Origin of the sequence: Mesorhizobium montanum, from assembly GCF_033977145.1 — a bacterium.
Taxonomy (GTDB): Bacteria; Pseudomonadota; Alphaproteobacteria; order Rhizobiales; family Rhizobiaceae; genus Mesorhizobium; species Mesorhizobium montanum.
In genome coordinates this window covers 1-50,627 of sequence record NZ_JAVIJF010000034.1, presented here as the reverse complement: position 1 = coordinate 50,627, position 50,627 = coordinate 1, and the positions used below count along the sequence as shown (strand labels likewise).

Genomic DNA, 50,627 nt, shown 5'->3' with positions numbered 1-50,627 from the left:
TGAGGTCGCCGCCGACCGTCGGCGTGCCGGCATCGGCATTGCCGACCCCGCCCGCCTCCACAACGCCGCCGCTGCTGGTGCCGGTGATCACCGCCGCGTCGTTGGCGCCGTCGATGGTGATGGTCACGTCGTGCGTCGTCGTGCCGCCGTGACCGTCATCCGCTTTGACCGTGTATATGAGCGTAAGGTGCTCGCCCGCGGCGAGGTAGTCGAAGGCTTGCGGCGTGGAGTTGAACGACCAGTTGATCGCGCCCGAGGTGTGGCTGTTGTCGATGACGGGATTGCCGCCCAGCAACAGCATGTTCACGACGTCGGCAGCCTGAAGGGAACCGGTAGCCCCGCCCAGGGTCACTCCTGTCACCGAGGCATTGACCGTATCATGGATGTCGACATCGCTGACGGTCAGCGTGCCGTTTGTCGACAAAGGGGAGTTTGTTTCGTTAAGCATGGCGGCATCGTGATCGCCGGCGGCGACGGCGATCACCGGGGCATCGTTGGTGCCTGTGATCACAACCGTCAACGTGCCGACGCTGAGCGTGCCGTTCGACATCTTGATCGTGTATTGGATCGTGTCCGTGAACTGCTCTCCAGCGCCGAGCGCGTTGATCTGGGCAGTTAGAGCGGGAGCGGTCGCGTCGTAATGAATCTTGTTGTCGCTGCCGATCCAGAATTTCGCCCCGCTCGTGCTGCTGGTTTCGACGACGTTCGCGCCGTCCTGGATCAGCAGATCCTTGTTGTAGTCGGCGAACGCCTTGTTGGTAACCGTGATGCTGGCCCCTCCATCATCGTTCTTGACGCCGTCGTCCACCGAATAGATCGTCGTCTTGGTCCCGCCGCCGCTTGCCGCGAGGACGTCGAACGTGAACAGGAGGCTGCCGTCCTCTGTGCCGGATTGCGTCAGATCGGCTGCTGCACCCGAATTCGAAAACGTGACGGTCGAACCTGAAACTGTCGTAGTCGCCATTGCCGATTTCCCCCTGTGATCCCTTTGCGAACAACGGACGTGTTCGCACTAACGGTTACTGCTGATCCTGGCGCGCGCACTCCGCCGTCGCCGCAAGCGCATGCTCTTGCCTGCGGCGGTTGGTCAGGACCAAGCCATTCTGATTGACTAAGAAGACTTCTCTCGTTGAGAGACAAAAACCCACCCCGAGCGCTTGCGCGCTCGCTCCCCAACACTCCTAGCTGGCGTGCCCCCCTTGTCGCCGCGATCGCGGGACCAACCCTATCTATAGGCAGTTATATTAGCTTTTTACGATTTGGAAACCATAACCGCATATATAATAGTGGGTAATGTTAATGACTTGTTAGATATTTATTAGATATTTAACAAATCGGCGACCGGTCGGCTAATGGCGTAAAACTGACGTCGCGCCATAACTTGGTCGTTGGCATTGTCATATCCGGATATTGCGCACGTCCGCCAGAGCTTGGTCGGCGGCGTCTTCCGATGTCAGCCCACCGAGCTGTCCCGATCCCCGGCGTTCGGGTCGCCCGGCGCCGTCGCCCAGGCGAGTTCGACCAGCGTCACGGTGCGCCGGCCGGCGCCGTCGACCTGGCAGACGATGAGCCCCTGCTCCTCGATATAGTCGAGCAGCCGCCGCGCGCGGCGCAGCGAATGCGATCCATAAGCGCGTGCAATCGCCGCGTCGCTCGGGCAGGGCCAGCCCTCCTTGGCGGCGCGAGCAATCATCATGAACACGCCCTGCATGTCTTCCGGCAGCAGCGAGGCGCGCACCGAGACGTCGCGCCAGGCATCGTCCTCGGCTATGTCGGAGCCGACGCCGGCGCGGGCCCGCGTCAACATGCGGCGGAATTCCGAAAGATCAGGCACCACGGAGGCAAGCCCTTCGATGCGGCAGCGGACCACGAACTCCTGATAGAGCACGCCGATCACGCGGAACCCTGCGTCGGGCTCGGCCAGGATGGCGCGCAGGATGCGGTCCATGCGCTCGCGCCGCTCTGCGATATCCTCGGCGCTGGGCTGCGGCTCCGCCGGTTCGGGACGGATATCCAGCGGCGCCGCCTTGGCCGCCATCAGTTGATCGAGCAGATCAGGCGAAGGCCGGCGTTGCGGCCGCACCATCTCCGGCGGCGGCGCGGCAAGAATAATCGAGCGCGCATCCTCCAGCCTCGCCTCCGGCAGCGGCATCAGCCGCGGCGTGCCATTGCGCGGGCTGGTTTCCGTCTGGCCGATGCGCACGCCGAGCGGACGGCGCGACAAGGCAGGGCCGAGCGCCATGAAATGGCCGCGCTCCAGATCGCGAAACGCTTCGGCCTGCCGCCGTTCCATGCCGAGCAGATCGGCGGCGCGCGCCATGTCGATGTCGAGGAAGGTGCGGCCCATCAGGAAATTGGAAGCTTCCGCCGCGACGTTCTTGGCGAGCTTCGCCAGCCGCTGCGTGGCGATGATGCCGGCAAGCCCGCGCTTGCGGCCACGGCACATCAGGTTGGTCATGGCGCCGAGCGAGAGCTTGCGCGCCTCATCGGAGACCTCGCCGGCGGCGGCGGGCGCGAAGAGTTGCGCCTCGTCGACGACCACCAGCATCGGATACCAGTGATCGCGCGCGACCTCGAACAGTCCGCCAAGGAAAGCCGCGGCGCGCCGCATCTGGTTCTCGGCGTCGAGCCCTTCCAGGTTGAGCACCGTCGAGACGCGGTGGATGCGCGCCCGCTCGCCCGCCGCCTGCAGGCCGCGCTCGGTATGCTCCTCGGCATCGATCACCAGATGTCCAAAGCGTTCGCCGAGCGAGACGAAGTCGCCTTCGGGGTCGATGATGGTTTGCTGCACCCAGGGCGCGCTCTGTTCGAGCAGCCGGCGCAACAGGTGCGACTTGCCGGAGCCCGAATTGCCCTGCACCAAAAGGCGGGTCGCCAGCAGTTCCTCAAGGTCGAGGGCCGCCGGCGCGCCTGCCGTGGTCTGCCCCATCTCGATTGCAACGGTCATGTTTCGACTCGGATTGTCCCTGCGCGCGACGGGCTTACCAACCTCAGCGCGGCGCGTCGAGCGCATGTCGGGCCGCATGGCTGGTGTCCACATCTTGGCGGGAGCCTGTCGCCAGCAACTCTGGTCGGACCACCATTTCGCTGGCGCCGGTCGGCCATTGGCGTATCATCATGGTGGGACAGGGTTTCATGGCAGGAGGAGGCCGATGAACGTCGCTGCCGAAGTGCCCGTCGCCGGGTTGACGGTGCAAGACCTTGTAACGTCTGCCCTTTCGAAATTTCGCGCCGGCGACACCGTCTCGACGCGCGTGATGCTCGAAGCCATCCGCCGTTCCGATCCGGCCTGCGGCGACAGCGATGATCATCTCGTCGAACTGATCGTCATGACGGCAATTGGTAAGACCATGGGCGTCGTCTTCGACCACCGCTCGCCGGACGAGCGCTTGCCGTTTCTATCCTAGCCAGCCCGTCGGCCGAAGCCCGTCCCTAACGTCGTCATCCACGGGCGGAGCAAGGAGCGAAGCGATGCGCGCAGACCCGAGGATCCATTCCGTGACTTCGAGGCGTCGCAGCGGGTGCAGAACTTCACTCGGGGTTGTGCCGTCGCGATGATATTCTGGACCACCCCGCTCTTCGACAGTCGTCACGCTTCGGCTAAACTCCACAATGGCGATTTTGCCAACGCAGGCGCCGTCCGATAGGCTCCATCTAGCTGCCCAGCGGATGCGGCATGTAGCCGACGAAACCGGCGATCTTCCAGCGGCCACCGACATTGCGACAGAAGTAGAGCGTCTGCCATTTGAGGCGGTCGACGCTGCCGTCGGCCTTGGTAACCGAGCCGTCGAACTTCTTGTGCAGCACCGCACGGTCGCCATCGACGTCGATGTCGCGCATGTTGGTGACACGGAAGAGTGCTTCGCGCAGCGGCTCGGCGAATTTCGTCGCCGCGGTTTCCTTGGCCTGGCGCAGCCATTCGTCGCGATAGACGTCCAGCCTGGGAAACTGCAACCGCCAGGCATCGGCATTGGCCAGGAAATGCGCATGCATGCCGAAGAAGCTCTCGGCGATGAAATCGTCCTCGACCATAGACCAGTCCTGTCCGAGGAAAGCATCGATGTCGCGCCGCACCAGCATTTCCCAGAGCGCGTGGCGATCGGCATCGCCTTCCGGAAACGGATTCTTGTCGAAGGTCATCCGGAATCTCCCTCAGATGTGCACAGCCGGACGCATGCGGCGTCGAGCGCAAGATGCTCAGGCTTCTGTAATTAAGCAACATTGAATTCGAAAAAATGTTGCTTTCCGACATTGCCTGTGAGGATCATGCCGACGAGCGTAAACGGCTATGTGACCCGGTTCCCATCGGCCGACAAAAGGAGGCTCATTTGCCCAAGCAGTGCTTTGGAAAATCGCATGTTCCGCTCTCGCCCGCCGTGCGCGCCGGCGATTTCATCTATGTCTCCGGCCAGGTGCCGGTGGGCAGCGACGGACTTGTGGTCAGGGGCGGCATCGCCGAGCAGGCCGAACAGGTGCTGCAGAACGTCAAGGCGGCGCTGGCGCTGGCCGGATGCACCATGGACGATGTGGTGAAGACAACCGTCTGGCTGGAGGACGCGCGCGATTTCGGCACCTTCAACACCGTCTATGCAAAGCATTTCTCGCAGGACCCGCCGGCGCGCACGACGGTCGAATCCCGTCTGATGATCGACATCAAGATCGAGATCGAAGCCGTCGCCTACCGGCCGCTCTGATCGCCTGGAGCAATTCCAGGAAAAGTGCTCAGCGGTTTTCCGTCCGGAATTGCGTGAAACAAACAAACAGCAGGGAGGGCACCGATGCAGTTCGATCTCCTGATCAAGGGCGGGCGTGTCATCGATCCCGCATCGGGCCTGGACGCGCAACGCGACATTGCCATCGCCGATGGTCGTGTCGCCGCAATCGATGCCGCCATCGGCGCCGAGGCCGCTGGTCAGGTCATTGATGCCAGGGACTGCATCGTCACGCCGGGCCTCGTCGACCTGCACAGCCATGTCTATTGGGGCGGCACCTCGCTCGGCGTCGATGCCGACCGGCTTGCCGCCAAGAGCGGCACCACCACCTTCATCGATGCCGGCAGTGCCGGCGCCGGCAATTTCCTCGGCTTCCGCCGCCATGTCATCGAACGCTCGAAGGTCCGCATCCTCGCTTACGTCAACATCTCCTTTGCCGGCATATTCGGCTTCGCGAAGACCGTGTCCGTCGGCGAATGCAGCGACCTCAGGCTTTGCGAGCCGCGCGAGACGGTGGCGGCGGTTCGCGAGCACGCCGATGTCGTCGTCGGCGTAAAAGTTCGCTCCGGCAAGCATGCCGGCGGCAGCAGCGGCATCGCGCCGGTCGACCTCGCGCTCGAAGCCGCGGACAAGGCCGGCCTGCCGCTGATGGCGCATATCGACGAGCCACCGCCCGGCCGCTCCGAGGTGCTGCCCAGGCTGCGCCGCGGCGACATCCTCACCCATTGCTTTCGGCCGTTCCCGAATGCGCCGGTCTTCGCCTCCGGCGCGGTGCGCCCCGATATGCGCCTGGCGCGCGAGCGCGGCGTCATCTTCGACATCGGCCACGGCATGGGCTCCTTCGATTTCGAGGTGGCGAAGGCGATGCTGGCTGAAGGCCTGGCGCCCGACGTCATCTCGAGCGACGTGCACCTTTACTGCGTCGACGGCCCGGCGTTCGACATCCTGGTCTGCATGTCGAAGCTCATGGCGCTCGGCATGCCATTGGTCGAGGTGCTGCGCGCGGCGACACAGCGCCCGGCCAAGGCGATCGCGAGACCCGAACTAGGCATATTGAAGGTTGGCGGCATCGGCGATGTCGCGGTACTGAGGCAGCTGCCAGGCCGTTTCACCTTCGTCGATGCCGTCGGCGCCTCGCTGATCGCGGATCAGCGACTGGTTTCAAACGGCATCGTCATCGGCGGCAAATGGTGGCCGAACGAAGCGCCGGACCACAATGAGACCGAGCGCTTCGAGGCGCATGCGCATCACACCCATGTGGATGTGGCGGCCAGCCATTTCAGGCGGGGGCACTGACCGAGCCCGTGCGCGCGTTCGTCATTCCAGGGCGTAGTGACGCGAAGCGGAGCGCAGACCCTAGAATGACGAACGCTAGGTACGCGAATTGCTTGGCTCGCCATAGACCGGCGTGGCAATCCCTTCCATCCGCGCCTTGAGCTGCAGCGCCACATATTTCGAGTAGAAGCGCGACAGCGCCAGGTTGCCGCCGTGGAACCACAGCGCTTCCTGCGCCGTCGGCTTCCACATGTTGCGCAATTCGCCCTGCCACGGACCCGGATCGCCCTTCACGCCGGAGCCCAGGCCCCAGCACGGGCCGACCTTGTCGGCGACCTCGCGCGAGACGATACCCGCCACCGTCTCGTTCATCGACTGGTAGCCGGTGCAGCAGACGATCGCGTCGACGGCGAGCTCGCCGCCGTCCTCGAACAGGATACCGCTCGGCGTCAGCGATTTGATGCCGACGCCGCTCTTCACCTTGATCTCGCCATTCAGGATCAGCTCGCAGGCGCCGACATCGATGTAGTAGCCGGAGCCGGTGCGGTAAGCCTTCATCAACAGCCCCGTCTCGTCCTCGCCGAAGTCGATGGCAAAGCCGCTGTCGCTGAGGCGCTTGTAGAAATCCGCGTCACGCGCCCGGATCACATCGTAGAGCGCGCGCTGGCCCTTCGGCACCAGCGCGAACGGCGTCGAGGCGACGATCATGTCGGCCTTGTCGGTGGTGATGCCGCGCGCCAGCGCCTTTTCCGAGAAGATCTCGAAGCCGACATCCATCAGCGTGTCGGACTTCACCACAGTCGTCGGCGAGCGCTGGACCATGGTGACCTTCGCGCCCGCTTCCCACAGATCGACGCTGACATCATGGCCCGAGCTTGCCGCGCCAATCACCGCGACACGCGTGCCGCGGAACTTCTCGCCGGTGGAATACTGGCTGGAATGCAAAAGCTCGCCCTTGAAGCTGTCCGCGCCCGGCAATTCGATCTGTTTCGGCGCACCATAAGCGCCGGTGGCGAAGACGATGTGCTTCGGCTTCAGCGTGATCCGCTGGCCGACGCGATCGACCACCACCGTCCAGACCCTTTCGGCCTCGTCATAGGCGGCGCTGATGCATTTGGTGGCGACCCAATAGTTCAGCTCCATGACGCGGGTGTACATTTCCAGCCAGTCGCCCATCTTGTCCTTGGGCGTGAAGACCGGCCAGTTTTCCGGGAACGGAACATAGGGCAGATGGTCGTACCAGACCGGATCGTGCAGCACGAGCGAGCGATAGCGGTTGCGCCAGGAATCGCCGGCGCGAGCATTCTTTTCGATGACCAGTGTCGGAACACCGAACTGCCGCAGCCTGGCGCCCAGCATGATGCCGCCCTGCCCGCCGCCGATCACCAGGCAATAGGGCTGGTCATGCACGCCCAGATCGCGCGCCTCGCGTGCCCTGGCCTCCGCCCAGGTCTCGCGCCCGGGATCGGCCTTGTGGCGGATGCCGAGCGGCCGGGCCGGACCCTTCCGCTCCTCGAACCCCTTGAGCTCGCTCATCGCCGTGAACAGCGTGCGGCAGCGGCCGTCCTTGAGCCGCAGGATCCCCTCGCCACGCGCGACCGCCGTCTCGAAGGTGAACCAGGCTTCGATGACGCCGTCTTCGACGCTGGCCTCCCCGGACAGGCGCCACTGCGACGGCTTGGCCGATGACAGAGTCGCCTTCAGCATTTCGCGGATCGCGGCCTGTCCCTCCATGGTCTTGATGTTCCATGTGAAGGTTAAGAGATCGCGCCAGTAGCAATCCTCCGCGAAGAGGTTCGTCGCCGCCTCGATATCGCCGGCCTCGAGCGCCCGACCGAACGAGCCGAGCCAGGCAGCCGCCTGTTGCGATGGTGCGATGTCGAGCATGTTGTCCTTCCCTATACGCATCCAACTCGTTGCTGAATGTTTATTGTCGAACTCGGCGCTGCCTCACATCCGCCTGCCCGTACCTCAGCAGCTGCGGAGGATGGACCGGCACCTTCTCCTTGTATAGTGACGTATAGTGGCAGGTAGAAGAGAGACTGCTCCGGCATCGCGTCCTTTCCGGCAGCCCAAACCTCTATAAAATTCCTATATCTTTCCTCCCCGTCCCGTCTCGAACCTTTATGGCGATCGGGTCCATATTTCGTTCCGAAGAGAAGCTTTGCCGCCGTCGCCGCCAAGGTGACGCGCGTTCGCGCGCAGTTTTTGACCCCGCCCGCTGCGGGTGGAAACTACATACGAAAACAAGGAGCGCCTATCATGGACCTTATAGTTCTCGGGATCGGGATTTTGTTCTTCGCCATGTCCTTAGCCTATGTGAAAGCTTGCGACATAATCTGAGCGGAAGGGCCGGATCATGCTTTTCGACTACATCCTCGGCGGCGCGGTGACCTTGTTCCTGCTCGCCTATCTCACCTACGCCCTCATTCGCCCAGAACGCTTCTGATCGACGTACGGAAGGTCACATCATGACGCTCAACGGCTGGATACAGATCCTGGTCTATTGCGGAATCCTGCTTTTGCTGGTGAAGCCGCTCGGCAGCTATATCTACCGCGTCTTCAGCGGCGACCGCACCTTGCTGTCGCCCGTGCTCGCCCCGATCGAGCGTGGGCTCTACCGTCTCGCCGGAACGGGCGAGAAGGAAGAACAGCACTGGGCCGTCTACGCGACCGGCATGCTGCTCTTCAACCTCGCCGGCTTCCTGGTTCTGTACGTGCTGCAGCGGCTGCAGGGCGCTTTGCCCTATAATCCCGCGGGCATGACGCCGGTCGAGCCCGGTCTCGCCTTCAACACCGCCGTCAGCTTCGTCACCAACACCAACTGGCAGAACTACGGCGGCGAAAGCACGATGTCCTACCTCGTGCAGATGGCCGGCCTGACCGTTCAGAATTTCGTCTCGGCCGCCACCGGCATTGCCATCGCCATCGCTCTGATCCGCGGCTTTGCCCGCGCTTCCGGCAAGTCGATCGGCAATTTCTGGGTCGACCTCACCCGCTGCACCCTCCACGTGCTCTTGCCGCTCTGCATCGTGCTGACGCTCGTCTATGTCTGGCTGGGCATCCCGCAAACCCTCGGGCCCTATGTCGACGCGACAACGCTGGAAGGCGCCAAGCAGACGATCGCGCTCGGGCCGGTCGCCTCGCAGGTCGCCATCAAGATGCTCGGCACCAATGGCGGCGGTTTCTTCAACGCCAATGCCGCGCATCCGTTCGAGAACCCGAACGCGATCTCGAACCTGATCCAGATGCTGTCGATCTTCGCGATCGGCGCCGCTCTCACCAACGTCTTCGGCCGCATGGTCGGCAGTGAGCGCCAGGGCTGGGCGATCCTCGCCTCGATGGGCGTGCTGTTCCTCGTTGGCGTCGCCGTCTGCTACTGGGCGGAGGCCGCCGGCAATCCGCTGGTCCATGCGCTTGGCATCGACGGCGGCAACATGGAAGGCAAGGAGACGCGCTTCGGCATCGCCATGTCGGCGCTGTTCGCGGTCATCACCACGGCTGCCTCCTGCGGCGCCGTCAACGCCATGCATGATAGCTTCACCGCGCTTGGCGGCATGATCCCGCTGATCAACATGCAGCTCGGCGAGGTTATCGTCGGCGGTGTCGGCGCCGGCTTCTACGGCATTTTGATGTTCGTCGTCGTCGCTGTCTTCGTCGCCGGCCTGATGGTTGGCCGCACGCCGGAATATCTCGGCAAGAAGATCGAGGCCAAGGAGGTCAAGATGGCGATGCTTGCCATCCTGTGCCTGCCGCTGGCGATGCTGATCTTCACGGCCATCGCCGTGGTTCTGCCGAGCGCCGTGGCATCGATTGCCAATAGCGGCCCGCACGGCTTCACCGAGGTGCTCTATGCCTATACCTCGGCGGCCGCGAACAATGGTTCGGCCTTCGGCGGCCTCACCGGCAACACGCCCTGGTACAACATCACCATGGCCATCGGCATGCTGATGGGCCGCTTCCTGGTCATCATCCCGGCTTTGGCCATTGCCGGCTCGCTGGCCGCCAAGAAGACCGTGCCTGCCTCGGCCGGCACCTTCCCGACCGACGGCTCGCTGTTCGTCGGGCTGCTCGTCGGCGTCATCAGCATCGTCGGCGGCCTCACCTTCTTCCCGTCGCTCGCCGTCGGTCCGATTGTCGAGCACCTGGCGATGATCCATGGACAGACCTTCTGAGATGACCATGCCCCGCTTCAACGACATACGCCGCAACGACCGTCACCAGACCGGTGACGGAGCGCCCGACAACGGAAGGGACGAGAAGCCCCGTCCTTTCCCGACGCTTTCAACCTTCCTCGGCATGGCGGCAGCGCTGTTCGTGCTGTGGCTGCTGGCAGTCGGCCTTCCGCACCTGTTCCCGAAGGCCGAGCACCCGGCGCCGTCCACCAAAATCGATACTGGAGCCCAGAAATGAGCCAGTCCAAATCCGCCGTTATCATGGACGCCCGCATCCTGGTGCCCGCCATTGGCGGCGCCTTGCGCAAGCTCGATCCGCGCACGCTGGTCAAGAACCCGGTGATGTTCGTCGTCGCGGTCGTCTCTGCGCTCACCACCGTGCTGTTCGTCAGGGATCTCATCGCCGGCGGCGGCGATCTCGGCTTCACCCTGCAGATCATCATCTGGCTGTGGTTCACCGTGCTGTTCGCCAACTTCGCCGAGGCCGTGGCCGAAGGCCGCGGCAAGGCGCAGGCCGACTCGCTGCGCAAGGCGCGCACCGAGACCCAGGCCAAGCTGCTCACCAATGGCGGGGATCGCTCGAAGTTCAAGCTGGTGCCCGGCACCAGCCTGAAGGTCGGCGACATCGTGCTGGTCGAAGCCGGCGACATCATCCCGTCGGACGGCGAGGTGATCGAAGGCGTGGCCTCGGTCAACGAAGCGGCGATCACCGGTGAGTCCGCACCGGTCATCCGCGAATCCGGCGGCGACCGATCCGCCGTCACCGGCGGCACCCAGGTTCTGTCCGACTGGATCCGCGTCCGCATTTCCGCCGCCTCCGGCCACACCTTCCTCGACCGCATGATCTCGCTGGTCGAGGGTGCGGAGCGCCAGAAGACGCCGAACGAGATCGCGCTCAACATCCTGCTTGTCGGCATGACGCTGATCTTCGTGCTGGCGACCGCGACCATTCCGAGCTTCGCCTCCTACTCGGGCGGTTATATCCCGGTGACGATCCTCGTTGCGCTCTTCGTGACACTGATCCCGACCACGATCGGCGCGCTGCTGTCGGCCATCGGCATCGCCGGCATGGACCGCCTGGTGCGCTTCAACGTGCTTGCCATGTCCGGCCGCGCCGTCGAGGCCGCCGGCGATGTCGACACGCTTCTCCTCGACAAGACCGGCACCATCACGCTCGGCAACCGCCAGGCGACCGAGTTCCGGCCGACCAAGGGCATCCCCGAGCACGAGCTGGCCGATGCCGCCCAGCTTGCCTCGCTCGCCGACGAGACGCCGGAGGGCCGCTCGATCGTCGTGCTGGCCAAGGAGAAATACGGCATACGCGCCCGCGACATGGCAACGCTGCACGCCACCTTCGTGCCGTTCACCGCGCAGACGCGCATGAGCGGCGTCGACATCGACGGCTCATCGGTTCGCAAGGGCGCGGTCGATGCGGTGCTTGCCCATGTCAACCAGACGACGGCCGCCGCGCATGGCACGCGTCCGACGAGCGACACGATCCGCGACCTGCAGGCGGTCGCCGACGAAATCGCCAAGGCCGGCGGCACGCCGCTGGCGGTCGAGCGCGACGGCCGCCTGCTCGGCGTCGTCCACCTCAAGGACATCGTCAAGGGCGGCATCCGCGAGCGTTTCGCGGAGCTGCGCAAGATGGGCATCCGCACGGTGATGATCACCGGCGACAATCCGCTCACCGCCGCGGCAATTGCCGCTGAAGCCGGCGTCGACGACTTCCTCGCCCAGGCAACGCCGCAGAACAAGCTGTCGCTGATCCGCGAGGAGCAGGCCAAGGGCAAGCTGGTCGCCATGTGCGGCGACGGCACCAACGACGCGCCGGCGCTGGCCCAGGCCGATGTCGGCGTCGCCATGAACACCGGCACGGTCGCCGCGCGCGAGGCCGGCAACATGGTCGACCTCGACAGCGACCCGACCAAGCTGATCGAGATCGTCGAGATCGGCAAGGCGCTCTTGATGACGCGCGGCTCGCTGACCACCTTCTCGATCGCCAACGACGTGGCCAAGTATTTCGCCATAATCCCGGCGATGTTCGCGGTCTTCTACGTCGCGCCCGGGCAGAAAACCGGTCCGCTGCAGGCGGTCAACATCATGCATCTTGCAACGCCGCAGAGCGCCATCCTGTCGGCCATCATCTTCAATGCGCTGATCATTGTCGCGCTGATTCCGCTGTCGCTGAGGGGCGTGAAATACCGTGCCATCGGCGCCGGCTCGCTGCTCACCCGCAACCTGCTGGTCTACGGCCTCGGCGGCATCGTCGTGCCGTTCGTCGGCATCAAGGCGATCGACGTGATCGTCACGGCCCTCGGCCTCGCATAAGGATTGACCCCGATGTTCAAGCAACTCAGACCCGCTTTTGTCATGATCGTCTTCTTCACGGTGCTGACCGGCCTCGTCTATCCGATCGGCATGACCGGCATTGCCCAGGCGCTGTTCCCTAACCAGGCCAATGGCAGCCTCATCGCCAAGGACGGCAAGGTGGTCGGTTCCAGCCTGATCGGCCAGGCCTTCGCCAGCGACCGCTATTTCCACGGCAGGCCGTCGGCCGCCGGCAATGGCTACGACGCCAGCGCCTCCGGCGGCTCGAACCTCGGCCCGACCAATCCGAAGCTGATCGAGCGCGTCAAGGGCGACGCCGGGAAGCTGAAGGCGGAAAACCCGAATGCGCCGGTGCCGATGAACCTCATCACCGCCTCGGGCAGCGGCCTCGATCCCGACATCAGCCCCGAGGCCGCCTATTTCCAGTTGCCGCGCGTCGCCAAGGCCCGCGGCGTGGACGAGGCCAAGGTGAAGGCGCTCGTCGACAGCCATGTCGAGGATCGCGAGCTCGGCTTCATAGGTGAGCCGGTGGTCAACGTGCTCGCGCTCAACCTGGCGCTGGACGACCTGAAGTAATCAGCCCCGCACCGGGGATCGACACGATCCCCGGCGCAATTCATGATTGGACCTGATGCCGGACGACAGGACCGACTCCCAGAACAGACCTTCCCCCGACGCGCTCCTCGAGCATGCCGAGCGCGAGGGCCGCGGCCGCCTGCGCATATTTCTCGGCGCGGCGCCGGGCGTCGGTAAGACCTACGAAATGCTGATGGCGGGCCGCGCCCAGCGCGCCGACGATATCGATGTCGTGATCGGCATCGTCGAGACGCATGGCCGCAAGGAAACCCAGGCTTTGGTCGACGGCTATGAGGTGATCGCGCGCCGCCTGGTCGAGTATCGCGGCCAGACCCTTGACGAGATGGACATCGACGCCATCCTGAAGCGGCGCCCGGACCTGGTTCTGGTCGACGAGCTTGCCCATACCAATGCGCCCGGCAGCCGCCATCCCAAGCGCTATCTCGATGTGCAGGAGATCCTTGCGCAAGGCATCGACGTCTACACCACGCTCAACATCCAGCATGTCGAGAGCCTGAACGACGTCGTCGCCCAGATCACGCGCGTCAGGGTGCGCGAGACGGTTCCCGATTCCATCATCGACGAGGCCGACGACATCGAGATCATCGACCTCACTCCCGACGACCTGATCAAGAGGCTGCGGGACGGCAAGGTCTATTTCCCCAACACCGCGCAGCGCGCCATCGAGAATTATTTTTCGCCGGGCAACCTGACGGCGCTGCGCGAGCTGGCGCTGCGCCGCACGGCCCAGCGCGTCGACGAGCAGTTGCTCAACCACATGCAGTCGCATGCCATTCCAGGGCCATGGGCGGCCGGCGAGCGCGTTCTCGCCTGCGTCGACTCGCAGCCTGGCGGAGCGGCCCGCATCCGCTATGCGCGCCGGCTCGCCGACCGGCTGCGCGCGCCCTGGACGGCGCTCCATGTCGACACGCCACGGCTCGCCGGCCTGTCCGAGGAGGACAAGGACCGCCTGGCCAGGAATCTGCGCCTTGCCGAACAGCTCGGCGCCGAGATCGCCACCATTCCGGGTCAGGACGTCGCCCAGGACATCGTGCGCCACGCGACGGCGAACAACTTCACCCATATCGTCATCGGCAGGCCGACCCGCTCGCGCTGGCGTGAGCTGATCGAGGGCTCGCTAACCTATGATCTGATCCGCAATGCCGGCGATATCAGCGTCCATGTCATTTCGGGCGCCGAACGCGATGCCGACATGCCGTCGGCGCGGGTGAAAGCGGCGCCCGAGCCGAAGCCTTTCCAGATCTGGCCCTATCTGTTCTCAACGGCCTATGTCGCCAGCGCGCTGGCGGTCAGCTCGATCCTCGACCAGTTCCTCGACGTCCGCAATCTCGCCAGCGTACTGCTTCTGGCGGTGCTGACCTCGGCCGTGACGTTCGGGCTCTGGCCGGCGCTCTATGCCTGCTTCCTCAGCGCGCTTGCCTTCAATTTCTTCTTCCTCGAGCCGCGCTACACGCTGACGATAAGAGAACCGGAAAGCATCGTTGCCTTCACGGTCTTCCTCGTCGTCGCCGTGATCGCCAGCAATCTGACGGCGCGCGTGCAGCGCCAGGCGGTCGCCGCGCGGTCGCGGGCACGGGCGACCGAGGACATCTATTCCTTCTCCAAGAAGCTTGCCGGCGCCGGCACGCTGGACGACGTGCTATGGGCAACGGCCTTCCAGATCGCTTCGATGCTGAAAGTGCGCGTCGTGCTGCTTCTGCCGGAAAACGGCACCATCACCGTCAAGGCCGGCTATCCACCGGACGACACATTGGCCGAGGCTGATATCGCGGCCGCACGCTGGGCCTGGGAGCATAACCGCGCCGCCGGCCGCGGCGCCGACACTCTGCCGGGCGCAAAACGCCTCTATCTCCCCTTGCGGACAGGGCGAACCGCCATCGGCGTGGTCGGCCTCGACAATGACAAGCAAGGCCCGCTGCTGACGCCAGAGCAGCAACGTCTGCTCGACGCCTTGGCCGACCAGGCCGCCGTCGCCATCGAACGCGTCCAGCTCGTCGCCGATGTCGACCGCGCCCGGCTTGCGGCCGAAGCGGACCGCTTGCGCTCGGCGCTGCTCACCTCGATCTCGCATGATTTGAAGACGCCGCTTGCCGCGATCATGGGCGCGGCCGGCACGCTGAAGGAATTCGCGCCGCAACTGCCGGAGACCGATCGCGTGGAGCTTCTGTCGACGGTTGTCAGCGAGTCGGAGCGGCTGAACCGCTTCATCGCCAATCTGCTCGACATGACCAGGATCGAGTCGGGCGCGATGGAGCCGAACGACGCGTTCCATTATGTCGGCGATATTGTCGGCTCGGCGCTGAACCGGGCGCAGAAGATCACCATCGAGCATAAAATTGAGACCGATATTCCGGCTGACCTGCCGATGCTGCGGCTCGACCCGGTGCTATTCGAGCAGGCGCTGTTCAACCTCCTCGACAATGCCGCCAAATATGCCTCGCCCGGCTCGGCCATCCGGCTGCAGGCCTGGGTCGACAACGGCGCCGTCATCCTGCAGGTGATGGATGAGGGGCCGGGCATCCCGCCGGACGATCTGGAGCGGGTATTCGACACCTTTTACCGCGTACGCAAACGCGACCAGGTGCGCGCCGGCACCGGTCTCGGCCTGTCGATCAGCCGCGGCTTCATCGAGGCGATGGGCGGCATGATCGCGGCAGCCAACCGCACCGACCGGCAAGGCGCGATCTTCACCATCCGCATGCCGGTGCCGGCCGATTTGCCTGTGCTGGGCGCACCCCTTACGGACGATGCGGCATGACAAACCAGACCGTCTCCATTTTGGTCGTCGACGACGAACCGCCGATCCGCAAATTGCTGCGCGTCGGCCTCGGCAGCCAGGGCTACGCTGTCTCCGAGGCGCCGAATGCTAAGGCGGCGATCGAACTCATGCAGACCGAGCGGCCCGACCTGATCCTGCTCGATCTCGGCCTGCCCGGCATGACCGGTCTCGAGCTGCTCGGCAAATGGCGAAGCGACGGCCTCGATATTCCGGTCGTCATCCTATCCAGCCGCACCGACGAGGCTGGCATCGTCTCGGCACTCGAGCTCGGCGCCGACGATTATGTGACAAAGCCCTTCGGCATGAACGAGCTTGTCGCCCGCATCCGCGTGGCGCTGCGCCACAAATTTCAGCAGCAGGGCGAGAAGCCGGTGTTCCACACTGGTGACCTTTCCGTCGACCTGGTGAAGCGCATCGTCAAGGTCGAAGGCAAGGAAGTGAAGTTGTCGCCTAAGGAATACGACATCCTGCGCATGCTCGTGCAGTATGCCGGCAAGGTGCTGACCCACCAGTTCCTGATGAAGCAGATCTGGAGCGATACGACCGACGTCCAGTATCTCAGGGTCTACGTGCGCCAGTTGAGGCAGAAGATCGAAAAGACCCCGGACCAGCCGCGCTACCTCATCACCGAGACGGGAGTGGGGTACCGTTTGCGCGAGGTAGAATAGCCAAGGCAAACCCGTGGCGATTGGCCAAAGGCATCTCAGGGTCGTCATCCCAGCGCGAAGCAGGAGCGAAACGACGCGGCGCAGACCCCGGGATGACGAAGCGACTGGCGTTTTGGCATGTCTCCACAGGTACAACCGCCAACATACTGGCGGCCGGCCCGTCAAAACTCAATCCGCCGACAGGTCCGCCGTTCGGGCGAGCGCGCTGCCGAAGCCGTTGAGCGAGATGGTGAAGGAGACCGGCTGCGTCGTGTCGGCCGCTATAGCGTTGATCTTCAGCGTGGTTCCGTTCTGCAGCAGCGGCGTGGTATCCGCATCGAACGTCACCGGGACCAGGCAACCTACCGCCTGGCAGGTGTTGAACTGCAGCGCGCCGTCCAGCTTCTTGTCGTCGATCTCGAGCGAGATGCCGTTGGCCAATGCAAGCCCGAAGGGCAGCGCCATCGTGCCCGCGGCGTCCTGGCCGGTCTTGGTCGTCAATTCGATCGCCAGCAGCCGCTGGCCGCTCTGCTTGTTGAACTGCTGATGCGACAGGCTGCAGACCTTGTTGGTGCCGGTGACCTGGCAGTTGACCGTCCAGTCGCCATGCGTTTCGGAGAGCGCCGAGGCGCCGCCCGGCAGTTGCGGCTTGGCTGCCGCGTCGGCGGGCTGAGCGGCAGGCGCCACCTTGTCGCCCTTGTTCTGCGCGGCAAGTCCCGCCGCCGGCACACCGGCGAAGCAGGCGGCTGCCAGCATCGCCGCCAAATACGCGTACTTCGTCCTCATGATATCCCTTCTTGGCCGCCGCCCCGCGTCAGCTAGAAGCTGACCTTCAGGGACGCGCTGACCGCGTTCTGCTTGACCGTTTCCCCGAAGGCGCCGTTGTACCTGACCGCCAGGCCGACACCGTTGACGCCATTGAGCTCCAGCCCTGCGCCGACCCGATAGAGCGGCGAATCGATGGCTTCCGTCAAGTGCAATGCCGGGTTGCCGGGCAGATTCTCGGCGGCGGCGAAGCGCCCCTCGATCTCCCACTGCTTGGTGGAGAACTCGACACCGGCCTTTCCGTAGATGCGGAAACTGGCGATGTCGCTGACCGCAATGTCGGCGCCGACCTCGAGCGCCGGCGTCGCGGCATAGAACATGCTGCCGCTGCCGTCGAAATTGAAGGCGGCGACCGAGCCCTCCTCCTTGCCGGAGACATCGAGCCAGCGGGCATCGAACTGGATCGTCGGCTGCAGATAGAAAGCGCCCATCTGATGGGTCATGCCGACCCGTGCCGAACCGCCGAACTGGGAGGTATCCTGCTTGTAGGTGACGCTGTTGCCGATGCCGTCGAGCAGTTCCTCGGGCAAATAGACGCCGTCCAGCGTCTCGCCGGGAATGAAGGCGACCGGATCGATATGGGTGTCGCGCTCGCCCTTGAAGGAACCGGTGCCGCCGCCGAGCGCGAGGTCGACGAAGTAGTTGTTGTTCTCGTATTTCGCCAGCGCATAGGCCTGCCAGGATTCGCCTTGCGTGTCCGACAGCTGGTCGCCGTTGTAGGCGATCTTGGAATCGTATTCCGTGCGGCCGAAGGTGGCGCCGAGCGACCAACTGTGCCCGACCTCGCCGATGCCGCCGAACGACAACGTCTTCAATGTGTCATCGCGGCTGGTGGTGCCGGCGCCCGTATCCCTGCTGTATTCGGCTTGCGGGCTGATCGTGCCCCAGATGCAGCGGCCGTCGGTATTCTTGTAGGCCGGGACGCCGGTGCATTCATGCGCCTGGTCGAGCATGATGTCGGTGGAGCGGTTGATCATGTCGAAGGTGTGCACGGCATAGTGCGGGGTCAGCCTCGTCAGCGCGGCGCCCAGTTCCGCCTCGGTCTGCGAGAACCGCAGCATGTTGATCAGGCGCGCCATCGGATTGTCCGGGCTTGAGGCCGCCTCGACGTCGTCGAGATACTGAGCCATCTGGAACACGCCGGGATCGGTCGTGCCGGAGCCCGGATCCTGCGCAAGTTCGAGGAAGGTCTTGTTATCGGCGTAGAGCACCAGGTTGGTGCCGTTGTCGACCCGGACCAGGAAGTTGAAGCCGACCGCCGGATGCAACGTCTGCGGCGTCAGCCCGGAATCCGCCATCGCCGAGCCCGTCGCCAATGCGTATTGCGTAAACAGCTTGTCGATTGACAGGAAGTTGAGCGGCGCCGTGCCGTCGAAATCACCGGTCTCGGTCAGCACGAGCTTGTCGGTGATCTGGTTGTTGAGGTCGATATCGGTGACAAAAGAACCGGTATCGTCCTGGGCCCAGCCACCCGTGACGTCGATCGTCGCGACCACGCCGATGCCCTGATTGGTCATCAGGCCCTGGTTCTTGAACATCCCGCCGGCGCCGAGATTGATCGATTTCAGACCGACAAACGAGGAATCGGCGAAATTGTCGAATTCGTTGATGCCGCCGCCGAGATCGACATTGCCGATTACGCGGCCAAGGCCGACAACGCTCTTCTGGTTCTTGAACGTATCGTTGCCTGAGGTGCCGGTGACCGCGAGTGGGCTGAACTGGTCGAGCAGCGATTCGAGGATCGCATCGTCCGGCACGACCGGACCTGGCGCCAGCAGCGAGGCGCTGAAGGCCGCCAGTTTCGATTGCATGATCGAGAAGGTCGGCGTCGCGCCCATCGCGTAGAGCAGGCTGTTGTTGTTGACGGTGTTGTCCTGTCCGCCCACCAGCATCACGGCGACGCCGGTGTTGGAGCCCCCGATCGTATACTGGCCCTGCAGGTCCATGGTGACATTGCCCTTGGTTCCCTGCGCCGTGCTCTCGCCATAGGCCGCCACCGAATCGGCGCCCTGCGCGAAAAGATTTCCGCCCGCGGTCAGATGGACGAGGTTTGAGTTGCCCTGGCCGGTCGCGCTCTGGCCGAACATCGCATAAGAGCTCGCGCCCTTTACCCAGACCAGGCTGTCGGTGCTGGCCGTCGCCGCCGCTGCGTCGCCAATGCCGCCCTGCGAGCCGGCCGCCGACTGGTTCATGTCGAGCGAGGAATTGCCGCCCGCGCCGCCGCCGCCGCCGACCGCCTGGGCGACGATGCCGTGCGCGCGATCGCCATCGGTCTCGATCGCGCCCGACTGGATGATGGTGACCTTGCCGCCGGTGCCCTTGGTGCCGCCCGGCGTGTTGAAGCCGATGGCATTCGGCCCGCCGCCGTCGTCATCGGCGCCGAAGCGGCCGAAGCCCGCGCCGCCGAAGCCGCCGCCGCCGCCGACCGACTGCGCGATGATGGCGATGGAATCGACGCCATGCGTGATGATTTCGCCGGTGCGGGTCACCGTCACGTCGCCGCCGTCGCCGCCATTGCCGCCGAGGCCGCCGATGGCCAGCGCGTTGGAGGCCTTGCCGCTGGCGTCGCCGCCATAACCGCCGCCGCCGCCGATCGATTGCGCCACCACGCCATGGGCGCGAGCGCCGAACGTCTCGATCTTGCCGGAGACGTCGACCTCGACCTTGCCGCCATTGCCGCCGCTACCGCCGAAGCCGCCGATCTGCAGCGCCACCGAGCTGTCGCCGGCCGTGTCGGCCGTTACGGTTCCGCCGTAACCGCCGCCGCCGCCGATCGACTGCGCGAAGATGCCGATCGCACCGTCCTTGTTGGTGGTGATCACGCCGTCATTGTTGACGATGACATGGCCGCCATTGGCACCGTCACCGGCAGGCAGGGAAACCGCGCCGCCGATGCTCATGTCGGCCGTCGAGGCGCTGGCCGCCGCGCCCGAGGCGCCGCCGCCGCCGCCGACCGACTGCGCGAAGATGCCATGCGAGAGATAGCCGTAGGTCGTGATCTCGCCGTGATTGTCGACGGTGACGTCGCCGCCGCGGCTGCCCGAGCCGCCGATGCCGCCGATCGACAGGTTGACCGCCACGTCCTCGGCCTTGCCGGTTTCGGTCGAACCGCTGCCGGCCGCGCCGCCGCCGCCGCCGATCGACTGGGCGAAGATGCCGTAGGAATTGTCGCCGTTGGTGACGATGACGCCGCTCTGGTTGTTGATCACGTGGACGAATTTGCCGATGCCGCCACCGCCGCCGAGACCGCCGAGGGATGCCGCGATCGAGACCTTGGCGTCCGCGGACGTCGAGGCGGCCGCGCCGCCGACGCCGCCGCTGCCGCCGATCGACTGGGCCATGATGCCGTGCGAGTTGGCCATGTCGGTCTCGATGATGCTGCTGTTGGTGGCATGCACCTCGCCGCCGTCGCCGCCGCCGGCGCCCAGCCCGCCCATCGTGAACTTGACGTCGACCGTGCCGCCGTCGCTGCCGGTGCTCTTGCCGGCACCGCCCGAACCGCCGCCGCCGCCGATCGACTGCGCGAAGACGCCGATCGAGTTCTCCCGCTTGGTCCAGATGAAGCCATTGGCGTTGTTGGTGACTTCGACCAGGGCGCCGTTGCCGGCGCTGCCGCCTGCCCCTGCAATGCCGCCGCCGATCGCGTATTCCGCCGTGGCGCCGGCCGATGCCGAGCCGCCGACGCCACCGCCGCCGCCGATGGAACTGGCGCTGATGCCGAAGGAGAACGCGCCGTCGGTGATGATCCAGTTGTTGTTGGTGACGGAGACTTCGCCGCCATTGCCGGCCGTGCCGCCGGGAAGCGCGAGGGCCACGCCGATCGAAACGGTGGTCGCGCCGTCATCGCCGGCGCCGATATCGCCCCCGACATCCTCGTCCGAGGCCGATGCCGCGCCCGCCGCGCCGCCGCCGCCGCCGACCGACATCGCGATGATGCCGGACGAGCCGAAGCCCGATGTGTTGATGATGCCGGTGTTGTTGACCGTGACCTTCATGGCATTCGCGGCGCCGCCGCCCGAACCGCCGAGGCCCATATTGACGCTGACGCTGGTCTGGCTGGTGCCGCCGATGTTGTAGGACTTCGCCGTGCTGGAGCCGCCTATGCCGCCGCCGCCGCCGATCGATTGCGCCATGATGCCGGACGAGAAGGCGCCCGTCGTGGTCAGGTTGCCCGAGTTGATGACGTCGACCGTGTTGCCGAAGCCGCCTTGGCCGCCGCCGCCGCCCATCGCGAAGTTCGCCGCGATGTTGACGCCGTCGCCGCCACCGACATTGGCCGAGCCGCCGGTGCTGGTGCCGCCATTGCCGCCGCCGCCGCCGATCGACTGTGCCACGATGGCGCTGGAGGAATCGCCGTCCGTGGAGACCGTCATCGCATTGGTGACGTGAACGTCACCCGCGTTGTTGCACTTGGTCGGGTCGTTGCCGATGCACCCGCCGCCCTTGCCGCCGATATTGACCGACGCGGTGATCGTCACGCTGTTGCCGTAACCGCCGGCGCCGCCGAAGGTGTCGCCGCCATTGCCGCCGCCGCCGCCGATCGACTGCGCCAGGATGCCGACCGCCTGGAAGCCATGGGTGACGATCTGCCCGCCGCCGACGAGTCCCGATTCCACCGTGACCTTGTTACCCTGGCCGCCATTGCCGCCGCTGCCGCCGATGGCGACGCCAAGGTTGATCGCGACCTCGTCGCTGACCGCGCCAGCGATCGAGGTGGCGCGGCCGCCATTGCCGCCGCCGCCGCCGATCGATTGCGCCACGACACCGCCCGAGCCGGCATTGTCGGTGTCTGAAATGATCTTGCCGTTGGCCTTGAGAAAGACCTCGCCGCCCGAACCGCCGTCGCCGCCGCTGCCGCCGACGGTCACCGCCACGGCCGCCGATGCGTAGAGCCCGGCGCTGAAAGCGCCTGCGACGGCCTTGCCGCCATTGCCGCCACCCCCGCCGATGGCCTGCGCGATGATGCCCTTGGCGCCCATGCCGCTGACGGTGATGTCGCCGGTATGGTCGACCGTGACTTTCATCGCGTCGCGGCCCGCGCCGCCGTCGCCGCCAACGGCGACGCCGACACCGACAAAGGCGCCGACCGAGACCGCGCCCGCGCTGCCGCCATTGCCGCCGCCGCCGCCGACCGATTGCGCCATGATGCCGTGGGCGAGATCGCCCCTGGTCGTGATGTTGGCGGTGTTGGTGACCTCGACCTCGCCGCCATCGCCGCCGCCGCCGCCCTTGCCGCCGACGCCGACAGCGGTGAACAGTCCGCCGGCGCCCGCCAGGCCGCCGTCGCCGCCGCCACCGCCGATGGCCTGGGCCAGAATGCCGACCGACAGGTCCTCGTTGGTCTTGATCACGCCCGAATTGGTCACCGTGACCTTCATGGCGCTGCCGCCGTCCGAGGCCGCGCCGCCGACGGCGAGCGAAGGCCCGCCGACGGCGATCGAGAAGCCGCCCGAGCCGCCGCCGCCGCCGATCGACTGCGCCTGGATGCCATGCGACTGGATCCCATCCGTGGTGATGTCGGCGCCGTTGGTGACATCGACCGTGTTGCCATTGCCGCCGCCGGCGCCGTTGCCGGCAATGCCGACATTGAGCGAGAGGCTGCCGGCTATGCTGCCGCCGCCCGTGCCGCCGCCACCGCCCACCGACTGGGCGAGGATGCCCGTCGAATGGTCCTTCATCGTGTGGATTGTGCCATCGTCGATGCCGATCGTGACGGTGTTTGACGCACCCGCCGCGCCGCCCTTGCCGCCGACACCGACAGACGCCCCGGCTGCGAGGTTGAACGAGAAGCCGCCATTGCCGCCGCCGCCGCCGATCGACTGCACAATGAGGCCGGCCGAATCCACTTCATGCGTGGTGATGGTGGTGCTCGCGGAATGGTATTCGACGGCACCGGCGCCGCCGCCACCCGCGCCGTTCCCGCCGACGCCGACCGTGATGCCGGCGCTGAGACCGATCACGCCGCCGCCATTGCCGCCGCCGCCGCCGATCGACTGCACGATGATGCCGGCCGAGCGCTCGCCAAAGGTTTCGACCGATCCGTTATAGGTCGTGTGGACATCGACGCCCGCGCCCGCGGCGCCGGCACCGCCGCCGATGCCCACGGTTGCAGCTACCGCAAACGTTCCGGCGAACCCTCCATTACCGCCGCCACCGCCGATCGACTGGACGATCAGGCCCACCGAGTCCGCGCCATGCGTGATTATGGTTTGATTGCCCCCGTCAGGCGTCCGGAAAAACACCTGGCCGCCGTCGCCGCCTTTGCTGCCCGAGCCGCCGACACCAACGCTGGCGCCCAAACTGCCAGCTGCCGAGAATCCGCCATTGCCGCCACCGCCGCCGATCGATTGCGCGATGATGCCAGCTGAACGCTGCTGCTGGGTTTCGACTTTGCCGCCACTGGTGACATCGACTTTCTTGCCGACACCTCCGGCTGCGCCCTTTCCTCCGACGCCGACCGCGGCCAGGCCCGCGCCGCTGAGCGCGAATCCGCCGTTGCCGCCGCCACCGCCCACCGATTGAGCCAGAATGCCGATGGAATCGCTGCCGTTCGTGCTCACCGTCGCATTGGCGATATTGTAAGTGACCTCGCCGCCATCGCCGCCCGCCGCTCCGCTACCGCCGACGGCCACGGAAACGAAGGCTCCGGCTGCTATGCTTCCTCCACCGTTGCCGCCGCCACCGCCGACCGACTGGGCAAGGATGCCGATCGCCGAATTGCCCTTGGTGGAGACGCTTGCGCCGGCGCCTGCTTGGTTGACGTTCACGGAACCGCCATTGCCGCCGGTGCCGCCACCACCGCCTATGGCGACCGCTATGTTCGAAAGTGCTGCCGCCCCATAGCCGCCATTGCCGCCGCCGCCACCGACCGATTGCGCAAGCACACCATGAGCGCCATCGCCGCTGCCGTCGGCGCCTGTTGTGATCGTGCCGCCGACATTGGCGGTGACGGTGCCGCCGGTGCCGCCGCCACCGCCCGTGCCCCCGATCGAAACAATGCCGGCCGCACCGCCTCCGTCGCCGCCGCCACCGCCAACCGATTCCACCAGCATGCCGATGGCGCCGGTGCCGTTGGTCTCGATCTTGCCCTCATTCGTTCCTGTCGCCGAGCCGCCATTGTTGCCGGCTGCGCCCGCACCGCCGCCGCCGAACAGGCCGAATGCGCCGCCGCCTCCACCACCGCCGCCGCCGACCGACTGGACGACCATGCCGCTGGCGAAATCACCCCTGGTGATGATGCTGCCGGTGCTGGCATTGGTGCCCTCGGCCGTTCCTCCGATTGTCGCAGCGCCGCCATTGCCGCCTTCGGATATGATGCCGAGGCCGCCTTTGCCGTCGCCACCGTTGCCGCCGGCGGAGCGAACCAGCATGCCGTAGGAGAACGTCCCCGACGTGTCGATGGAACCGGCGTTGCTGGCGGAAGCGCTGCCGCCTGAGGCGCCGTTGCCGCCGTTGCCGCCGGCACCGATCGCTGCCGCGTCGAAATCGCCGCCTTGCCCGCCATTGCCACCACTCGCATCGGAATAGATGCCGTAAGACGAGTTGCCTGTGGTGGTGACCGAACTCGTGGCCGACGCGTTGGCGCTGGCCGTGCCGCCGGCACCGCCGTTGCCCGCGTCACCGGATTCTGCCGTCGTTGACGCCGCTGCGCCGCCGCCGTCGCCACCCCGGCCGCCTATGGCCGTCGCGACTATTCCGCTGTGATTGTCGCCGGTCGTGGAAAGGTCCGCATTGTTGGTGATGTCGACAGTGCCGCCGTGGCCGCCGTTTCCGCCTTCGCCGCCGTTGGTATGAATGGGAGTGCCGAAGCCGCCATATCCGCCATTGCCACCCTTGCCGCCATTGGCGGTTCCGACATAGGCCGACGCACCCACATTGAGCTGGTCCGCATTGTTGGTGTCGCTGACGACACCGCCATCGCCGCCGTTGGCGCCGTCATCGTCATAACCGCCAGGCCCGCGATTGGGCGCGTCGGATCCATTCTGATCGATCACCACTTGAGCCTGAGCGGAATGCAGGCCGGGGAGGCTGGCCAGGGCCGTCGCGCCGAGCAGAAATGTCAGACGGCCTGCGAAAACTGCAGCCCGGCCGATACTCAAGTTGAAATCGCCGGCTTCAGTTGGCGCCCTGGCCCCAGACCGACGATCCGCAATGAACGACGCGCATTGCGCGCGCCGGTTCGAAAACAACGCCATGCCCCACCCCCGTCGTGAACGCACTCAACCCCTTGAGTTCAGCGCCACGGCCCCCTTGCGGCTCGCAGGCCGCATTTACGCCATCCAAGTCGACACACCGTCCGGTTGCTGAGCGGTGCCTTTTTAAGGATATCCTAACTTTTTGGTTGTGGAAGCCAAAAACTTACGTAAGGGACACTGACCAAATCGAACGGCGTTTGCCAGTCGTCATATGACGACAATCGAGCGGCTTCCGTGAACGGCATCACGTTTCGCATTCGGCCATGGCGCCATCGAGCGGCCGCACTATATGGAGGAGATGGTTTTTCTTACGGGAGCCGACCGGATGTTTCGTCATGCCCTGACTGTTCTTGCGGGAGCCTTGCTGGCAGCCGCGATTTCTCAGGTTGCGCCATCTTACGCGCAGATCGTCATCCCGACGAACCGCAACGCATTGGTGCAGCAGAATGAGCTTCAGCAATTGCAGAACAGGTTGCAGCGGCAGCAATACCAGCAGCAGCAGCAATTGTATCGCGATCTCGACCAGCAGGCGGCACCCAAGCCCCGACCCGATGTGCCGGTTTATGACCAGACATGTCGAATGGAAGCGGTCGGCAACACGATTTCGCGTGTTTGCCGCTGACATTTCACTTTTTTCAGTTTATTAGCCGACTTACTTGCTGGCAAATGCCGGATTGCAAGGGCGGTGGTTCTAGAGCAATTCCAGGAAAAGTGTGACACGGTTTTCCGTCAGGAGTTGCGTCAAAAAAAAGATAGAGCGGTTCGCCGTTTCCGTGAAACGGTGAACCGCTCTAGGGTTTGCAGGGGACAGGTTTTGCCCGCGCGGATAGCGTATGGCAGGGACGCTGCTCTCACCGGAATTTGGGATGGCAACAACCAAGAAGAAAGCAGTTCGCCGGGCCAGGAAAGGGCAACGAATCCGCCAGGTGGCGGCCATTCCGTTTCGGTTGCGCGAAGACGGCGGCCTCGAAGTGCTGCTGGTCACCTCTCGCACCACGCGGCGTTTCATCGTGCCCAAGGGCTGGCCGATGAAGGGCAAGTCCGGGCGCAAGGCGGCAACGATCGAAGCCCAGGAGGAGGCAGGCGTTCTCGGCAAGACGCTGAAGCAGCCTGCCGGAACCTATTCCTATTGGAAACGCATGACCGACGGTTTCATTCGCGTCGACGTAGCGGTCTATCTGCTCGAGGTCACCGAGGAACTTGGCGACTGGCAGGAAGCCGCGAACCGGCAGCGCGCGTGGCTGCCGGCGGCAGACGCCGCCTTGCTCATCGACGAGCCGGAGCTTTCGACGCTACTCAGGGATTTGACCATTCCGGCAGCGGATCCCGCATAAGCACCTGTTCAGTGTCGCCGGGAAAGCCCGTACCGGCGTTGCGGTTCGACCGGCGCCCATTTGCTGCTTGACTCACATATATCCCAGTGGTTATACGTCAATCAATAGCCAATGGGTTATCGATCTGAGATGCCGGCCACGCACGATATGCTGTTCAGGACGCTTGCCGATCCGACCAGGCGCGCCATCTTCGAGCGTCTGTGCCGTCAGGGCGAGCAGACGGTCGGGGCCCTCACGGCGCAGGCCGGCGTATCGCAGCCGGCGGTGTCGAAGCATCTTGGCGTGCTCAAGGAGGCGGGACTGGTACGCGACCGTCATGAAGGGCGCCAGACCCATTACAGCGCGCAGCTCACGGCGCTCGCGCCGCTGATGGACTGGACGCGCGACATGGCGGGGTTTTGGGAAAGCCGGTTCGACGATCTGGAAAATCTGCTCAAAAGGATGGATCAATGAATGATGTGCCGGCCGGAACGCGCTCCGTCATTGTCGAGCGCGAGATACCTTTTCCGCCGGAAAAGATCTGGCGCGCGCTGACCCAACCGCATCTCATCGAGGAGTGGCTGATGAAGAACAACTTCAAGCCGGTCGTGGACCATCGTTTCAATCTGAGCGCGGACTGGGGAGGCGTCGACTGCCAGGTGCAGACGGTCGAGCCCAACAGGACCCTGTCTCATGGGACACCAAGGACCTGGAAAGCGTCGTCACCTGGACGCTCACCCCAACAGGGACGGGCACGCATCTGCGCATGGAGCAGGTCGGCTTCCGCACCGACCAGGAGCCGTACTACCGCGGCGCCACGGTGGGCTGGAAGCGCAACTTCACGGCCCTGGAGCAGTTGCTTTCGCGGATCGATTGAGATCCGCCAAAGCTTCAAAAGACAGACACGGTCCCGGCGGGGCGGCAAACCGCAGGCGTAAGCAATGGAGACATCGAAATGAAGATCAAGCTGACCAGCATCTATGTCGATGATCAGGAGAAGGCTCTTGGCTTCTATACCGAAGTTCTGGGTTTCACCAAGAAAGCGGATTTCACCAACGGGCCGTTCCGTTGGCTGACGGTCGCCTCGCCCGAGGATATCGACGGGACCGAACTGCAGCTGGCGCTCGACGACAACCCGGCGGCGAAGACTTATCAGCAGGCGATGTTCAAGCAGGGCCAGCCGGCGCTGATGCTTTTCAGCGATGACATCAAGGGCGACCACGAGCGCATCAAGGCCAATGGCGGCAGCTTTGCAATGGCGCCGACCGAGGTGACCGGCTCGACCATCGCGCAGCTCAACGATACCTGCGGCAATCTCATCCAGATCACCCAGCTGGCGCGCTGGTAACCAACTCGATCCGTCTCGTTATTTGCAAGGGAGGTAGCATTGAACTGGAGCAAGCGGATCAGGCAGCTTCACCGCTGGCTGTCGATCATCTTCACCGTCAGCGTTATTGCCAATTTCGCCGCCATGGCCATGGGCCCACCGCCCGCCTGGATCGTCTATTCGCCGTTGATCCCGCTTTTCCTGCTGCTCTTCAGCGGGCTCTATATGTTCGTGCTGCCCTATGCCCCCAGATGGCGCGGTGAGCCGGCGCGCGAGCGCATAGGATCGGCCTGATGGCGAAGGCGAAATCGAAGGTTGCCACCGGGTCCCCGGACGCGAAGCCCGTCCTGCTTTCTGGCGGCAACCCGCAGATAGCCAAGGGCTATGGCGATGCTCCCGTGCAGGCCTATATCGCGGCGATGCCGGGCTGGAAGAGCGAAGTCGGGCGCCGGCTCGACCAACTCATTATGCAGGCTGTGCCCGACGTGCGGAAAGCCGTCAAATGGAACTCTCCATTCTACGGGATGGAAGGCGAAGGCTGGTTTCTCGGCATCCACTGCTTCACCAAATACATCAAGGTGGCCTTCTTTCGCGGCATATCGCTCAAGCCGTTGCCGCCGGGCGAGTCCAAGAGCAAGGACACACGCTATTTCCACGTCCATGAGGACGACCGGCTCGACGAGGAGCAATTCACCTCCTGGGTGAGGCAGGCGAGCCAACTGCCTGGCGAACGGATGTAAGCGCACGAATGATCAAACGCCGTCTCCCTGAAAGGGCCACGGTGGCAATCTCTAATCCAGCTTCAAAAGGAGAACCCGGACATGCAAGAAAGCAGCGCGCAGGAAGGCAAGTCTCCGTCCGAGCTGATCGACGCAAGGATCAAGGAACTGGGCGACTGGCGCGGCGAGACGCTCGCCAGGCTTCGCGCCCTTATCAGGCAAGCCGCGCCGGAAGCCGTCGAGACATGGAAATGGCGCGGCGTGCCTGTCTGGGAGGATGCCGGCATGATCTGCACCGGCGAGACCTACAAGACCGTCGTCAAGCTGACCTTCGCCAGGGGCGCGGCACTGCCCGACCCGGCAAGGCTCTTCAACTCCAGCCTCGAAGGCAACACCAGGCGCGCCATCGACTTTCGCGAGGACGAGAAGATCAATGAGGAAGCGCTGAAGGCTCTGGTTCGCGCCGCCGTGGCCCTGAACAGGTCCAAAGCCAAACGCTGATCGACTGAGCCCCTTCTATCGGGCTGCGGCCTGACGCTCCAACAGGATCATCGGCTTGTCGTGATAGGTGGTGCGCAGGATTTCGCGATAGCCGTTCTTTTCGGCCACCTTGAGCGAAGCGACGTTTCCCGGATCGATGATGCAGACGGTTCTCGCCTGCCCGAACGTCTCGTCACTCCAGGCGACGATCCGCCCGACGACTTCACTCGCAAGCCCCTGGCCATGCGCCTCCGAGGCCAATGCCCAACCGGCTTCCGGCACGCCCTCAAGCGATGGCTGGATGTCTCGCTTCAGGTCGTGGAAACCGACCTCGCCGATGAAGCGCCCCGTCGCCTTGTCCTCGATCGCCCAGAACCCGTAGCCGATCAACGACCAAAGGCCGGCATGGCGAAGAAAGCGCATCCAGCTTTCCTCGCGGGTGCGCGGCTTGCCGCCGATGAAACGGGTGACGGCGGGGTCCGCCCACATGATGGCATAGGTCTCGAAATCGCCCAGCCGGTGCGGCCGCAGAATGGTGCGTCCCGTCTCGAGGATCGGTACTCCTGCTTCTTTTTCAATGCTCACGGCATTCCCCTCCATTGAGGCGGCAGCGCTTAGCAAACCGGCGCGTTCGAACAAGGGCCAGGACCAGCCGGAGTCATCCTCCAGCGCAGCGATTTCGACATCTGGGAATTTTGACCGACGATGCTACTCTTCGGACACACACGATTAAGCCACGTCGCGGCCGCCCAATGCATGTCGCCCAAAAGTGCGCAGCGGTTTTGGGATAACGACATGCATCAAAACAAAGACTTAAAGCGCGTCGCCTGAATCCGTTTCATCGCGACGCGCTTTAGCACAGGGAAAGAACATGGACACCACTGATCTCGTATTGGCCATATTCCATCACCTTCTGGTGTTCTCGCTCGCCGGCATCATCGGCGCCGAATTCGTGCTGGTGCGCGGCGATTTGGGAGCGGCGACGCTCAAACGCCTTGCCGGCATCGACCGCCACTACGGCATCATCGCCGCGCTGATCGTCGTCATCGGCATCGGGCGCGTCTTCTACGGGCTGAAAGGCTGGGAATTCTACGTCTACAACTGGGTGTTCTGGGCAAAGATGGTGGCCTTCATCATCGTCGGCCTGCTGTCGATCGTCCCGACCATGCGCTTCATCTCGTGGAACAGGCAGGCGAGCGGCAATCCCTCCTTCTCGGTGCCGGCGGCGGAACTGGCCTCGGTGAAGACCTATGTCCGCGCCGAGGGCTTCATCTTCCTGCTCATTCCGATCTTTGCCGCGGCCATGGCGCGCGGCTACGGTTATTAGGTTCCGACGGGAAACACCTCATCCAGCGGCGCGATCGGCACCAGCGGCGCCGGCACATCGGTGGTCTTTTCCTTGGACTTGCAGATATCGGCGATGACGCAGGCCGGGCAATCGGGCTTGCGCGCCTTGCAGACATAGCGGCCATGCAGGATCAGCCAGTGATGCGCATGGCGCATATATTCGGCCGGGATGACCTTGAGCAGCCCCTGTTCGACCTGTTCCGGCGTCTTGCCGGGCGCCAGTCCGATCCGGTTGCCGATGCGGAAAATATGCGTGTCGACCGCCATGGTGTGCTGGCCGAAGGCGACGTTGAGCACCACGTTGGCGGTCTTGCGCCCGACGCCCGGCAGCTTCACCAGTTCGTCGCGATCCTGTGGCACCTGGCCCCCATAGTCGTCGATCAGCGCTTTCGACAGCGCGATCACGTTCTTCGCCTTGTTGCGCCACAGGCCGACCGTGCGGATATGGTCGCCGACCTTGGCCTCTCCCAATGCCAGCATCCTGGCTGGCGTGTCGGCCGCAGCGAACAGCGCCTTCGTCGCCTTGTTGACGCCGGCATCGGTCGCTTGCGCCGACAGCACCACCGCGACCAGCAGGGTGAAGGCGTTGACGTAATGCAGTTCGCCTTTCGGCTCCGGCCGCTGCACGCAAAAGCGCCGGAATATCTCATGCACCTCGGCAGCGCTGTAAAGCGGCCGCGACACGGCTTTTCCCGGCCGCCGGCGGCCGGGTACCGGGCCACCGCCTGCAACGGCGGATCGAGGCTTTTTGGCAGCTAAGGATTTTTTGGACTTGGGAGGCGCCATATCCCCTCCTATAATATTCCCTTATGAGCGACACAAACGCCTCATTCGAAGCCGACGAGCCATTTTTCCAGGCCCTGCTGACGCCGCACCGCTCGCTGGGCCGCACCGGCTTCCTGATCCTGATGGGTGCGCTTGTGTTCGGCTGGATCGTCACCGGCGCCTTCTTCCTGTCGCACGGCGCCTGGCCGGTGTTCGGCTTCTTCGGCCTCGACGTGATCGCCGTCTACATCGCCTTCCGCGCCAATTACCGGGCGGCACGCGCCCGCGAGGAAATCTCGGTCTCGCGCACCAGCCTCGACATCCGCAAGACCGCGCCGTCCGGCCGTTCGGAAGCGCATCATTTCAATCCGTTCTGGGCGCGCTTTTCCATCGCCCGCCATGCCGAAATCGGCATCACCGGAATGGCGGTGGAAGCACCGGGGCAAAATGTGCCGATCGGGGCTTTCCTGGATCCCGACTCCCGCGAAAGCTTTGCTACAGCCTTTTCACGCGCGCTAAGGCAGGCAAAATCCTGACTTGAAGGATGATCCATCTTGCAATACACTTCCCAACAAAAAAAGGGAGGCAGAAGTGATTGATAAGTACACTAAATCGGTTCTTACCTTTATCGCTATTATGCTTTGCCTTATTTCCGGACAACTTTCGTTTCGAGACGCTGTCGCACAAGATCATAATTGCGGATGGTCGGCAGAAGAAGCATGTTTCGTGACCACTCAACCGGTTGACCGCAATCTGGGCGTAATACAAACTTGGCTGAGAATCCATGATCAGAAGTAGCTGATCATTGACAACGCCCTTGTTTAGAACCGGTAGCGCAGCAGCCTGCCGACCTTGCGCATCGCGGGGATAAGCTTCCAGAGACCAACGAACAAACGGGCGGACCAGCCCAGGCGCGCGCCTTGCTCCGGCTTGTAAGACGGGATCTCGCCGATGAAGCGAAGTTTAGGCACCGCCCGCTCCAATTCGCGCGGATCCTCTATGGCCCAATGGACTTCGGCGCCCGTCGCCTTGATCGCCGGATTGAGGCGCATCAGCTTCAGCCCGAAACGGCTATAGGCGTCGAACATCAACTCGCCGCCGGCAAGATGGGAGACAAGCCGCGCAAGCAGCAGCAGTCCCTCGTCGGCCGCCAGATACGGCGTCAGCCCTTCGGCCACCACGATTGCCGGGCGATTGCGCGGCACTTCAGCCAGCCAGGCCGGTTCCGTCACCGACGAAGCGATCGAATGATAACACTCCCTGGACGGATAGAGCCTGTGCCTGAGCCCGATGACCTCCGGGTAATCGACATCGAACCAGTCGACGCCTTGCGGCGGGTCGACACGAAATATCCGCGTGTCGAGCCCGCATCCCAGATGCAGCACGATCGCGTCCGGATATCTTGCAAGGAAATCCGCAACGCAAACGTCCAGTGTTTTCGCCCTGATTGCAAAACCCAGACCGAGATTGCCGTCGACCTTGAGCCTCGAGAAATCATAGTCGATCCTGCGCACCACCTCGTCGGCGAAGCGATCCTGGAGCAAGGAATGCGGCAGCCGGCTCTCCAGCGCCTTGCCGTAAAGCGACATCAGCAAGGTTTCCTTTGCCCCGATCAGATCAACCTTTTCACCTGCCATGACTGTCCTCTTCAGCCCGAAGCCGACTCTATCTGGGTACGGGCGGCAGGAAGGCAAGTTTCGGGTGGTGGCAAAGCTCTGGAAGAACGATATTCGTGGTCAAGGAGATATTGCCATGAACGCTCAGATGACCATGAATACGCGCATGAAACCGTCAGCGATCCTTCAGAACGACATCACGCCGGAAGGCAGCGACTACGAAGTAGTGCGCCGCGCCATCGAGAAGATCAGCCTCGACTATCGCGACCAACCCTCCCTCGAGGTCCTTGCCGAGGAAGTCGGCGAGACGCCGACCGGTCTGCAGAAGCTCTTCACCCGCTGGGCAGGGTTGTCACCCAAGGCTTTCCTGCAGGCAGTGACGCTCGACCATGCGCGCAGGCTGCTCGATTCCGGCATGCCGCTGCTGGAGACCTCGTTCGAGCTCGGCATGTCCGGCCCCGGCCGGCTGCACGACCTCTTCGTCACCCATGAGGCGATGTCGCCCGGCGACTACAAGACCCGAGGCGCCGGCCTGACCATCCGCTATGGCTACCACATCTCGCCTTTCGGCATCGCGCTGATCATGGTCACCGACCGAGGTCTCGCCGGCCTGGCCTTCTGTGACGCCGGCGGCGAACGGGCCGCCTTCGCCGACATGTCCGGCCGCTGGCCGAACGCGACTTACGTCGAGGACATGTCCGCCACCCAGTCATACGCCGCGCGGGTCTTCGACCCGACGCAGTGGCGCGCCGACCAGCCGCTGCGCGTGGTGATGATCGGCACCGATTTTCAGCTTCGCGTCTGGGAAGCGTTGCTGCGCATCCCGATGGGCAAGGCCTGCACCTATTCCTCGATAGCAGCCGGCATTGGCCACCCGACCGCCAGCCGCGCGGTGGGCGCGGCAGTCGGCGCCAACCCGATGTCCTTCGTGGTGCCCTGCCATCGCGCGCTGGGCAAGTCCGGTGCGCTCACCGGCTATCACTGGGGCCTGACGCGCAAGCGCGCGATCCTCGGCTGGGAGGCGGGTCAGGTGGCCTGAAACATCGATTTTTCGCATGCCATTGCGAAAAACCATGTATCGTAATATAAATCGGTATAGCTCAAATAAACAGATTGTTATATCGATGAAATGCAACCGGCGGCAACCTCTGGTTATCGCCGGTTTTCTTTGAAGTTGCTTTTCAATATTATTTCAGTTGACGCTAAATTAACAACGATAAAGGAAAGATGACCCTACGTTGAACCGCATTGTCCGGTTCGAAAGAGGTCTCAATGAAGTTCTTTCGCGCCGCCATGGCTGCGAGCTTGCTGGCCGCCTGCGCCGGCCCGACAGCATCGGCTGCCACCGGAAATGTGCTGTTCAACGGCACGATCACCGCGACCTGCACAATCACGATCAATTCCAACGGCACGATGACCGTCAGCAGCAATCTCCAGTCGCTAAGCTCGCACAATGGCGGCGGCTCGGCCGGCAGCGCTCAGGTCGACACCACCGGCGGCGTCGCGCTCAGCGTGGACCCGGTAACCACGACGACCGTGCCGGCCTCGGACACCACGGCGACGACATGGACCCCGACCTTCGCCACCTCAGGCGCCCAGACGATTGCCGAAACCGGCACCGCGACCGCGTTGACGGTGCCGGGCACATCGACGGTCGCCGTCAATCTTGCCGGGACCAAGAGCGGCACAAACCGCTTCTCCGCCGGCGACTACCAGGCAACGGTGACGCTGCGCTGCGAATAGCCCTCTCGCAAAAAAGGAGCGGTCCTTGAGAACGATTGCAATTCTGGCGGCGGGCGTCACTGCCGCGCTGTCTCCTGTCGCAGCGACGGGGCAGTCGATGACGCCGATGCGGGGCGAGGTGCGATCCTTCACGGATGCGTTCGCCGTTCGCGTCTTCCCAGGCAACCCGTACAACCAGCGCATACGCGTCGAGGTTCATGTCTATGACCAGGATTTCCAGCCGGTCGACGCCAAGATCACGCCGAGCGCCTTCCTTCTGGCTGGCCAGGCGTCGCGCCCTGTTCTGGTGGTCGTCCCGTTCGACGGCGCGAACGAGCGTAAAGTGCGTATCTGTACCGAGAGTATCCCCTTTCCAAGCGAGCAGACCCAGATAAGGGCACAGATATGCGGAAAGTTCTTCGGGCATCGCAGGTTCTGACCTTATCCTTGCTGCCCGCCCTGGCTGTCGCAAGTCAGGGGTTTGCCGAGGATATCCTGAACCTGAACCAGAACCAGACGGGTTTCAGCTTGCCCGGCGTCAGCCTGCCTCAGGGCCAGGACGAAGTTCACGCCAGCGACGGCACGACCTGCCGCTCAGCCGTTTCCGGCAGCGGCGCCTATCTCGACCTCGGTATCATCCGGGGCAACAACTCGAGCAACCAGGCCAATAGCGACATCGCCACATACGGCCGCGTGGTGATCCCGATCGGGCGGACGCCGAAACGCATCGATTGCAGCCGCCTCTACGAGCTGGAAGTCGAGCGCCTGCAGCTTGAATTGAAGCTCCTCAAAATGGGCCTCGGCGCCGATGGCCAGACAACGGGGAGCACGACGAGCACCGCTGCCACGGCTCCCGCGGCTCGCTCGGCAACATCGGCGGGATGGGCGAACGAAGGCTGGAGCATCAGAGGCACGACCGGCAATGAAAAGAAAAAGAAGAGGAAATAGCCGCGCGCTGCTTGGCATGGCAGCGCTTGCCGGCTTCTGTCTCCCGGCGCAGGCGGCGATCATCGGCACCTGCACGATCATGATCGGCGCATCGGGAACGATGAAATCGAATCCCGCCATCAACATCTTCGGCTCCAACCAGGCGGGCGGGTCGAGCGCCGGCGCCACCATCACCGCAAGCTCGCTTTTGTGCACGATCCTCAACCTGCTGGACTGCTACTCCGTCTCCGCGCCGGCGCCGATCGCCTTCACGTCGGCTCCAAGCGGCGGCGACGCCAATGTCACCTTCGCCTCCGTCTTCCGGCTCGACGGCTCGGGGCTGGATATTCCAGGCAGTTCGCCGCAGCGGGTGACCAACGGCACCCACACCATCCAGGTTGATCTGACCGCCACGAAGTCGCCCGGCAATTATCAGGGCTTGGTCACGGTCCGCTGCGAATGATGCTGTGGGCCAAAGGCTCGCGCAACCGACATGATCTGGCAACCGGCGGTCTTTGCGGCTAGCTTCGCGCCAGCCTGCAATTCCAGGAAATGCGCTTTACGTTATTTTCGCCTGGAATTGCGCAAAAGCAGATTCTTGGAGCAGGTTCGCCTTTCAACGCAGGCTGGCCCGCTTCAGCGGGAGGCACTTTTTGATTATCGTTGTCGGTTCGATCAACCTCGACCTCATCGCCAATGTCGACCGCTTGCCGGAACCCGGCGAGACCGTCCGCGGCTCCAGCTTCGCCACCGCGCCCGGCGGTAAGGGCGCCAACCAGGCGCTGGCCGCGGCGCGCGCCGGCGCCCAAGTGCGCATGGTGGGCGCGGTCGGCAAGGATAGTTTCGCCGCCGAGGCGCTCGCGCTTCTCAAGGCCGGCAATGTCGATCTCTCCGGTGTCGGCCAGAGCTTCGCCTCCACTGGCACGGCGTTGATCCTGGTCGGTGCCGACGGCGAAAACGTCATTGCCGTCGTGCCGGGCGCCAACGACTCGGTCGTTCCGGGCGATGTTGCCAAGGCCTTCCTGAAAAAGGGCGATGTCGTGCTCTTGCAGCACGAGATCCCGCTGCAGACGGTCGAGGCCACGCTTGACGCGGCGCGCGCGGCGGGCGCCATCAGCGTGCTCAACACCGCTCCCTTCCGGGCCGAAGCCGCAGGCTTCCTCGGCAGGGCCGACTATGCCGTCGCCAACGAAACCGAGTTCGATCTCTATGGCGAGGCCCTGGCGCTTTCCGGACGCGACCGCCCCGCCCGCATGCGCGACTATGCCGGCAAGACAGGCCGCGCCATCGTCGTCACGCTGGGTGGCGATGGCGTGCTCGCCGCCACGCCGGACGATTTCCTCATCATTCCGGCGCTGAAGATCACGCCGGTCGACACGGTCGGCGCCGGCGACACGTTCTGCGGCTATTTCGGCGCCGGCCTGTCGTCCGGCCTGTCGCTTAAGCAAGCACTCACCCGCGCCGCCGTGGCCGGCTCGCTCGCCTGCCTGAAGCCCGGCGCGCAGCCGGCCATTCCGTTGGCAAAGGACGTCGACGCTGCCTTGGCGGCGGCGCGGTAGCGGCCATGCGTCCCGTCACCAAGCACGCCGTGCCGCCGGCCGGCGACATCTGCCGCCTCTCAGCCGTCGAACTCGCCGATAAGATCAGGCAGCGCCATTTGTCGGCGCGCGAGGTGGCCGGCGCTTTCCTCGACCGCATCGAGATGGTGAACCCGCTGGTCAACGCCATCGTCTCGCTGCGCCAGCGCGCCGACATCCTGGCCGATGCCGATACGGCCGATGCGCATCTGGCGCAGGGCAGCGAGACGGGATCGCTGTTCGGTCTGCCGATCGCCATCAAGGATCTGGCCCTGACCAAGGGGCTGAGAACCACGTTCGGCTCACCGATCTTCGCCGATTTCATTCCCGACGAGGACGAATTCTTCGTCGAGCGCATCCGCAAGGCCGGCGCCATCATCATCGGCAAGACCAATGTTCCGGAATTCGGCCTCGGCTCCAACACCTACAATCCGGTCTTCGGGCCGACGCTCAACGCTTTCGACCCGGCGCTGACCGCCGGCGGCTCGAGCGGCGGCGCGGCTGTGGCGCTGGCGCTCGACATGGTGCCGGTCGCCGACGGCAGCGACTTCGGCGGCTCGCTGCGCAATCCGGCCGCCTATAACAACGTCTACGGTTTCCGTCCCTCGCAGGGTCTTGTGCCCGCCGGTCCGACTTTCGAGGTCTTCCATTCCCAAATGGGCGTCGAGGGGCCGATGGGCCGCAGCGTGCGCGACATCGCGCTGTTGCTCGATGAACAGGCCGGCTATCATCCACAAGCCCCGCTGTCGCATGCCAAGGAGGGCTCGTTCCTCGACGGCTTGCGCGCGAAGGCGGCCGGCGGCCGCGTCGCCTGGCTGGGCGACCTCGGCGGCCACCTGCCGACGGAGCCGGGCGTACTCGAACTTTGCGGGACTGCCCTCGCCCGCTTCGCCGACGCGTCGTACCACAGCGAAGCGCTGGTCCCGGATGTCGACTTCGAGGCGCTGTGGCAGGCTTTTGTCACCTTGCGTCAGTCGAGCAGCGGCTGCGGGCTGAAGGCGCATTACGACGACCCGGCAAAACGCAGGCTTTTGAAGCCTGAGGCTGTATGGGAAGTGGAACAGGCGATGCGCCTGACCGCGCCGCAGATCCATGCCGCAACCGTTCGGCGCACCTCTTGGCACCGCACGCTGCTTTCGTTGTTCGAACGCTTCGACCTGATCGCGCTCCCCAGCGCGCAAGTCTTTCCCTTCGACGTCTCGACCCATTGGCCGCGCGAGGTCTCGGGCCACGCCATGGACAGCTATCACCGCTGGATGCAGGTCTCGGCTTTTGCCACGCTGGGCGGCTGCCCGGCGCTCAATGTGCCGGCCGGCTTCGACGAGAAAGGCCGGCCGATGGGCATTCAGCTGGTCGGCCGCCCGCGCGGCGACTTGGATGTACTCAAGGCCGGCGCCGCCTATGAGGCGATGCTGCCCTGGTCGGCAGGCGCGGCTTGAGCGATTCCGGTCGGCAATGCAGGGCGACTTGCGCCGGCGGCGGCGCCATGCATTGATCCGCGGCCACCGCCGCATCACCTCCGTCCGTTCGAGGAAAGACCATGTCGCTGGAACTTTACGCAACCTATGTCGTCGCCTGCATCGTCATTATCCTGGTGCCAGGGCCGACGGTGACGCTGATCATCGCCAACAGCATCCGTCATGGCTCGCGCGCCGGCTTGGCCAATGTAGCCGGCACGCAGGCCGGTCTCGCCATCATGATCGCCATTGTCGGCATCGGTCTCAACACGCTGATCGCCGGCATGGGCCACTGGTTCGAATGGGTGCGGCTGATCGGCGCCGCCTATCTGATCTGGATGGGTGTGCAGATGTTCCGCGCCAAAGGCACGCTGAACCCCGACGGATCGGCCCGCAAACCGCGCGGCGGCTTCTTCCTGCAGGGTTTTCTGGTGGCGATCTCAAATCCGAAGACGCTTGTCTTCTTCGGCGCCTTCTTCCCGCAGTTCATCGCGCCGCAGGGCAATTACACGCTGCAGATCGTGGTGATGGGCCTGACCGCGATGATCTTCGCCGCCATGTCGGACTCGACCTACGCACTTGCTGCGGGCCGCGCCGGTCGGCTGCTGTCGGCCAGCCGCGTCAGGCTGATGTCGCGCATCAGCGGCAGCTTCCTGGTCGGCGGCGGGCTGTGGCTGGCGTTTTCGAAGGCGAAATAACGGCAGTCGCGAACCAAGACGCAAACCGCACCTTGCTGCAACAGGGAGGCCGTTGAACGTCGGCCTTCCTGTCACCACATGACTGGGAAGCAGGGGATTCAAACCGATGTCGTGGTCTTACACGGATTTGAAAAGGAACGCTCTTGGCGTTGTCCTTTCCGTTGCTGCGTTTGCAGTGATGTTTTCCTTGGCCGCCAATAAATGGACCAATGACGCCAGCCCGATCCGGTCATTCGATTCGATCGAAGCAACGGTCAAGAGTGTTCAGCTGGACCACGGCCGCGGAATCTATTTCGTCTCCATGGAAAACGGCGGTTCTGCTCTGATCGACGACGATCGTCCGCATTTGCTGAACTCGCATGCGAAGATAGAGCGCGTCACGCGCGACAACGGCTTCGTCTTCTACCGGTTTGCGGAATGAAAACATGAGCGTTCGTGCTGCCCCTCATCCCCCTGCCGGGACCTTCTCCCCGTAAACGGGGAGAAGGCAGCTCTCTACAGCCGCCCCAGCCTCTCCACCAGGAGCGCGAAGAAGCCGTCATGGTCGATGTCACGCATCACCATGGCGTTCTTCTCCCGCTTGGTGACGCCCCACCAATCGATCACCGTCATGCCCATGGTGAGCTCCGACGCGGTCTCGACGCTGACATTGCAGTGGCGGCCCTTGAACAGCTCCGGCTTGATGAGATAGGCGATCACGCATGGATCGTGTAGCGGCCCGCCGTCGGTGCTGTATTTTTCCTCGTCGTAGCGCTCGAAGAATTCCAGCATCTCGGCGGTCGCGGCGCCCACCTTGGTGCCGAGCTGGCGAAAGGCCTGCGTGCGCCTGGACGTGGTCAGCGCCTTGTGGGTGACGTCGAGCGGCATCATCACGATCGGAATGCCGGATTTGAACACCACATCGGCGGCCTGCGGGTCGACATAGATGTTGAATTCCGCGGCCGGCGTCACATTGCCGCCCTCGAAGAAGCCGCCGCCCATCAAGACGATTTCCTTGATCCGCGGCGCGATCCCGGGTTCGCGGATCAGCGCCAGCGCTATGTTGGTAAGCGGTCCGAGCGGGCAGAGCGTGATCGTGCCGCTTTCCTCGCGCGTCAGGGTCTCGACGATGAAATCGACGGCGTACTGTTCTTGCAACGGCATTGTCGGCTCAGGCAGTTGCGGACCGTTCAGCCCGGTCTTGCCATGCACTTCCTCGGCGGTGACGAGTTGGCGCGCCAGCGGGCGGATGGCGCCGGCATAGACCTTAATGTCGGGCCTGCCGGCCAGTTCGCAGATCTTGCGGGCGTTATTCTGGGTCAGCTTCAGCGGCACGTTGCCCGCAACTGCGGTGATACCGACGATCTCCAGCTCGGAACTGCCGAGCGCCAGCAATATGGCGACGGCATCGTCCTGGCCGGGGTCCGTGTCGATGATGATCTTTCTGGATTGGGGCATTTCAATTCCTTTTGGGAGTCTTTTTGGGCGGGGTTTAGAGCATGATCCCGAAAAGTGGGAACCGGTTTTCGGACAAGATCATGCTCCAACGAAGAGCTGAACCAGGATGGCGGTTCAACGAAACGTCATCCTGATTTCAGTGGCTTGAACTTGATCGCGCGGCGGACCATATCAAGACCATCGGGAAAAATGCCATCCGGGTTTTTCCAGTTTGTGTCGCTCTTCAGAGGACAGTGTAACAATGAGTCGAATGACGCCCTTCTCCAGCCCGCTTCTTCTGGGCTTCGATGCCATGGAAAAGACGCTTGAGCGTTTGGCGAAGTCCGGCGACGGCTACCCTCCCTATAACATCGAGCGCCTGAACGCCGACGACGGCAAGGCCGAAAGGCTGCGCATCACGCTTGCTGTGGCGGGTTTCGCCGAAAGCGACCTCGATGTCACCACGGAGGAAAACCAGCTCATCGTGCGCGGCCGTCAGACCGACGACACCGAGCGCGAATTCCTCCACCGCGGCATCGCCGCGCGGCAGTTCCAGCGCTGCTTCGTGCTGGCCGACGGCATGCGGGTGATCGCGGCGGAACTGAAGAACGGCCTGCTGTCGATCGATCTCGACCGGCCGGAGGCCGAGCGGCTGGTACGGAAAATAAACATATCGGTGAAAGACTGATCTTCGCCGACGGCTCTATGCGAGACGGCCAATCCTGGCGTCCTCGCGCCAAGGAGGCTTGAAATGACCAGAACTGACGAATTGATCACCATGACCAGCGGCGAACTCGCCCATCTCGGCGAAGGTTCGGTCGCTTATCTCAGGAAAGTGTCGAGCGACGACCTGCGCGGCCGCTTCCCCGGCCTCGATGAAATCGCGCCCGGCCTGGAGCTGTGGGCGCTTTTCGCCGCCAACGGCCAGCCCATCCTGCTTTCCGATGCTCGTGACCGGGCGCTGGCGGGTGCGTTGGAGAACGACCTGACCACCGTTGCGATCCACTAAACCATGATCCCCGAAAAGTGGAATCCGGTTTTCGGGCAAGATCCATGGCTTAACCGGACTTTGACTGTGACGTCCGGAATCGAAAGGGCCGCACGCGGCGGCCCTTGGAAGCTTTAATCCAAAAAACTTCAGGCCGCGTGCGAGGCCTGCGCGTCCGACAGCAGCGCGTGGATCGCCACCGCGTCGCGCGTCCCCCTGATCTTGGCCACCGTGTCGGCATCGCGCAGCACGCGCGCGATGCGCGACAGCGCCTTGAGATGGTCGGCGCCCGCACCTTCCGGCGCCAGCAGCAAAAACACCAGATCGACCGGCTGGTCGTCCAGCGCCTCGAAATCCACCGGCGTCTCCAGCCGGGCAAAGACGCCCGCGATCCGCTTCACGCCGGCGAGCTTGCCGTGCGGAATGGCGATGCCGTTGCCGACCCCGGTCGAGCCCAGCCGCTCGCGCTGCAGGATGGTGTCGAACACCTCCCGTTCCGGAATCCCCGAAATCGCCGCCGCCCTCTCCGACAGCAATTGCAGAAGCTGCTTTTTGGAATTCGCCTTCAGCGCCGGCATGATCGCCGGAACGCTGATGAGATCACTGAGATCCATGCTTGAAAAATCCCTTGCTCGCCTGCCGCGCCAGTCGTCGCCCCCTCGCGCGGCTGGCTTTTTATCCCTGCGCGACTTTGGTCGTTGACGGATCGATCCAGCCGATGTTCCCGTCCGGCCGGCGGTAGACGATGTTGAGATGGTCGGTTCCGGCGTTGCGGAAGACGAAGACCGGGCTGTCGCTGGTATCGAGCTCAATGACAGCCGACGCCACCGACATGGTCCGCAGCGTCATGCTTGATTCGGCGACGATGACCGGAGCGAAATCCTCCGGAATGTCTTCCTCATCGTCGGTGAGAGGAGCCATGACGGTGTAGGCGATGTCGGTCGGTTCCTCGCCATTGCCGTTGCCGGTGTTGCGTGACTTCAATCGGCGCTTGTAGCGCCGCAGCCGTGTTTCCAGGCGATCGGCCGCAGCCTCGAAGGCAAGCGTCGGATCCTGGGCATCGCCGGTCGCCTGCAAGGAAGCGCCGGAATCGAGCCGGACCATGCAGTCGGCGGAGAAACGCGACCCCGATTTGATGACCGTGACATGTCCTGAAAAACCCCGATCGAAATATTTCTCGATCGCCTCGCCGACACGGTCGTTGATGCGCGTGCGGAACGCATCGCCGATGTCCATGTGTTTTCCCGAAATGCGTAGATTCATCTGAAAACTGACCTTCCTGCTCAGGCTTCAAACTGTTCCCGAGTTTATACCCGTGGTGCGCGCGCACAAGCTTTGCAGCGGCATGCGCGCCGATTTTAGACCCGAACTTTTCGGTTGATCACAAGTCGCCTTCTTGGCCGTCCGTGGCCTTGTCTGACGGACCCATTCGCAAGCTGGCATTACCGCCCTGCTCATGCGGGCGGGCTTCTAGACACTTCATTGCGGCTTGTCAATGAAGCTTGGGAACTGTGGAAAATCCGCGTGTATCGCACCGGCTAAGGCTTGCTGAGATTCGGGTCTGGCCGAGGCGAGAATGGCGGTTTTCGAGAACCTGAAACGGAGCGTTAGCGGCGCACGGTTGTCCATCCGCAATTGCGTCAAAACAAAGAGGTAGAGTGGTTCGCAATTTCCGTGAAACGGTGAACCGTTCTAGCGGCCGGCGTTGGCGAGCGCCCGCTTTTCCCGCCGCCGCTGCACCGACGATGGAATGTTCATGCCTTCGCGATACTTCGCGACGGTGCGGCGCGCGATGTCGACCCCGCTTTCCTTGAGCATGTCGACGATGGCGTCGTCGGAAAGCACGTCGGCGGGCTTTTCCTCGTCGATCATCTGCTTGATGCGGTCGCGCACGGCCTCGGACGAATGCGCTTCGCCGCCTGCCGCCGAGGCGATCGATGCGGTGAAGAAGTAGCGCAGCTCGAAGACGCCGCGCGGCGTCAGCATGTATTTGTTGGCGGTGACGCGGCTGACCGTCGATTCATGCATGCCGATGGCATCGGCCACCGTGCGCAGGTTGAGCGGCTTGAGATGACGCACGCCATGGACGAGGAAGGCGTCCTGCTGCCGCACGATCTCGGACGCCACCTTGAGGATGGTCTTGGCCCGCTGATCGAGGCTGCGCGTCAGCCAGTTGGCGTTCTGCAGGCATTCGGAGAGAAAATCCTTTTCCGCCTGGTCCTTGGCGTGGCTCGAAACGCGGGCAAAATAGACATTGTCCACCAGCACGCGCGGCAGCGTGTCGGCGTTGAGTTCCACCGTCCAGCTGCCGTCATTGGCGGCGCGGACCTCGACATCGGCGACGATCGCATCGCTTGCGCCGCCCGAAAACGCCATGCCTGGCCGCGGATCGAGCGCGCGGATCTCTGCCAGCATGTCGAGAAGGTCCTCCTCGTCGACGCCGCAGATGCGTTTCAACGTCTGGAAATCCCGCCGCGCCAAAAGCTCGAGATTGGCGACCAGCGCTTTCATCGCCGGATCGAGCCGATCGCGCACCGCCAGCTGCAGCGACAGGCATTCGGCAAGGTCGCGCGCGAAAAGTCCGGCCGGCTCGAAGGTCTGGCAGACGCCAAGCGCACGCTCCACCGTCGCGTCATCCGTACCGAGCCGGGCCGCGATCTCATCGAGGTTGGTGCGCAGATAACCGGCTTCGTCGAGCCCGTCGGCGAGCTCTCCCGCGATGAGGCGCTGGCCATGGCTGAGGGAAGCAAGCGCGATCTGCTCGCCGACATGTTCGCGCAGCGTGACGGCGGCCGCAGCCATGTCGCCGACGTCGAACCCCTCGGATGATGCTGCGCCGGCGCCGCCCCCCGCAGCCGACTTCCACTGTGCGGAGAGATCCGGCCCCAGCCTCTCACTTGTGCCGGGATCATCGGGAAACAGGTTCTCGAGGGAGGAATCGAGCTTTTGCGAGATCGCCTCCGCGCTCCACTCCGTCTCGCCCTCGAACCAGTCGCCTTCGGTATCCTTTTCCGGCGCCGCCTCGCTTTTCTGGGACTGATCGCTGGCAGCGTCGTCCTGCGGTTCGGCCCGCTCCAACAGCGGGTTGCGCTCGATCTCCTCGTCGATGAAGCGCTCGAGCTCGACATGGGTAAGCTGCAGCAGCCGGATCGACTGCATCAGCTGCGGCGTCATCACCAGCGACTGGGACTGTCTGAGCTGCAGTTTGGCTGCCAGCGCCATGGTGTGATTCAAACGCCTCGTCTACGCATCGGACTGTGCCGAAGCAGATTTTCCCGGCCAGGCATAGAAACTGGCCCGGCTTTTGCTTGTCAAGGAAAACGCTAGCAGGAGCGGCTTACCGGAGCGTTATCTGGCCGAGAAATCGCGACAAAGCAGTCGAAATTCACCCAAGGGAAAGGTATTTCACGCTCAGAGCGTAAAGCCCTCGCCGAGATAGAGACGCCGGACATCGGCGTTGGCGACGATTTCATCGGCCCGGCCGTGCGTCAGCACTTGGCCGGCATGGATGATATAGGCGCGGTCGATAAGGCCGAGCGTCTCGCGCACATTGTGGTCGGTGATCAAAACGCCGATGCCGCGCGCCGTGAGGTGGCGCACGAGCTGCTGGATGTCGGCGACGGCGATCGGGTCGATGCCGGCGAAGGGTTCGTCGAGCAGCATATAGGCCGGCCGCGTCGCCAGCGCCCGCGCGATTTCGAGGCGCCGCCGTTCACCGCCCGACAGCGACATCGACGGCGCCTTGCGCAGATGGCTGATGTGAAATTCCTCGAGCAGCTCGTCGAGCGTGCGCTCGCGTTCCTTGCGGCTCTTTTCCACCACCTCCAGAACGGCGCGGATGTTCTGCTCGACGTTCAGGCCCCGGAAGATCGAGGCTTCCTGCGGCAGATAGCCGATGCCAAGGCGGGCTCGCCGGTACATCGGCATCGAGGTGACATCGAAGCCGTCGATCTCGATCGAGCCTTCGTCGACGGGCACGAGGCCGGTGACCATGTAGAAGCAGGTTGTCTTCCCGGCGCCGTTGGGGCCGAGCAGGCCGACGGCCTCGCCCGCACGCACACCGATCGTGACGCCGCTCACCACCTTGCGGCCCTTGTAGCTCTTGGTCAGGCCCTTGGCGATTAGGGTGCCCTTGAACTTTGCCTTGTCGGTACCGACCGTCGCCGGCACAGCCGGCTGTGCGGCCGCCCGTCCAGGGAGACGGGCAAGCAGCGAAGCTACGCCGGCCATTAGTTGCTCGACGCTCCCTGCTGCTGCGTACCCTGTTTCTGGGGTGTGAACGACATGAAAACGCGGCCGCCGCAGCCTTCGACATTGGCAAGGCCGGTTTTCATCTGCACGGTGAGCTTGCAGCCCTTGAGCACGTTGTCGCCTTGCGACAGCACCACTTCCTTGCCCGAAAGCACCAGCACCTGCGTCTTCATGTCGAACTTTCCGGAGTCGCCGGTGGCGATCTGGTCGTTCGATTTGATGTAGACTTTGTTCTCGACCTCCAGATGGTCGATATTGGCGGCACCCGTCATTGCCGACGCTCCGGCCGCCGCGCTTTTGTCAGCCTTGGGATCCTTGACGTAGTAGACCGTCATCTTGCCGGCCTTGAGCAGGGTCGGCCCCTGATTGACTGTCACGTTGCCGCTGAACACGGCCATGCTGTCGGCTTGCCGGACCTCGAGCTTGTCGCTTTCGATCTGGATCGGCTGGTCGCCCGACAGTTTCAGCCCCGGGATCTGGCTGGTCGCGCTCGATTGCGCGAACGAGTGTGCTGTTCCCAAGAACAGCAATGCGGAAGCAGCGCCCAGAAGCCATGCGGATTTACTGCGACGCATTCTGTTCTCCACTGTTTACCCCTGCTGCCTTCAGCGCGATTGGATCGATGTTGACGCGAACCCGGCTCTCGAAAACCACGAGCCTGCCATTGTCCTCGACCGACATCGAGTCCGCGGTGATGCGCGACCCGCCACGGCTGACGTCGACCGGATTGCCCGTCTTCATAGAGCCTTTGCCCATGTCTAGGAAGATCGATTTGAACTTCGCTACCAGGCCGTCTGTCGTCGTCACGCTGACGTCGCTGGTCAGGTCCATCGTATTGGCGTCGCGGTTGTAGATACCGTGCGCGGCATCGACCGACACGATGTTGTCGGTGGCAACGGGCAGTTTGGCATTGATGCCTTCGAGGTCGATGACGGCCTGCTGGCCGACATCCTGCGTCGCCCGCGTCGCCGTAAGCGAATAGGGCAGCTTCTGCTTGGTGAAACCGTTGAGCTTGGGATTGGCCATCACCAGCTTGCCGTTCGAAAACGCCGTGCCGTCGGCCTGCACGGAGATGGACACGGGCGCCTTGAGGTAGGAATAGACCGGAAAGGCGACGGCAATCGCGACCGCGAGCAGCGGCACCGCGAATTTCAGCACGCGGACGCGGCGCGAGTGCCGCTGCGCGCGATTGAAAGCATCGCCACGCGTGCCGCCTTGGGTCGCGGGAGCCGATGCCGTTTTGGCACCGCTCGTTTCGTCAGATCGAGCCAACATGACTTTTCTAATGGACCTTTGCCCGCCCAAACACCGCCTATAGGTGGTATGCCGACACCTACAAGCAAGCACAAGCGGAGGAAAACTGCAAAAATGTGACGGCTGCAGCCCGCAAAATCGAGTGCAATTCGGCGGCCCGGCCTCTACTTCATAGCAGATACGGACTGGTTGCGTTAATTTTTCGTAAGGTCGATGTAAACATCGAAGCTCGAAGTCGCGCCTTTCAGGAAACGGTAGCCGTGTGCCGAGGCTTGCTTTAAAAGCGTGCTTTCCCACGACCCATGAGGCTGACAATGGCAATGAGAGCCGACGACCTGATCGACCGCCGCCGCTTGCGCCGTAAGCTGACCTTCTGGCGCGTGGCCGCTTTTGTGGTTCTGGCGGCTGCGGTGTTCGCCTTCTCGGCCTGGGTCTATGACGATAATTTTACCGGCCGCGCAGTCCCCCATATCGCCAAGGTCAAGATTGAAGGCACCATCACCGAGGACGAGGAGCTGCTCAAAAGGCTGGAGGCGATCCGCAAGTCGCCGGAGGTAAAGGGCGTCATCCTGTCGGTCGATTCGCCTGGAGGCACCACGGTCGGCGGCGAATCCATCTTCGAGGCTGTGCGCAAGCTTGCCGGCGACAAGCCGGTGGTGGCCGAAGTCGGCACGCTGGCGGCATCTGCCGGCTATATGATCGCCAGCGCGGCCGACCATATCGTTGCCCGCAAGACTTCGATCGTCGGCTCGATCGGCGTGCTGATCCAATACCCTGATGTCAGCGGGCTGATGGACAAGCTCGGCATCAGGCTGGAAGAAGTGAAATCATCTCCGCTCAAGGCTTCGCCCTCGCCCTTCAAGCCGACCAATGACGACGAGCGCGCCATGGTGCGCAAGCTGATCCTGGACAGCTATGACTGGTTCGTCGGCATTGTCGCCGACCGCCGCAAGATGACGCGCGACCAGGCGTTGGCGCTGGCCGACGGGTCGATCTTCACCGGCCGCCAGGCTTTGGCCAACCATCTGGTCGACGCCGTCGGCGGTGAGCAGGAGGCGATCGACTGGCTGGCGACCAAGGGCGTGGACGGCAAGCTCAACGTCGTCGAGTGGAAGGATAAGGACAGGCGTGGCGGTTTCCTGTTTTCCCAGTCGATGGCAAAAGTGGCGGCCAAGGCGCTCGGACTGCCGGATGCCGGCGGCGATGTCATTCACGAGCTCGGCGCCGACCGCTTGTTTCTTGACGGTCTCGTTTCGGTCTGGCACCCTTGAGGCGCCATCGGGACGAACCAAAAAAGCAATAAAATCATCCTGATAATCGAATTGCAGTGGTTTTACGGGGAACGTTCCATGATCAAATCCGAACTTGTGCAGATCATTGCTGCACGCAACCCGCACCTTTTCCTGCGCGACGTCGAGAACATCGTCGGCGCGATCTTTGATGAAATCACCGATGCGCTTGCCGAGGGCAATCGGGTCGAGTTGCGCGGTTTCGGCGCCTTTTCGGTGAAAAATCGCCCAGCCCGCACCGGCCGCAACCCACGCACCGGCGAGTCCGTCGAAGTCGAGGAAAAGTGGGTGCCATTCTTCAAGACCGGCAAGGAGTTGCGCGAAAGGTTGAACGGCGGCAAATAGGCGCCGCGCCGGCGGGCTGAAATGGCATCTTGGCGCTAAAAGCATGTTTCCCGAAAGTGAAGACAGGTTTCGGGACAAAGGCATGCGCGCTTTAAGAAGCCTTTCCATGGAGATCTGATGTTCAATCGCTTCATCCTCGTCGTGGTCTTCGTGCCGCTGGCCGTCATCTTGATCGCGCTCGCCGTCGCCAACCGCGGCTCCGTCGCCTTCACGCTCGATCCATTCCATCCCGGCAATCCCGCGCTTACGCTGAACCTGCCGCTTTTCATTTTCCTGTTCCTGGCCTTGGCCGTCGGCATGATCGTCGGCAGCCTGGCCACCTGGGTGAAGCAAGGCCGCTACCGCAAGCTCGCACGCCAGCGCGGCCTCGAGGCGGAAAACTTGCGCCAGGCGGTGAGCCGCGCGCCCGCCGCACCCAAGGGACCCGCGCTGCCCAAGCCGACGAACTGAACCCGCTGTCCCGGAGCTTTCAATGCTGACCATTTCGGCTGCCGAGGTCGATCGCGCGCTGACCTTTCCCGGCCTTGTCGAGACACTGCGCACGGCCTTCCGCGATGGCGCCGTGCAGCCAGTCCGCCACCATCACGGCGTCGAACGGCCGGATGGCGCCGCCTCCACCCTGCTTCTGATGCCGGCCTGGACCGATTTCAACGCCGCCGGCACCTCGGCCGGTGGCCATATCGGGGTCAAGATCGTCACCGTGTCGCCTGACAACAACGCCATCGGCAAGCCGGCGGTGATGGGTCTCTATCTTTTGCTCGACGGCGTCACCGGCGAGCCGGAAGCGCTGATCGACGGCCAGCGCCTGACGCAGTGGCGCACGGCCTGCGCCTCGGCGCTCGCCGCCTCCTATCTCGCGCGCAAGGATGCCTCGCGGCTTCTGGTGATCGGCGCCGGCGCGCTGTCGTCCTTCCTTGCCAAGGCGCATTCGGCGGTGCGGCCGATCGGCTCCATACGCATCTGGAACCGCACGCCGGCCAGTGCCGAAAAGGTGGCGGCCGCCTTGCGCGTCGAAGGCCTTCCGGCGAATGCCGCCGGCGATCTCGATGCGGAGCTTGCCGAAGCCGACATCGTCACCTCGGCGACGATCTCGAACACGCCGCTGGTCAAGGGCGCGCTGCTGAAACCGGGGGCCCATGTCGATCTCGTCGGCGGCTTCACACCAACGATGCGCGAAAGCGATGACGACGCCATTTCCCGCGCCCGCGTCTTTGTCGACACCCGCGCCGGCGCCACCAAGGAAGCCGGCGACATCGTCCAGCCCCTGGCCTCCGGTGTACTGAAGCCGGAAGCGATCATCGCCGATCTGCACGAGCTCGCGCGCGGCGAAAAACAGGGCCGGCAAGACGACAGCGAGATCACGCTGTTCAAGTCCGTAGGCGCAGCGCTTGAAGATCTCGCCGCCGGCATCGCCGTCTACAAGGCACTGCGCGCAGGCAGTAGGGATTAGGGATTAGGCAGTAGGAAGACTCACACCTACTGCCTACTGCCTACTGCCTACTGCCTACTGCCTACTGCCTACTGCCTACTGCCTACTGCCTACTGCCTACTGCCTACTGCCTACTGCCTACTGCCTACTGCCTACTGCCTACTGCCTACT

At 63.9% G+C, this 50,627-nt stretch carries 50 protein-coding genes and 1 pseudogene; 35 read left to right on the top strand and 16 right to left on the bottom strand.

Annotation, left to right across the window (positions count from 1 at the left end; genetic code table 11):
• Window positions 1-964: VCBS domain-containing protein (locus RFM68_RS31730; RefSeq protein WP_320236909.1), on the bottom strand; the 964-nt coding region annotated here is incomplete at its 3' end.
• A gap of 489 nt (window positions 965-1,453) precedes the next feature.
• Window positions 1,454-2,947 carry a helicase HerA domain-containing protein gene (locus tag RFM68_RS31725; protein ID WP_320236908.1) on the bottom strand — a complete coding sequence of 498 codons (1,494 nt, stop codon included), beginning with the start codon at window positions 2,945-2,947 and terminating at the stop codon, window positions 1,454-1,456.
• A gap of 205 nt (window positions 2,948-3,152) precedes the next feature.
• On the opposite strand from RFM68_RS31725, the gene RFM68_RS31720 reads away from it, so the two are divergent.
• A complete protein-coding gene (locus tag RFM68_RS31720; protein WP_320236907.1) occupies window positions 3,153-3,407 on the top strand; it encodes a hypothetical protein in 255 nt (84 codons plus the stop codon).
• A 247-nt stretch (window positions 3,408-3,654) separates the two neighbouring features.
• Here RFM68_RS31720 and RFM68_RS31715 read toward each other — a convergent pair whose 3' ends face one another.
• A complete protein-coding gene (locus RFM68_RS31715) occupies window positions 3,655-4,140 on the bottom strand; it encodes a hypothetical protein (RefSeq protein WP_320236906.1) in 486 nt (161 codons plus the stop codon).
• A 188-nt stretch (window positions 4,141-4,328) separates the two neighbouring features.
• On the opposite strand from RFM68_RS31715, the gene RFM68_RS31710 reads away from it, so the two are divergent.
• Together RFM68_RS31710 and RFM68_RS31705 are read left to right on the top strand one after the other, a co-directional pair.
• Window positions 4,329-4,694: a RidA family protein gene (locus RFM68_RS31710; protein WP_320236905.1), complete on the top strand. Its 366-nt coding sequence runs from the start codon at window positions 4,329-4,331 to the stop codon at window positions 4,692-4,694.
• Window positions 4,695-4,778: 84 nt separating this feature from the next.
• The gene (locus tag RFM68_RS31705) at window positions 4,779-6,008 is read left to right on the top strand and encodes an amidohydrolase/deacetylase family metallohydrolase (protein ID WP_320236904.1); all 1,230 of its coding nucleotides are present in this window, start codon (window positions 4,779-4,781) and stop codon (window positions 6,006-6,008) included.
• Between the two features lie 75 nt (window positions 6,009-6,083).
• Here RFM68_RS31705 and RFM68_RS31700 read toward each other — a convergent pair whose 3' ends face one another.
• Window positions 6,084-7,874, bottom strand: a complete 1,791-nt coding sequence (locus tag RFM68_RS31700) for an NAD(P)/FAD-dependent oxidoreductase (protein WP_320236903.1) — start codon at window positions 7,872-7,874, stop codon at window positions 6,084-6,086.
• A 472-nt stretch (window positions 7,875-8,346) separates the two neighbouring features.
• Here RFM68_RS31700 and RFM68_RS31695 point away from each other — a divergent pair, with 472 nt between their 5' ends.
• The 7 genes from RFM68_RS31695 to RFM68_RS31665 are packed head-to-tail and all read left to right on the top strand — an operon-like array spanning window position 8,347 to window position 16,537.
• On the top strand, window positions 8,347-8,436 hold the full coding sequence (locus RFM68_RS31695; protein ID WP_036257910.1) for a K(+)-transporting ATPase subunit F: 90 nt from the start codon (window positions 8,347-8,349) through the stop codon (window positions 8,434-8,436).
• Window positions 8,437-8,458: 22 nt separating this feature from the next.
• Window positions 8,459-10,162, top strand: a complete 1,704-nt coding sequence (gene kdpA / locus RFM68_RS31690; RefSeq protein ID WP_320236902.1) for a potassium-transporting ATPase subunit KdpA — start codon at window positions 8,459-8,461, stop codon at window positions 10,160-10,162.
• Window positions 10,146-10,400, top strand: a complete 255-nt coding sequence (locus RFM68_RS31685; RefSeq protein ID WP_320236901.1) for a hypothetical protein — start codon at window positions 10,146-10,148, stop codon at window positions 10,398-10,400. Before kdpA ends, RFM68_RS31685 begins: the two co-directional genes overlap by 17 nt.
• Window positions 10,397-12,493 carry a potassium-transporting ATPase subunit KdpB gene (gene kdpB, locus RFM68_RS31680; protein WP_320236900.1) on the top strand — a complete coding sequence of 699 codons (2,097 nt, stop codon included), beginning with the start codon at window positions 10,397-10,399 and terminating at the stop codon, window positions 12,491-12,493. The genes RFM68_RS31685 and kdpB overlap by 4 nt, the downstream gene beginning before the upstream one ends.
• Window positions 12,494-12,505: 12 nt before the next feature.
• Window positions 12,506-13,069 carry a potassium-transporting ATPase subunit KdpC gene (gene kdpC, locus RFM68_RS31675; protein WP_320236899.1) on the top strand — a complete coding sequence of 188 codons (564 nt, stop codon included), beginning with the start codon at window positions 12,506-12,508 and terminating at the stop codon, window positions 13,067-13,069.
• Window positions 13,070-13,124: 55 nt separating this feature from the next.
• Complete coding sequence (locus RFM68_RS31670) at window positions 13,125-15,848, top strand: DUF4118 domain-containing protein (protein ID WP_320236898.1); 2,724 nt, start codon at window positions 13,125-13,127, stop codon at window positions 15,846-15,848.
• The gene (locus RFM68_RS31665) at window positions 15,845-16,537 is read left to right on the top strand and encodes a response regulator transcription factor (protein ID WP_320236897.1); all 693 of its coding nucleotides are present in this window, start codon (window positions 15,845-15,847) and stop codon (window positions 16,535-16,537) included. The genes RFM68_RS31670 and RFM68_RS31665 overlap by 4 nt, the downstream gene beginning before the upstream one ends.
• Window positions 16,538-16,705: 168 nt before the next feature.
• On the opposite strand, the gene RFM68_RS31660 is transcribed toward RFM68_RS31665, so the two are convergent.
• Together RFM68_RS31660 and RFM68_RS31655 are read right to left on the bottom strand one after the other, a co-directional pair.
• Complete coding sequence (locus RFM68_RS31660; protein ID WP_320236896.1) at window positions 16,706-17,302, bottom strand: invasion associated locus B family protein; 597 nt, start codon at window positions 17,300-17,302, stop codon at window positions 16,706-16,708.
• Window positions 17,303-17,334: 32 nt separating this feature from the next.
• Complete coding sequence (locus tag RFM68_RS31655; protein WP_320236895.1) at window positions 17,335-25,335, bottom strand: autotransporter outer membrane beta-barrel domain-containing protein; 8,001 nt, start codon at window positions 25,333-25,335, stop codon at window positions 17,335-17,337.
• Between the two features lie 526 nt (window positions 25,336-25,861).
• Here RFM68_RS31655 and RFM68_RS31650 point away from each other — a divergent pair.
• From RFM68_RS31650 to RFM68_RS31615, 8 genes and pseudogenes are all read left to right on the top strand, one after another.
• Entirely contained in the window at window positions 25,862-26,158 is a 297-nt protein-coding gene (locus RFM68_RS31650) for a hypothetical protein (RefSeq protein ID WP_320236894.1), read from the top strand.
• A 244-nt stretch (window positions 26,159-26,402) separates the two neighbouring features.
• Window positions 26,403-26,870, top strand: coding sequence for an NUDIX hydrolase (locus tag RFM68_RS31645; protein ID WP_320236893.1), 468 nt, complete (start codon window positions 26,403-26,405; stop codon window positions 26,868-26,870).
• A 129-nt stretch (window positions 26,871-26,999) separates the two neighbouring features.
• Entirely contained in the window at window positions 27,000-27,323 is a 324-nt protein-coding gene (locus tag RFM68_RS31640; protein WP_320236892.1) for an ArsR/SmtB family transcription factor, read from the top strand.
• Window positions 27,320-27,726: pseudogene (locus tag RFM68_RS31635) on the top strand (SRPBCC family protein). Before RFM68_RS31640 ends, RFM68_RS31635 begins: the two are co-directional and overlap by 4 nt.
• A gap of 78 nt (window positions 27,727-27,804) precedes the next feature.
• Entirely contained in the window at window positions 27,805-28,197 is a 393-nt protein-coding gene (locus RFM68_RS31630; RefSeq protein WP_320236891.1) for a VOC family protein, read from the top strand.
• Window positions 28,198-28,236: 39 nt separating this feature from the next.
• Entirely contained in the window at window positions 28,237-28,470 is a 234-nt protein-coding gene (locus RFM68_RS31625; RefSeq protein ID WP_320236890.1) for a hypothetical protein, read from the top strand.
• Window positions 28,470-28,916, top strand: coding sequence for a DUF1801 domain-containing protein (locus RFM68_RS31620; protein WP_320236889.1), 447 nt, complete (start codon window positions 28,470-28,472; stop codon window positions 28,914-28,916). The genes RFM68_RS31625 and RFM68_RS31620 overlap by 1 nt, the downstream gene beginning before the upstream one ends.
• An 81-nt stretch (window positions 28,917-28,997) precedes the next feature.
• Complete coding sequence (locus tag RFM68_RS31615; protein WP_320236888.1) at window positions 28,998-29,396, top strand: DUF1801 domain-containing protein; 399 nt, start codon at window positions 28,998-29,000, stop codon at window positions 29,394-29,396.
• A gap of 15 nt (window positions 29,397-29,411) precedes the next feature.
• Here the strand turns inward: RFM68_RS31615 and RFM68_RS31610 are convergent, their stop codons facing one another.
• The gene (locus tag RFM68_RS31610) at window positions 29,412-29,960 is read right to left on the bottom strand and encodes a GNAT family N-acetyltransferase (RefSeq protein ID WP_320236887.1); all 549 of its coding nucleotides are present in this window, start codon (window positions 29,958-29,960) and stop codon (window positions 29,412-29,414) included.
• 286 nt (window positions 29,961-30,246) lie between these two features.
• Here RFM68_RS31610 and RFM68_RS31605 point away from each other — a divergent pair, with 286 nt between their 5' ends.
• Window positions 30,247-30,702, top strand: coding sequence for a DUF2214 family protein (locus RFM68_RS31605; RefSeq protein WP_320236886.1), 456 nt, complete (start codon window positions 30,247-30,249; stop codon window positions 30,700-30,702).
• Here RFM68_RS31605 and nth read toward each other — a convergent pair.
• Window positions 30,699-31,508 carry an endonuclease III gene (nth, locus tag RFM68_RS31600; RefSeq protein ID WP_320236885.1) on the bottom strand — a complete coding sequence of 270 codons (810 nt, stop codon included), beginning with the start codon at window positions 31,506-31,508 and terminating at the stop codon, window positions 30,699-30,701. The genes RFM68_RS31605 and nth overlap by 4 nt on opposite strands.
• 23 nt (window positions 31,509-31,531) lie before the next feature.
• Here nth and RFM68_RS31595 point away from each other — a divergent pair, with 23 nt between their 5' ends.
• Window positions 31,532-32,023, top strand: a complete 492-nt coding sequence (locus tag RFM68_RS31595; RefSeq protein WP_320236884.1) for a DUF2244 domain-containing protein — start codon at window positions 31,532-31,534, stop codon at window positions 32,021-32,023.
• 285 nt (window positions 32,024-32,308) lie between these two features.
• Here the strand turns inward: RFM68_RS31595 and RFM68_RS31590 are convergent, their stop codons facing one another.
• On the bottom strand, window positions 32,309-33,124 hold the full coding sequence (locus RFM68_RS31590; protein WP_320236883.1) for a class I SAM-dependent methyltransferase: 816 nt from the start codon (window positions 33,122-33,124) through the stop codon (window positions 32,309-32,311).
• Window positions 33,125-33,239: 115 nt separating this feature from the next.
• On the opposite strand from RFM68_RS31590, the gene RFM68_RS31585 reads away from it, so the two are divergent.
• The 9 genes from RFM68_RS31585 to RFM68_RS31545 all read left to right on the top strand — a co-directional run bounded on the left by RFM68_RS31585 (window position 33,240) and on the right by RFM68_RS31545 (window position 39,905).
• Window positions 33,240-34,142, top strand: coding sequence for a methylated-DNA--[protein]-cysteine S-methyltransferase (locus RFM68_RS31585; RefSeq protein ID WP_320236882.1), 903 nt, complete (start codon window positions 33,240-33,242; stop codon window positions 34,140-34,142).
• Window positions 34,143-34,375: 233 nt separating this feature from the next.
• Window positions 34,376-34,846 (top strand): hypothetical protein, encoded by a 471-nt coding sequence (locus tag RFM68_RS31580; RefSeq protein ID WP_320236881.1) that lies wholly within the window; start codon window positions 34,376-34,378, stop codon window positions 34,844-34,846.
• A gap of 25 nt (window positions 34,847-34,871) precedes the next feature.
• Window positions 34,872-35,264 (top strand): PDZ domain-containing protein, encoded by a 393-nt coding sequence (locus RFM68_RS31575; RefSeq protein WP_320236880.1) that lies wholly within the window; start codon window positions 34,872-34,874, stop codon window positions 35,262-35,264.
• Window positions 35,231-35,773: a hypothetical protein gene (locus RFM68_RS31570; protein ID WP_320236879.1), complete on the top strand. Its 543-nt coding sequence runs from the start codon at window positions 35,231-35,233 to the stop codon at window positions 35,771-35,773. Before RFM68_RS31575 ends, RFM68_RS31570 begins: the two co-directional genes overlap by 34 nt.
• Entirely contained in the window at window positions 35,748-36,215 is a 468-nt protein-coding gene (locus tag RFM68_RS31565) for a hypothetical protein (RefSeq protein ID WP_320236878.1), read from the top strand. The genes RFM68_RS31570 and RFM68_RS31565 overlap by 26 nt, the downstream gene beginning before the upstream one ends.
• Window positions 36,216-36,405: 190 nt before the next feature.
• On the top strand, window positions 36,406-37,311 hold the full coding sequence (locus RFM68_RS31560; protein ID WP_320236877.1) for a ribokinase: 906 nt from the start codon (window positions 36,406-36,408) through the stop codon (window positions 37,309-37,311).
• Between the two features lie 5 nt (window positions 37,312-37,316).
• The gene (locus tag RFM68_RS31555) at window positions 37,317-38,768 is read left to right on the top strand and encodes an amidase (RefSeq protein WP_320236876.1); all 1,452 of its coding nucleotides are present in this window, start codon (window positions 37,317-37,319) and stop codon (window positions 38,766-38,768) included.
• Window positions 38,769-38,869: 101 nt separating this feature from the next.
• Window positions 38,870-39,484, top strand: a complete 615-nt coding sequence (locus RFM68_RS31550) for a LysE family translocator (protein ID WP_112096583.1) — start codon at window positions 38,870-38,872, stop codon at window positions 39,482-39,484.
• 106 nt (window positions 39,485-39,590) lie between these two features.
• On the top strand, window positions 39,591-39,905 hold the full coding sequence (locus RFM68_RS31545; RefSeq protein WP_320236875.1) for a hypothetical protein: 315 nt from the start codon (window positions 39,591-39,593) through the stop codon (window positions 39,903-39,905).
• A gap of 74 nt (window positions 39,906-39,979) precedes the next feature.
• On the opposite strand, the gene RFM68_RS31540 is transcribed toward RFM68_RS31545, so the two are convergent.
• Window positions 39,980-40,921 carry a nucleoside hydrolase gene (locus tag RFM68_RS31540; protein ID WP_320236874.1) on the bottom strand — a complete coding sequence of 314 codons (942 nt, stop codon included), beginning with the start codon at window positions 40,919-40,921 and terminating at the stop codon, window positions 39,980-39,982.
• A gap of 241 nt (window positions 40,922-41,162) precedes the next feature.
• Here RFM68_RS31540 and RFM68_RS31535 point away from each other — a divergent pair, with 241 nt between their 5' ends.
• Complete coding sequence (locus tag RFM68_RS31535; RefSeq protein ID WP_320236873.1) at window positions 41,163-41,588, top strand: Hsp20 family protein; 426 nt, start codon at window positions 41,163-41,165, stop codon at window positions 41,586-41,588.
• Window positions 41,589-41,651: 63 nt separating this feature from the next.
• A complete protein-coding gene (locus tag RFM68_RS31530; RefSeq protein ID WP_320236872.1) occupies window positions 41,652-41,909 on the top strand; it encodes a BQ00720 family protein in 258 nt (85 codons plus the stop codon).
• A 128-nt stretch (window positions 41,910-42,037) separates the two neighbouring features.
• Here RFM68_RS31530 and ptsN read toward each other — a convergent pair whose 3' ends face one another.
• From ptsN to lptC, 6 genes are all read right to left on the bottom strand, one after another.
• Complete coding sequence (ptsN, locus tag RFM68_RS31525) at window positions 42,038-42,502, bottom strand: PTS IIA-like nitrogen regulatory protein PtsN (protein WP_140546444.1); 465 nt, start codon at window positions 42,500-42,502, stop codon at window positions 42,038-42,040.
• 61 nt (window positions 42,503-42,563) lie between these two features.
• The gene (gene hpf / locus RFM68_RS31520) at window positions 42,564-43,151 is read right to left on the bottom strand and encodes a ribosome hibernation-promoting factor, HPF/YfiA family (protein WP_320236871.1); all 588 of its coding nucleotides are present in this window, start codon (window positions 43,149-43,151) and stop codon (window positions 42,564-42,566) included.
• A gap of 429 nt (window positions 43,152-43,580) precedes the next feature.
• Window positions 43,581-45,110: an RNA polymerase factor sigma-54 gene (rpoN, locus tag RFM68_RS31515; RefSeq protein ID WP_320236870.1), complete on the bottom strand. Its 1,530-nt coding sequence runs from the start codon at window positions 45,108-45,110 to the stop codon at window positions 43,581-43,583.
• 189 nt (window positions 45,111-45,299) lie between these two features.
• A complete protein-coding gene (gene lptB / locus RFM68_RS31510; protein ID WP_320236869.1) occupies window positions 45,300-46,118 on the bottom strand; it encodes an LPS export ABC transporter ATP-binding protein in 819 nt (272 codons plus the stop codon).
• Window positions 46,118-46,714: an LptA/OstA family protein gene (locus tag RFM68_RS31505; RefSeq protein WP_320236868.1), complete on the bottom strand. Its 597-nt coding sequence runs from the start codon at window positions 46,712-46,714 to the stop codon at window positions 46,118-46,120. The genes lptB and RFM68_RS31505 overlap by 1 nt, the downstream gene beginning before the upstream one ends.
• Window positions 46,701-47,414 (bottom strand): LPS export ABC transporter periplasmic protein LptC, encoded by a 714-nt coding sequence (gene lptC, locus RFM68_RS31500; RefSeq protein WP_320236867.1) that lies wholly within the window; start codon window positions 47,412-47,414, stop codon window positions 46,701-46,703. Before lptC ends, RFM68_RS31505 begins: the two co-directional genes overlap by 14 nt.
• Window positions 47,415-47,707: 293 nt before the next feature.
• Here lptC and sppA point away from each other — a divergent pair, with 293 nt between their 5' ends.
• The 4 genes from sppA (at window position 47,708) to lhpI (ending at window position 50,477) form a co-directional block, all read left to right on the top strand.
• Window positions 47,708-48,664: a signal peptide peptidase SppA gene (gene sppA, locus RFM68_RS31495; RefSeq protein WP_320236866.1), complete on the top strand. Its 957-nt coding sequence runs from the start codon at window positions 47,708-47,710 to the stop codon at window positions 48,662-48,664.
• Window positions 48,665-48,742: 78 nt separating this feature from the next.
• A complete protein-coding gene (locus RFM68_RS31490) occupies window positions 48,743-49,027 on the top strand; it encodes an integration host factor subunit beta (RefSeq protein WP_027165368.1) in 285 nt (94 codons plus the stop codon).
• Window positions 49,028-49,144: 117 nt separating this feature from the next.
• Complete coding sequence (locus RFM68_RS31485; RefSeq protein WP_320236865.1) at window positions 49,145-49,477, top strand: DUF1049 domain-containing protein; 333 nt, start codon at window positions 49,145-49,147, stop codon at window positions 49,475-49,477.
• A 22-nt stretch (window positions 49,478-49,499) separates the two neighbouring features.
• A complete protein-coding gene (lhpI, locus tag RFM68_RS31480) occupies window positions 49,500-50,477 on the top strand; it encodes a bifunctional Delta(1)-pyrroline-2-carboxylate/Delta(1)-piperideine-2-carboxylate reductase (protein WP_320236864.1) in 978 nt (325 codons plus the stop codon).
• Window positions 50,478-50,627 lie beyond the last annotated feature (150 nt).

Excerpts from the sequence above, each read along its gene's own strand:
- RFM68_RS31565 (WP_320236878.1), top strand. The coding sequence starts at position 35,748 with ATGAAAAGAAAAAGAAGAGGAAATAGCCGCGCGCTGCTTGGCATGGCA.
- RFM68_RS31590 (WP_320236883.1), bottom strand. The coding sequence starts at position 33,124 with ATGGCAGGTGAAAAGGTTGATCTGATCGGGGCAAAGGAAACCTTGCTG.
- RFM68_RS31640 (WP_320236892.1), top strand. The coding sequence starts at position 27,000 with ATGCCGGCCACGCACGATATGCTGTTCAGGACGCTTGCCGATCCGACC.
- RFM68_RS31685 (WP_320236901.1), top strand. The coding sequence starts at position 10,146 with ATGGACAGACCTTCTGAGATGACCATGCCCCGCTTCAACGACATACGC.
- RFM68_RS31725 (WP_320236908.1), bottom strand. The coding sequence starts at position 2,947 with ATGACCGTTGCAATCGAGATGGGGCAGACCACGGCAGGCGCGCCGGCG.
- lptC (WP_320236867.1), bottom strand. The coding sequence starts at position 47,414 with ATGTTGGCTCGATCTGACGAAACGAGCGGTGCCAAAACGGCATCGGCT.
- RFM68_RS31660 (WP_320236896.1), bottom strand. The coding sequence starts at position 17,302 with ATGAGGACGAAGTACGCGTATTTGGCGGCGATGCTGGCAGCCGCCTGC.
- RFM68_RS31550 (WP_112096583.1), top strand. The coding sequence starts at position 38,870 with ATGTCGCTGGAACTTTACGCAACCTATGTCGTCGCCTGCATCGTCATT.
- kdpB (WP_320236900.1), top strand. The coding sequence starts at position 10,397 with ATGAGCCAGTCCAAATCCGCCGTTATCATGGACGCCCGCATCCTGGTG.
- RFM68_RS31650 (WP_320236894.1), top strand. The coding sequence starts at position 25,862 with ATGTTTCGTCATGCCCTGACTGTTCTTGCGGGAGCCTTGCTGGCAGCC.
- RFM68_RS31665 (WP_320236897.1), top strand. The coding sequence starts at position 15,845 with ATGACAAACCAGACCGTCTCCATTTTGGTCGTCGACGACGAACCGCCG.
- RFM68_RS31485 (WP_320236865.1), top strand. The coding sequence starts at position 49,145 with ATGTTCAATCGCTTCATCCTCGTCGTGGTCTTCGTGCCGCTGGCCGTC.
- RFM68_RS31715 (WP_320236906.1), bottom strand. The coding sequence starts at position 4,140 with ATGACCTTCGACAAGAATCCGTTTCCGGAAGGCGATGCCGATCGCCAC.
- RFM68_RS31555 (WP_320236876.1), top strand. The coding sequence starts at position 37,317 with ATGCGTCCCGTCACCAAGCACGCCGTGCCGCCGGCCGGCGACATCTGC.
- RFM68_RS31540 (WP_320236874.1), bottom strand. The coding sequence starts at position 40,921 with ATGCCCCAATCCAGAAAGATCATCATCGACACGGACCCCGGCCAGGAC.
- RFM68_RS31580 (WP_320236881.1), top strand. The coding sequence starts at position 34,376 with ATGAAGTTCTTTCGCGCCGCCATGGCTGCGAGCTTGCTGGCCGCCTGC.
- RFM68_RS31630 (WP_320236891.1), top strand. The coding sequence starts at position 27,805 with ATGAAGATCAAGCTGACCAGCATCTATGTCGATGATCAGGAGAAGGCT.
- RFM68_RS31720 (WP_320236907.1), top strand. The coding sequence starts at position 3,153 with ATGAACGTCGCTGCCGAAGTGCCCGTCGCCGGGTTGACGGTGCAAGAC.
- kdpA (WP_320236902.1), top strand. The coding sequence starts at position 8,459 with ATGACGCTCAACGGCTGGATACAGATCCTGGTCTATTGCGGAATCCTG.
- RFM68_RS31615 (WP_320236888.1), top strand. The coding sequence starts at position 28,998 with ATGCAAGAAAGCAGCGCGCAGGAAGGCAAGTCTCCGTCCGAGCTGATC.
- RFM68_RS31585 (WP_320236882.1), top strand. The coding sequence starts at position 33,240 with ATGAACGCTCAGATGACCATGAATACGCGCATGAAACCGTCAGCGATC.
- ptsN (WP_140546444.1), bottom strand. The coding sequence starts at position 42,502 with ATGGATCTCAGTGATCTCATCAGCGTTCCGGCGATCATGCCGGCGCTG.
- RFM68_RS31705 (WP_320236904.1), top strand. The coding sequence starts at position 4,779 with ATGCAGTTCGATCTCCTGATCAAGGGCGGGCGTGTCATCGATCCCGCA.
- RFM68_RS31535 (WP_320236873.1), top strand. The coding sequence starts at position 41,163 with ATGAGTCGAATGACGCCCTTCTCCAGCCCGCTTCTTCTGGGCTTCGAT.
- nth (WP_320236885.1), bottom strand. The coding sequence starts at position 31,508 with ATGGCGCCTCCCAAGTCCAAAAAATCCTTAGCTGCCAAAAAGCCTCGA.
- hpf (WP_320236871.1), bottom strand. The coding sequence starts at position 43,151 with ATGAATCTACGCATTTCGGGAAAACACATGGACATCGGCGATGCGTTC.
- sppA (WP_320236866.1), top strand. The coding sequence starts at position 47,708 with ATGGCAATGAGAGCCGACGACCTGATCGACCGCCGCCGCTTGCGCCGT.
- RFM68_RS31605 (WP_320236886.1), top strand. The coding sequence starts at position 30,247 with ATGGACACCACTGATCTCGTATTGGCCATATTCCATCACCTTCTGGTG.
- lhpI (WP_320236864.1), top strand. The coding sequence starts at position 49,500 with ATGCTGACCATTTCGGCTGCCGAGGTCGATCGCGCGCTGACCTTTCCC.
- rpoN (WP_320236870.1), bottom strand. The coding sequence starts at position 45,110 with ATGGCGCTGGCAGCCAAACTGCAGCTCAGACAGTCCCAGTCGCTGGTG.
- RFM68_RS31695 (WP_036257910.1), top strand. The coding sequence starts at position 8,347 with ATGCTTTTCGACTACATCCTCGGCGGCGCGGTGACCTTGTTCCTGCTC.
- RFM68_RS31570 (WP_320236879.1), top strand. The coding sequence starts at position 35,231 with ATGCGGAAAGTTCTTCGGGCATCGCAGGTTCTGACCTTATCCTTGCTG.
- RFM68_RS31645 (WP_320236893.1), top strand. The coding sequence starts at position 26,403 with ATGGCAACAACCAAGAAGAAAGCAGTTCGCCGGGCCAGGAAAGGGCAA.
- RFM68_RS31700 (WP_320236903.1), bottom strand. The coding sequence starts at position 7,874 with ATGCTCGACATCGCACCATCGCAACAGGCGGCTGCCTGGCTCGGCTCG.
- lptB (WP_320236869.1), bottom strand. The coding sequence starts at position 46,118 with ATGGCCGGCGTAGCTTCGCTGCTTGCCCGTCTCCCTGGACGGGCGGCC.
- RFM68_RS31505 (WP_320236868.1), bottom strand. The coding sequence starts at position 46,714 with ATGCGTCGCAGTAAATCCGCATGGCTTCTGGGCGCTGCTTCCGCATTG.
- RFM68_RS31545 (WP_320236875.1), top strand. The coding sequence starts at position 39,591 with ATGTCGTGGTCTTACACGGATTTGAAAAGGAACGCTCTTGGCGTTGTC.
- RFM68_RS31670 (WP_320236898.1), top strand. The coding sequence starts at position 13,125 with ATGCCGGACGACAGGACCGACTCCCAGAACAGACCTTCCCCCGACGCG.
- RFM68_RS31490 (WP_027165368.1), top strand. The coding sequence starts at position 48,743 with ATGATCAAATCCGAACTTGTGCAGATCATTGCTGCACGCAACCCGCAC.
- RFM68_RS31595 (WP_320236884.1), top strand. The coding sequence starts at position 31,532 with ATGAGCGACACAAACGCCTCATTCGAAGCCGACGAGCCATTTTTCCAG.
- RFM68_RS31620 (WP_320236889.1), top strand. The coding sequence starts at position 28,470 with ATGGCGAAGGCGAAATCGAAGGTTGCCACCGGGTCCCCGGACGCGAAG.
- RFM68_RS31530 (WP_320236872.1), top strand. The coding sequence starts at position 41,652 with ATGACCAGAACTGACGAATTGATCACCATGACCAGCGGCGAACTCGCC.
- kdpC (WP_320236899.1), top strand. The coding sequence starts at position 12,506 with ATGTTCAAGCAACTCAGACCCGCTTTTGTCATGATCGTCTTCTTCACG.